The 57,162-nt window shown below is 66.8% G+C and carries 48 protein-coding genes (1 of these 48 only partly in view); 17 read left to right on the forward strand and 31 right to left on the reverse strand.

The window, feature by feature from the left end:
* The first annotated feature begins 192 nt into the window (after positions 1-192).
* Positions 193-1,029 (forward strand): creatininase family protein, encoded by an 837-nt coding sequence (locus ACLV8F_RS14690; RefSeq protein ID WP_411884942.1) that lies wholly within the window; start codon positions 193-195, stop codon positions 1,027-1,029.
* Here ACLV8F_RS14690 and ACLV8F_RS14695 read toward each other — a convergent pair whose 3' ends face one another.
* Positions 1,030-2,454 carry a hypothetical protein gene (locus ACLV8F_RS14695; protein ID WP_411884943.1) on the reverse strand — a complete coding sequence of 475 codons (1,425 nt, stop codon included), beginning with the start codon at positions 2,452-2,454 and terminating at the stop codon, positions 1,030-1,032.
* A complete protein-coding gene (locus tag ACLV8F_RS14700; RefSeq protein WP_411884944.1) occupies positions 2,454-3,728 on the reverse strand; it encodes an SPFH domain-containing protein in 1,275 nt (424 codons plus the stop codon). Before ACLV8F_RS14700 ends, ACLV8F_RS14695 begins: the two co-directional genes overlap by 1 nt.
* Positions 3,729-3,941: 213 nt before the next feature.
* Here ACLV8F_RS14700 and ACLV8F_RS14705 point away from each other — a divergent pair, with 213 nt between their 5' ends.
* From ACLV8F_RS14705 to ACLV8F_RS14730, 6 genes are all read left to right on the forward strand, one after another.
* A complete protein-coding gene (locus tag ACLV8F_RS14705) occupies positions 3,942-4,670 on the forward strand; it encodes a response regulator transcription factor (RefSeq protein WP_411884945.1) in 729 nt (242 codons plus the stop codon).
* Positions 4,667-6,802 carry a sensor histidine kinase gene (locus ACLV8F_RS14710; RefSeq protein ID WP_411884946.1) on the forward strand — a complete coding sequence of 712 codons (2,136 nt, stop codon included), beginning with the start codon at positions 4,667-4,669 and terminating at the stop codon, positions 6,800-6,802. The genes ACLV8F_RS14705 and ACLV8F_RS14710 overlap by 4 nt, the downstream gene beginning before the upstream one ends.
* 197 nt (positions 6,803-6,999) lie before the next feature.
* Entirely contained in the window at positions 7,000-7,458 is a 459-nt protein-coding gene (locus ACLV8F_RS14715) for an Lrp/AsnC family transcriptional regulator (RefSeq protein WP_092132085.1), read from the forward strand.
* 136 nt (positions 7,459-7,594) lie between these two features.
* Entirely contained in the window at positions 7,595-8,917 is a 1,323-nt protein-coding gene (locus ACLV8F_RS14720) for a PQQ-dependent sugar dehydrogenase (RefSeq protein ID WP_411885008.1), read from the forward strand.
* Between the two features lie 99 nt (positions 8,918-9,016).
* A complete protein-coding gene (locus ACLV8F_RS14725) occupies positions 9,017-9,520 on the forward strand; it encodes a DUF6088 family protein (protein ID WP_411884947.1) in 504 nt (167 codons plus the stop codon).
* The gene (locus ACLV8F_RS14730; RefSeq protein WP_411884948.1) at positions 9,513-10,238 is read left to right on the forward strand and encodes a Fic family protein; all 726 of its coding nucleotides are present in this window, start codon (positions 9,513-9,515) and stop codon (positions 10,236-10,238) included. Before ACLV8F_RS14725 ends, ACLV8F_RS14730 begins: the two co-directional genes overlap by 8 nt.
* A 74-nt stretch (positions 10,239-10,312) precedes the next feature.
* Here ACLV8F_RS14730 and ACLV8F_RS14735 read toward each other — a convergent pair whose 3' ends face one another.
* From ACLV8F_RS14735 to ACLV8F_RS14795, 13 genes are all read right to left on the reverse strand, one after another.
* Complete coding sequence (locus ACLV8F_RS14735) at positions 10,313-11,467, reverse strand: hypothetical protein (protein WP_411884949.1); 1,155 nt, start codon at positions 11,465-11,467, stop codon at positions 10,313-10,315.
* Between the two features lie 79 nt (positions 11,468-11,546).
* Entirely contained in the window at positions 11,547-12,215 is a 669-nt protein-coding gene (locus ACLV8F_RS14740) for a histidine phosphatase family protein (protein WP_411884950.1), read from the reverse strand.
* 52 nt (positions 12,216-12,267) lie between these two features.
* On the reverse strand, positions 12,268-13,275 hold the full coding sequence (locus tag ACLV8F_RS14745; RefSeq protein WP_411884951.1) for a threonine dehydratase: 1,008 nt from the start codon (positions 13,273-13,275) through the stop codon (positions 12,268-12,270).
* A 55-nt stretch (positions 13,276-13,330) separates the two neighbouring features.
* Positions 13,331-13,972 carry a LysE family translocator gene (locus ACLV8F_RS14750; RefSeq protein ID WP_411884952.1) on the reverse strand — a complete coding sequence of 214 codons (642 nt, stop codon included), beginning with the start codon at positions 13,970-13,972 and terminating at the stop codon, positions 13,331-13,333.
* Position 13,973: 1 nt separating this feature from the next.
* A complete protein-coding gene (locus ACLV8F_RS14755; RefSeq protein ID WP_411884953.1) occupies positions 13,974-14,687 on the reverse strand; it encodes a VOC family protein in 714 nt (237 codons plus the stop codon).
* Between the two features lie 3 nt (positions 14,688-14,690).
* Positions 14,691-15,617: a PhzF family phenazine biosynthesis protein gene (locus ACLV8F_RS14760; protein ID WP_411884954.1), complete on the reverse strand. Its 927-nt coding sequence runs from the start codon at positions 15,615-15,617 to the stop codon at positions 14,691-14,693.
* A 20-nt stretch (positions 15,618-15,637) separates the two neighbouring features.
* On the reverse strand, positions 15,638-16,258 hold the full coding sequence (locus ACLV8F_RS14765) for a glutathione S-transferase (protein WP_411884955.1): 621 nt from the start codon (positions 16,256-16,258) through the stop codon (positions 15,638-15,640).
* A 2-nt stretch (positions 16,259-16,260) separates the two neighbouring features.
* The gene (locus ACLV8F_RS14770) at positions 16,261-16,899 is read right to left on the reverse strand and encodes a LysE family translocator (protein ID WP_411884956.1); all 639 of its coding nucleotides are present in this window, start codon (positions 16,897-16,899) and stop codon (positions 16,261-16,263) included.
* Entirely contained in the window at positions 16,896-18,089 is a 1,194-nt protein-coding gene (locus ACLV8F_RS14775; RefSeq protein ID WP_411885009.1) for a PLP-dependent aminotransferase family protein, read from the reverse strand. Before ACLV8F_RS14775 ends, ACLV8F_RS14770 begins: the two co-directional genes overlap by 4 nt.
* 142 nt (positions 18,090-18,231) lie before the next feature.
* Entirely contained in the window at positions 18,232-18,561 is a 330-nt protein-coding gene (locus ACLV8F_RS14780; protein WP_411884957.1) for a DHCW motif cupin fold protein, read from the reverse strand.
* Positions 18,562-18,566: 5 nt separating this feature from the next.
* Positions 18,567-18,905, reverse strand: coding sequence for an antibiotic biosynthesis monooxygenase family protein (locus ACLV8F_RS14785; RefSeq protein WP_411884958.1), 339 nt, complete (start codon positions 18,903-18,905; stop codon positions 18,567-18,569).
* A complete protein-coding gene (locus tag ACLV8F_RS14790; RefSeq protein WP_411884959.1) occupies positions 18,905-19,843 on the reverse strand; it encodes a DMT family transporter in 939 nt (312 codons plus the stop codon). Before ACLV8F_RS14790 ends, ACLV8F_RS14785 begins: the two co-directional genes overlap by 1 nt.
* Complete coding sequence (locus tag ACLV8F_RS14795) at positions 19,840-20,451, reverse strand: LysE family translocator (protein WP_411884960.1); 612 nt, start codon at positions 20,449-20,451, stop codon at positions 19,840-19,842. The genes ACLV8F_RS14790 and ACLV8F_RS14795 overlap by 4 nt, the downstream gene beginning before the upstream one ends.
* 120 nt (positions 20,452-20,571) lie before the next feature.
* Here ACLV8F_RS14795 and ACLV8F_RS14800 point away from each other — a divergent pair, with 120 nt between their 5' ends.
* The 5 genes from ACLV8F_RS14800 (at position 20,572) to ACLV8F_RS14820 (ending at position 36,330) form a co-directional block, all read left to right on the forward strand.
* A complete protein-coding gene (locus ACLV8F_RS14800; protein WP_411884961.1) occupies positions 20,572-22,053 on the forward strand; it encodes a PLP-dependent aminotransferase family protein in 1,482 nt (493 codons plus the stop codon).
* 492 nt (positions 22,054-22,545) lie between these two features.
* Positions 22,546-23,046 carry a hypothetical protein gene (locus ACLV8F_RS14805; RefSeq protein WP_411884962.1) on the forward strand — a complete coding sequence of 167 codons (501 nt, stop codon included), beginning with the start codon at positions 22,546-22,548 and terminating at the stop codon, positions 23,044-23,046.
* Positions 23,047-23,204: 158 nt separating this feature from the next.
* Positions 23,205-25,781: a beta strand repeat-containing protein gene (locus ACLV8F_RS14810; RefSeq protein ID WP_411884963.1), complete on the forward strand. Its 2,577-nt coding sequence runs from the start codon at positions 23,205-23,207 to the stop codon at positions 25,779-25,781.
* 113 nt (positions 25,782-25,894) lie between these two features.
* Entirely contained in the window at positions 25,895-31,945 is a 6,051-nt protein-coding gene (locus ACLV8F_RS14815; RefSeq protein WP_411884964.1) for an SdrD B-like domain-containing protein, read from the forward strand.
* Entirely contained in the window at positions 31,945-36,330 is a 4,386-nt protein-coding gene (locus tag ACLV8F_RS14820) for a hypothetical protein (protein ID WP_411884965.1), read from the forward strand. The genes ACLV8F_RS14815 and ACLV8F_RS14820 overlap by 1 nt, the downstream gene beginning before the upstream one ends.
* 346 nt (positions 36,331-36,676) lie before the next feature.
* Here the strand turns inward: ACLV8F_RS14820 and ACLV8F_RS14825 are convergent, their stop codons facing one another.
* The 4 genes from ACLV8F_RS14825 to ACLV8F_RS14840 all read right to left on the reverse strand — a co-directional run bounded on the left by ACLV8F_RS14825 (position 36,677) and on the right by ACLV8F_RS14840 (position 41,266).
* Positions 36,677-37,687 (reverse strand): asparaginase, encoded by a 1,011-nt coding sequence (locus tag ACLV8F_RS14825; protein WP_411884966.1) that lies wholly within the window; start codon positions 37,685-37,687, stop codon positions 36,677-36,679.
* A 34-nt stretch (positions 37,688-37,721) separates the two neighbouring features.
* Positions 37,722-39,827: an elongation factor G gene (gene fusA, locus ACLV8F_RS14830; protein WP_411884967.1), complete on the reverse strand. Its 2,106-nt coding sequence runs from the start codon at positions 39,825-39,827 to the stop codon at positions 37,722-37,724.
* Positions 39,828-39,955: 128 nt separating this feature from the next.
* Positions 39,956-40,660: a glutathione S-transferase family protein gene (locus tag ACLV8F_RS14835; RefSeq protein ID WP_411884968.1), complete on the reverse strand. Its 705-nt coding sequence runs from the start codon at positions 40,658-40,660 to the stop codon at positions 39,956-39,958.
* A gap of 27 nt (positions 40,661-40,687) precedes the next feature.
* Complete coding sequence (locus ACLV8F_RS14840) at positions 40,688-41,266, reverse strand: methylated-DNA--[protein]-cysteine S-methyltransferase (RefSeq protein ID WP_411884969.1); 579 nt, start codon at positions 41,264-41,266, stop codon at positions 40,688-40,690.
* Between the two features lie 134 nt (positions 41,267-41,400).
* Between ACLV8F_RS14840 and ACLV8F_RS14845 the strand changes: the two genes are divergently transcribed.
* On the forward strand, positions 41,401-41,964 hold the full coding sequence (locus tag ACLV8F_RS14845; protein WP_411884970.1) for a bactofilin family protein: 564 nt from the start codon (positions 41,401-41,403) through the stop codon (positions 41,962-41,964).
* A 104-nt stretch (positions 41,965-42,068) separates the two neighbouring features.
* On the opposite strand, the gene ACLV8F_RS14850 is transcribed toward ACLV8F_RS14845, so the two are convergent.
* From ACLV8F_RS14850 to purU, 6 genes are all read right to left on the reverse strand, one after another.
* Entirely contained in the window at positions 42,069-42,794 is a 726-nt protein-coding gene (locus tag ACLV8F_RS14850) for an LrgB family protein (protein WP_411884971.1), read from the reverse strand.
* Entirely contained in the window at positions 42,787-43,158 is a 372-nt protein-coding gene (locus ACLV8F_RS14855; protein WP_411884972.1) for a CidA/LrgA family protein, read from the reverse strand. The genes ACLV8F_RS14850 and ACLV8F_RS14855 overlap by 8 nt, the downstream gene beginning before the upstream one ends.
* Before the next feature lie 12 nt (positions 43,159-43,170).
* Entirely contained in the window at positions 43,171-44,673 is a 1,503-nt protein-coding gene (locus tag ACLV8F_RS14860; protein WP_411884973.1) for an FAD-linked oxidase C-terminal domain-containing protein, read from the reverse strand.
* Between the two features lie 107 nt (positions 44,674-44,780).
* Complete coding sequence (locus tag ACLV8F_RS14865; protein WP_411884974.1) at positions 44,781-45,551, reverse strand: carbonic anhydrase family protein; 771 nt, start codon at positions 45,549-45,551, stop codon at positions 44,781-44,783.
* Between the two features lie 293 nt (positions 45,552-45,844).
* Positions 45,845-46,744 (reverse strand): LysR substrate-binding domain-containing protein, encoded by a 900-nt coding sequence (locus ACLV8F_RS14870; protein WP_411884975.1) that lies wholly within the window; start codon positions 46,742-46,744, stop codon positions 45,845-45,847.
* 7 nt (positions 46,745-46,751) lie between these two features.
* A complete protein-coding gene (gene purU, locus ACLV8F_RS14875; protein ID WP_411884976.1) occupies positions 46,752-47,600 on the reverse strand; it encodes a formyltetrahydrofolate deformylase in 849 nt (282 codons plus the stop codon).
* 123 nt (positions 47,601-47,723) lie between these two features.
* On the opposite strand from purU, the gene ACLV8F_RS14880 reads away from it, so the two are divergent.
* Entirely contained in the window at positions 47,724-49,064 is a 1,341-nt protein-coding gene (locus ACLV8F_RS14880; RefSeq protein WP_411884977.1) for an aminotransferase class III-fold pyridoxal phosphate-dependent enzyme, read from the forward strand.
* Positions 49,065-49,219: 155 nt separating this feature from the next.
* On the opposite strand, the gene ACLV8F_RS14885 is transcribed toward ACLV8F_RS14880, so the two are convergent.
* Positions 49,220-50,026, reverse strand: coding sequence for a ChaN family lipoprotein (locus ACLV8F_RS14885; protein WP_411885010.1), 807 nt, complete (start codon positions 50,024-50,026; stop codon positions 49,220-49,222).
* Positions 50,027-50,127: 101 nt separating this feature from the next.
* Here ACLV8F_RS14885 and ACLV8F_RS14890 point away from each other — a divergent pair, with 101 nt between their 5' ends.
* On the forward strand, positions 50,128-51,249 hold the full coding sequence (locus ACLV8F_RS14890) for an AbrB family transcriptional regulator (RefSeq protein ID WP_411884978.1): 1,122 nt from the start codon (positions 50,128-50,130) through the stop codon (positions 51,247-51,249).
* A 150-nt stretch (positions 51,250-51,399) separates the two neighbouring features.
* Here the strand turns inward: ACLV8F_RS14890 and ACLV8F_RS14895 are convergent, their stop codons facing one another.
* The 3 genes from ACLV8F_RS14895 to ACLV8F_RS14905 all read right to left on the reverse strand — a co-directional run bounded on the left by ACLV8F_RS14895 (position 51,400) and on the right by ACLV8F_RS14905 (position 53,804).
* On the reverse strand, positions 51,400-51,681 hold the full coding sequence (locus tag ACLV8F_RS14895) for a DUF3567 domain-containing protein (protein WP_411884979.1): 282 nt from the start codon (positions 51,679-51,681) through the stop codon (positions 51,400-51,402).
* A 147-nt stretch (positions 51,682-51,828) separates the two neighbouring features.
* Positions 51,829-52,965 carry a DUF3108 domain-containing protein gene (locus ACLV8F_RS14900; protein WP_411884980.1) on the reverse strand — a complete coding sequence of 379 codons (1,137 nt, stop codon included), beginning with the start codon at positions 52,963-52,965 and terminating at the stop codon, positions 51,829-51,831.
* Complete coding sequence (locus ACLV8F_RS14905; RefSeq protein ID WP_411884981.1) at positions 52,962-53,804, reverse strand: IclR family transcriptional regulator; 843 nt, start codon at positions 53,802-53,804, stop codon at positions 52,962-52,964. Before ACLV8F_RS14905 ends, ACLV8F_RS14900 begins: the two co-directional genes overlap by 4 nt.
* A gap of 148 nt (positions 53,805-53,952) precedes the next feature.
* Between ACLV8F_RS14905 and ACLV8F_RS14910 the strand changes: the two genes are divergently transcribed.
* On the forward strand, positions 53,953-54,936 hold the full coding sequence (locus ACLV8F_RS14910; protein ID WP_411884982.1) for a fumarylacetoacetate hydrolase family protein: 984 nt from the start codon (positions 53,953-53,955) through the stop codon (positions 54,934-54,936).
* 16 nt (positions 54,937-54,952) lie between these two features.
* On the opposite strand, the gene ACLV8F_RS14915 is transcribed toward ACLV8F_RS14910, so the two are convergent.
* Both ACLV8F_RS14915 and ACLV8F_RS14920 read right to left on the reverse strand, forming a co-directional pair.
* Positions 54,953-56,119, reverse strand: a complete 1,167-nt coding sequence (locus ACLV8F_RS14915; protein WP_411884983.1) for a toxin-antitoxin system YwqK family antitoxin — start codon at positions 56,117-56,119, stop codon at positions 54,953-54,955.
* Positions 56,116-56,721 (reverse strand): MarC family protein, encoded by a 606-nt coding sequence (locus tag ACLV8F_RS14920; RefSeq protein ID WP_411884984.1) that lies wholly within the window; start codon positions 56,719-56,721, stop codon positions 56,116-56,118. Before ACLV8F_RS14920 ends, ACLV8F_RS14915 begins: the two co-directional genes overlap by 4 nt.
* Positions 56,722-56,864: 143 nt before the next feature.
* Here ACLV8F_RS14920 and ACLV8F_RS14925 point away from each other — a divergent pair, with 143 nt between their 5' ends.
* Positions 56,865-57,162, forward strand: the 5' end (the start) of a protein-coding gene (locus ACLV8F_RS14925) for a PhaM family polyhydroxyalkanoate granule multifunctional regulatory protein (protein ID WP_411884985.1). The gene runs 572 nt beyond the window's last position; only the first 298 of its 870 coding nucleotides appear in the window; the start codon lies at positions 56,865-56,867; the stop codon falls past the right edge of the window.

The following is a 57,162-nucleotide window of genomic DNA, read 5'->3' on the forward strand; positions in this document are numbered from 1 at the left end:
GACTTTGGTGTTCGCGTAACTTCGCTGCGCGAAGTGAGCGAACCCCGCGCGCGCAGCGCGCCTTTTGGCGAACAAAAGAAAACCCGCTTTGCGGGTTTCGCCAAAGTTACTGGCCGCCGGGCCACTCCCGGCCAGCAAGCCTTAGCAAAAGGCAGAAGCGGCCGCCGGCGCAAGAACCGGCGAAAATACCCCATGCCCACCCCAACCCCACCCCGCCACTGGTCCATCCTCAAAACCCCAGACTTCGCAAAACTGGACCTGGCCCGCTGCATCGCGGTCCTGCCGGTGGCGGCCACAGAGCAGCACGGCCCGCACCTGCCGCTCAATGTGGATGCGACGCTGGTGGAGGGCGTGATCGCTGCCGCCTTGCCGCACCTGCCGGCCGCGCAGCCGATTCTGTTCTTGCCCACGCAGGCCGTGGGTTTCAGCCCCGAGCACACGCGCTTTGCCGGCACGCTGACGCTGAAAGCCGACACGGTGATTCGGCTGTGGACCGAGCTGGCCGAGTCGGTCGCGCAAACGGGTGTCAAAAAGCTGGTGCTGCTCAATTCGCACGGCGGCCAGGTTGGCCTGCTGGACGTGGTGGCGCGCGACCTGCGGGCCCGGCTGGGCATGCTGGTCTACAGCGTGAACTGGTTCAACCTGCCGCTCACGGGTGAAGACGGCAAGCCGGTGAACGACTTGTTCAGCGCCACGGAGCACCGCTTCGGCATCCACGCCGGCGAGATTGAAACTTCGATGATGCTGGCCCTCAAGCCGGAGCAGGTCGAGATGGCGAAAGCGCAAAACTTTCATTCCACCTCGCAAGACCGCGCCGAAAAATTCAGCATTCTGGGTGACGGCCGCAGCGCCAAACTGGCCTGGCAGATGCAGGACTACAACCCGCATGGCGCCGTGGGCAATGCGGCCGCCGCCACCGCCGAAAAAGGCCGCGCCCTGCTGGGCGCGGCGGGCCGCAGCCTGGCGCGGCTGCTGGTGGAGATCGATGAACTGCCGGCCGACACGCTGAACGACAAGACGGCTTTTTAACTAACGCAGGATCACGCTCTGCCGCTTCCACGCGGCGTCCTGCCAGCGGTTAAAGGCGGCCAGCGCACCGGGGTCGCCGGCCTGCTTTTCGGCCGTCAAGGTGTCCATGCGGGCCACTTCAAAATTGCGGCGCAGGCGCCCGCCGATGCGGGTCTCGCGGGCCAGCAGCATTTGCGGCGCGCCGCGCACCCAGCCGGCAAATTCCACATAACCGAGTTCGGGGTCGTTGCTGGCGGGCGGCAGCACATCGATGCTCCATTTCCCGGCATTCTTGCGAAACACCCAAAGTTCGCGCCAGGCGTCCAGCGGCTGCACGGCGAGTGCCAGCGCCTGGCCGTCGGGATGCGCGCTGGCGGAAGCGGCCCAGACGATGCCATAGGTGCAGCGTTTGGCGACCGCTTCCTTGCCGGGTTTGCCGTCGGCCTTGTTTTCATACAGCGCCACGCAGGTTTCGCCGGCCTGGCCGGCTTCGGTGGCCAGCGTCAGTTTGGCGAAACGCGGGAGGGTGGTTTCCGCGGCCCAGCGCGAGGCCCCCACGCGGATCGCCGCATCGTTGTAGTCCTGCCTGTCGTTGTCCGTCAGTTCCAGCTTGTTCACCGCCGCAAGTTCCGCCAGCGCGCGCTGCGCGGCCGCCGTGGGTGCTTCGGCCCGGCGCGCCTGCTGGAAGGCCAGGCTGGCAAACACGCCGGCGCGGCGCAGGCGCAAGCGGTTTTTGCTGACGTCGGACAGCTGGGCGAACTGCGCGGCGCTGAGCTTGTCCAGCACCTCGGCGCGCCACTGGTCCTGCGCCAGGCGCTCCTGCGGGTGCAGGTCGGGGCTCATGCAATCGGGGCGGGTCACGGCCAGCGCGGCGCGGGCGCGTTGTTCCGCATCGGACGGCAGGGCCAGCACACGGCGAAAGGCTTCGCCGTTGTAGCAAAGCTGCATGCTGCCGCCCTGCTCATAGCCCTTGAAACCCACGCCATAAAAAGACGCCACTTCCATGTGCGCGGAAATCACGTCGCTGGTGGCCTTGCCGTGCTTCATGGAGGCGCGGCGCGCCAGGCGCTCGGCCATGGTGCCCAGCGCGTCGAAGGCTTCCGCGCCTATGGCGTCTGCCGGCGCGGCCTTGAGGTAGGCGGCGGTGTAGGCAATGCCCAGCGCTTCGGCGCCCGGGCTTTCGCGCAGGAAGCGCACCACTGACAGCAATTGCGGCGCGTCTTCGGGCTGCAGCGAGACGGTGCGCACCTGGCTGACGTGGATGAAACCCGCGCGTTCGCGCCTGTGGTCGTAGACCTGCAGGTAGTCCATGCGCTGGCCGCGGATTTCCAGCGCGTCGCCCTGCCACAGGGCGGCCTGTTGCGCGGCGGAATCGCGCGGCGCGGCGCGCAGCGTGGCCTGGTCCTGCGTCACGATGGCCAAGGTCAGGAGTGCGGTGGTGATCATTATTCGGCCTCTTGTTCTTCTTGCGTGTTGTTGCCGCGAGGGGCTTGTGCCACGGTGCGGTCGGCCTTGGGCGCGCCGCCCAGCAGTCCCGCGCCCACAAAGCCGCCGCTGGTGGAGGGCGGGGCGATGATCACGGTGATCTTGTCGCTGAGCTTGTCGGCCATGGTTTTCTGGATCAGCAGCGGGTGGCGTGTGATCAGCACGCCTTCACGCGCCATCTGCTCGCTGTTGATCTTGCCAACACGGTCCAGCCGGTAGGCTTCGGCGTCCGCCAGTTTCTGGCGCGAATCGGCCTCGCCGGAGGCCTCGATGCGCCTGGCCTGCGCGCTGCCTTCGGCCGTGCGAATGCGCGACTGCTTGTCGGCCTCGGCTTCGAGCTGGCGCTGCTCGATCTGCTTTTGCTTGAAGGGCAGCACGTGCTTCATGGCCTCTTCCTGCGCCCTGGCCGCGATCACCTGTTCGCTGGCGGCGGCCTGCGCGTTGGTTTCGCGGCGCACCTTGTCGGCCATCGCGTCCAGCTCGGTTTCCTTGACGCGCTTTTCTTTCAGCGCCAGCGTGTAGCGCATTTTTTCCGTCGCGAGCTCTTCGGCCAGCAGCTTGTCCATGCCCTGGCGGTAGTCGGCGGGCAGGTCCACCTTGCCCATCTGAACCGTGCGCAGCAGGATGCCGTCGGCCGCGAGTTTCGGTTTGAGTTCGGCCTCGATGAGCTGCTGGATCTCGGCGCGCTTGGTGGAGAAGATTTCCCGCACGGTGTAGCGGGTGAAAGTTTTGTAGATCACGCCCTGCACGGCGGGCTGCACGATCTGGCCGGCGATGTCGTCGGGCAGGTTTTTCGACAGCGCGTTGACCTTGGCCGGGTCCAGCGCGTAGCGCACCGTGAGGTCCACGCCCAGCGACATGCCTTCGATCGACTGGAAGGGCGAAGGCCCGTCGGCACGGCTGCTGCCTTCGGGGCGGTAGACCTGGTCGCGCAGCGAGAAGGTGCGCACTTCATGCAGGCCGGGCAGCAATAGCAAGGAACCTTCGCGGAACTCGTCGACGCCGCCGGTCAGCTGGTTGGTGCGTATGGTCACGTCGCCGCGCCCCACCGATTCCACGGGCGGGTGCACCCACAGCAGGTAGCCGGCGCCGGCCGCCGCCGCGGTGGCGACCATCAGGCCGCTGGCGCTGGCGGCGCGCCGGACTCCGGTGGCGGCGATGCGGCGGGTGCCGTGCACCCCGCGGGAAAAGATGGCGCGTATGCGCAGGGCGATGCGGCTAAAACGTGGGTTCATGACAGGCTCCTCCGGTAGGTTTGGCGAGAGGCGCGGACTGCGTTCTCTCTGGCCTCCATTGTTCGAATCGGGACCGGAGCGTTCAATGCGTCCGGGCGGTGTCTTTGCGCGCTCCGGCGGGCGGCAAGCCTCCGCCAACGGAAGAAACACTCACACGGCCAGTCGCGGCCGGCACCCATAATGAAGCCACTCCATCCTCCGCATGCCACGCCCATGACCAAAATTGCCGTGATCGAAGACGACTTGCCCATGAGCAATCAGCTCAAGGGCTGGATTGAATCGGCCCGGCCGGGCATACAGGTCGACCAGTGGTTCAACCGCGACGACGCCGAAGCCGCCGTCGCCCGCGAAGGCTACGACGCGGTGGTGCTGGACATCGAACTCGGGCGCGAACGCCATGCCGGCGTGGCCATCATCAACGCCATCAACAAGCAGCGGCAGGGCACGCCGGTGCTGGTGGTGTCCGCCATGCCGGCCGCCATCTACCGCAGCATCATGAAGGCCCTGGATGCCTGGGACTACCTGCAGAAAACCACCTTCGAGGAAGCCGATTTCATCGAGACCTTCCTGGACATCCTGCGCAGCGCCAAGGCCGCGCCCGCGGGCAAGGCGCCCGCCGCAAGCAGCCAGGAGCTGCATCTGGACCCGCTGCGCCAGAACACGGCGATCTGGCGCGGCCAGCGCGTGAACCTGCCGCTGACGGCGCAGCGCATCCTGGCGGCGCTGCATGCGCGCCGCGGCGAGGTGGTCAGCTACGACGACCTCTACCTGGTGGTCAAAAGCGGGCGCAACCGCGACAACATCCGCAAGCACGTCAGCACCATACGCGACGCCTTCAAGGAAATCGACGCGAGCTTCGACGGCATTGAGAACGTTCCCATGCGCGGTTTTCGCTGGGCCGAAGCGGCCGAGGCCGCGCGTGGCGGCAAGGGCAAGGCGTGAAGCTGCCCGCCAGCCTGGGCGTGGAGCGCCTGCTGCCGGCGCGTGTGCCCTTCGGCCTGCGGGTTTTTTTTCGCGGCGCTTTTTTGCTGCTGGGGCTGGCCACCATCGCACTGGCCGTCGCCGTGCTGCAGGACGAAAAAGAGCGCAGCTACCGCAACTACCAGGACGGCTTTCGCAAGAACCAGGCGCAGATCGCGGCCAAACTGCGCCACCCCACGGGCCAGCTGGTGCTGCTCAATCCCACGGCCTACGACCATGAGGTGACGCCGCTGCGACCGCTGGTGCTGCCGTTTTCCGCCATCGACTTCGACGATCGCAACAAGGCCCAGCAGGCGGTCGAGATGGCCGGCTGCCTGGTGCAATACCCCGATGCGGCCTCGATGTGCGTGGCCGTGGGCAACAACCCCTTTGCCGGCGGTTTCCTCTACGTCGTCGGCAGCTTCAACAGCGGGCCGCTGGTGTCGCACAGCTCGGGCACGCTGGATTTGAGCCAGGCGCACCGCGCCCGCATCACTGTGGACATGCGCGGGCAACGCTACCGCTGGATCGCACCCTTCCAGGCCATGCAGGCCATGGACGAGGGCCGCAACGCCTCGCCCTTTGCCAACACCCGGGGACGCCTGGTGGGCTTTGCCGACGATGGCCCCATCACGCCGGCCAGCCGGCCCGTGCGCGATTTTCGCGGCTGGCTCTGGCAGGACGGCCGCTGCGTGGACGGCGCGCCGGCGGGGCCGGACTGCACGCGCCGCGCCTTCGTCAGCGTGCGCCTGCCGGTGGAGCTGTTTCGCGAGGCGCTGTTTTCCAAAGGGCCGGCCGGCATCGTCTGGCCGCCGGCCGACCTGGACCAGGTCAAGGTGCAGGTGGAAATGCTGGCGCCCGGCGAAGGCAAGCCGCTGTTCGACAGCAATGCCCAAGGCGCCGCCGCGCCTTTTTCGTGGGCGGAACTGACGCCCCTGCTGCTGCCCGGCGAAAAGCTGCGCATACGCAAGCTGGGCGCCGCCGGCGCCGGCGCGGACATCGTGGCGCTGTCCGGCGCCGAGGCCACGGAGCGGTCCTCGCCGCTGATCGCCTGGCTGATACGCCGGCTGCAGGTGGAGGGCTATGACGCGCCCGTCACCAGCACCGACATCATCAGCACGCCGCTGGGGCGCTATGAACTCACGCTGACCGGCGACATCCGCAGCGTCAACAAAGTGCTCACGGCGGTGGCCACCCGCGTGTCCTGGTTTGTGGGCGGCATGCTGCTGGCTATTTTTGCGACCTGGCTGGCGATTGAGTTGCGCATCATCCGCCGCATCACCGAGCTGACCCGCCGCGCCGCCACCGTGTCCAAGGGCGTGCGCGCCAGCGACAGCCTGGCGGCGGTGGACCTGGCCGACCTGCGCGGCGGCGACGAACTGGGCGTGCTGGCCGGCGGCCTGCAGGACCTGCTGCAGCGCGTGAACGAGGACGTGCGCCGCGAGCAGATCCGCGTGGCCCAGGAAAAAGACACCTGGCACGCGGTCGGCCATGAAATCATGTCGCCGCTGCAATCGCTGATGGTGCTGCACGGCGATGCCGCCGACCCGGCCCACCGCTACATCAGCCGCATGCAGCAGGCCGTGCGCGTGCTTTACGGCAGCGCCTCGCCCAGCGAGGCGTTCGAGTCCACCGCGCTCAATGTGCAGACGCTGGACGCCAACGAGTTCCTGCGCCACGTGGCGCGCAACGCCGCGGCCGCCGGCATTCCCGGTGTGGCCTTTGAGCCGCTGGCCCAGCCGGTCACGGTGCGCGCCGACGAATATTCGCTGGAAGACGTGGTTTCGCACGTGCTGCGCAATGCCGAGCGCTACCGGCGGCCCGGCAGCCTGATCCGCATCACGCTGGCTTTGCAGGCACAAGAGGGGACCGCGCCCGAGGCGGTGATTGCCATCAGCAACCTGGGACCGCAGATAGAGGCCGGCATGCTGGGCAAGATTTTTGAATACGGCGTGTCCGACCTGCCTGAGGCCGAGGGCGGCGCGCCGGGCCAGCGCGGCCAGGGCCTGTTTGTCGCCAAAACCTATATGGCCAAGATGGGCGGCACCATCACCGCGCACAACCTGCCGGACGGCGTTTGCCTGGAGCTGCGGCTGCAGTGCGCCGCTGTTTAACGCCAACGGGAAAAATCAAAGCCTCCAGCGAGCGGTAACTCGCTGGAGGCTGTGTCTTGGCGGGCGGACCGGTAAGCCCGTTGCCATGAAAGAAGTATCGTCCGGGGGCCGCCGAAGGATTTGCTTGATTTACCGCTGAATTTGCCAAATACAGATAAAAAATCTGCAAATTCGCAAATATCAGATAAATTGCCTGAATGGACACTTTAGACCGGAAAATCCTTCAGGTTTTACAAGCCGATGCGCGCACCAGCCTTCAGGACATAGGCCAGGCCGTGGGCCTGAGCCCTTCGCCCTGCTGGGGCCGTATCAAGAAGATGGAAGAGGCTGGCGTGATCGAGGGCTACACCGTGCGCCTCAATGCCCAGGCACTGGGCCTTGGCGACACCGTGATGGTGCAGGTCACGCTCGACAGCCACTCCGACAATACGCTGGAAAAATTCGGCGAAACCCTGGCGGCGATTCCCGAGGTGATAGAGGCTTACCTGGTGTCCGGCGAGTACGACTACCTGCTGCGCATCGCGGTGCACGACACCAAGGACTACGAGCGCCTGCTGCGGGAGCGGCTCTACAAGATCAAGGGCATACGCCACAGCAAGTCCAGCTTTGTGCTGCGTACGCTGAAGAAGGCCGACCTTCCCTTGCTGCCGGGCTGAGGGCCGGCGCTGACAGTGGTGTGGGCGGGCGGCTGACAGCGCCGTGATCGCGGCAGGCGCACAGTGGTCGGGCGGCGCATTGGTGCGGCGCGCGGCACCCAAGGGAGACTTTATGCGTTCACCGGCTTCTTTCGCCATGCCCGCCAAGGCATGGCTGGCGCCCGTCATCTGCGTGGCCATCGTCGGCGGCCTGGTGGCCTGCGGCGACACCGCCCTGCTGCCGCCCGAAGCCGGCATGGGTTCCAACCCGACGCTGCCGCAGCCCGTCAAAAGACTGATTCCCACCGTGAACATTGCGCCCGCCAAGGGCTGGCCCGAAGGCCAGATGCCCACGCCCATGGCCGGGCTGGGCGTGACGGCCCTGGCTGAAGGGCTGGACCACCCGCGCTGGGTGTATGTGCTGCCCAACGGCGACGTGCTGGTGGCCGAAAGCAATGCGCCGCCCAAACTCGAAGACGGCAAGGGCATCAAGGGCTGGATCATGAAAAAAGTCATGGGCCGCGCCGGCGCCGGCGCACCCACGGCCAACCGCATCAGCCTGCTGCGCGATGCCGACGGCGACGGCAAGGCCGAAAGCCGCAGCGTCTTCCTGGAAAACCTCAATTCGCCCTTCGGCATGGTGCTGGTGGGCAATGATTTTTACGTGGCCAATACCGACGCCGTGGTGCGCTTTCCCTACCAGGCGGGGCAAACCAGCATCACCGCGGCGCCCGTCAAGGTCGTGGACCTGCCGGCCGGCCCCATCAACCACCACTGGACCAAAAACATCATCGCCAATGCCGACGGCAGCAAGCTCTATGTCACCGTGGGCTCCAACAGCAACGTCGGCGAGCGCGGCATGGAGGCCGAAACCGGCCGCGCCGCGATCTGGGAGGTGGACCCCAAAACCGGCCAGCACCGCGTGTTCGCCTCCGGCCTGCGCAACCCCAACGGCATGGGCTGGGCGCCCGAAAGCGGCGCGCTCTGGACGGTGGTCAACGAACGCGATGAAATCGGCAGCGACCTGGTGCCCGACTACCTGACCTCGGTGCGCGACGGCGTCTTTTACGGCTGGCCCTACAGCTATTACGGCAACAACGTGGACGTTCGCGTCAGGCCGGCGCGTCCCGACCTGGTGGCCAAGGCCCAGTCGCCCGACTACGCGCTGGGCTCGCATGTCGCGCCGCTGGGCATGGCCTTTTCGGAAGGCAAGGCGCTGCCGGCAACGCTGGCGACGGGCGTGTTCGTCGGCGAGCACGGCTCCTGGAATCGCGTGCCGCACAGCGGCTACAAGGTGGTGTTCGTGCCTTTCCAGAACGGCTTGCCGGCGGGTTTGCCGGTCGACGTGCTGACCGGATTCCTCAGCCCTGAAGGCCACGCCTACGGGCGGCCTGTGGGTGTGGCGATGGACAAACGCGGCGCGCTGCTGGTGGCCGATGACGTGGGCAATGTCATCTGGCGCGTGAGCGGGGCCAAATAACGGTTCATGCCGACTTTCGTTGCGGCTTAACTCCGGCATATAACGATGTGCTAAGTTGTTGATATTGCTAATTATTATCCCGGGTTTATAATGAACCACATGGACATCGAAGGTCGAATTTTGCAATCTCTTCGCCCCCGCCGGGACGGCGTGCTTTTGCGCTCCGATGTGAGCGCATTTGGCAGCCCGAGCCAGGTTTCAGCAGCGCTCAAAGCGCTGGGAGAAAAAGGCCTTATCAAGCGAATCGGTCGCGGCGTCTACGTCAAACCGGACCGGGTGGCTCAAGTGGGTACGCAGGTCTTGCTGGCCCAAGCCTTGGCCAGGGTCGGGCGCCTGCGCGGTCAGTCCCAAAGGCAGGCTGCGCAACGCCGGTTGACCCCAACGGCACGCTACGTGTTGAAACTCGCCAGGCACGCGGGTGTGGCGTTCGCCCCTACATTCGCAGATCGATGGGCGAGCGCTGTCACCAGGCTCGCGGGCGATGACGTGAAAAGTGACCGGACCGACGACCTGCTGGTCGCGCTCACTCGGGCAGGCAAGCTGCCGCCCAGCGATATGGTCAAGCTGGTCATGGCACATCATCGAGAGTTGAAGCTTGTTTGATCCCTTCGGTGACTTCTCGTCGATGGGGTATCTGCGCAATTCAGGTGCAGAGAAGAACCTGGAAATTATCAAAGCAGTTGAGCACCAGCTTTTTCGCGCGCAACTGCCGGAGGCCCTGGATTTCCTGGCCCGCCTCAAACGCATCGAGTATTCGGATTTCCTTGAGGTACACCGAATACTTTTCAGCGGCCTCTACCCATGGGCCGGTAAAGACCGCGCCGAAGTGTTGCCTGACAGGGCGGTAGGCAAGGGCTCAGTGTTCTTCTGCCATCCCCGGGACTGCAGGCGCGCGGTCCAGGAAGGACTGTTCCACGCGCAAGACAAGAAGCAGATAAGCACACGGCCTGGCTTCATCATGGGCATGTTTGCCTATGGCCACCCCTTTCTTGACGGAAATGGGCGGACCATGCTTCTTGTTCACGCCGAGCTGTGCTTTCGCTCCGGCATGTCGGTGGATTGGACGCACACGAGCAAGGAGCCCTATCTCCAGGCCTTGACCCGGGAGATTGAAGATCCAAACGCAGGCCACCTGGACGCCTACTTGGGGCCATTCATCAGCGCGAAGATCCCTCGCGAAAGCTGGTTGCAGTCTGCGGCCGCGCTGCCGGGGCTTGACGGGGCATCCGCACAGTCGGACACCTCGGCACAGTACGCTGACCCCTCAGTAGCCGCGAGCTACCAAGCATTCGAGCGTCGCCGTGGGTACAAGCTCGCCTAGGAGTCCCGGTGGCAGAGGCGAGACGGCGCAACCCCCCGAAGTGTTTTATGAGCGGCTTTTAATACCGCAGGCCCTCACGCGGGCGGCAACACCATGTCCGCAGTGCCCGGCCGCATCCAGCGCGGGTATTCGCGCGAGGTGTCTATGCAGCCGCCCGACTGGTACACGCCCTTGGGCTCGCGCATGCGCAGCATCAACTCGAGGATGCGCGCCGTCTCCACCGGGTCGGCGCTGGAGGCCTTGACGCCGGCTTCGACGATCTCTTCATTGATGCGCAGTTCGCCGGCCTCATCGGTGTAGGTCGCATGCCGCCAGTGGAAGAGTTCCAGGCACTTGGCCGTCAGCGTGTAGGGCTGCTCGCGCTTCCAGAAATTGGTGAACAGGCCGTTGCCGATGTAGAACACCCAGGAGCCTTCATAACCCGAGACGTCCGAAGAGTGTTCATCGGGGTTGCGGAACCACAGGCGGTCGCCGGGCACGTAGTACTTGGGCGGCAGCGGCTGCTCCATGGTGCCGTATTCGCGCAGGAACACGTCGTGGAACTTGCCCGACATGATGGCGCGGCGCTCCCAGCGCTGCTGCAGCGCGGCCAGCAGCGGCGGGTTGCAGGTTTCGAGTTCCTGCGCAATCGCCAGCAGGATCACGTACTCGGTCGCGCGGTAGCAGGAAAAGGAATACAGCTTGCCCGAGGCCTCGGGCTGCGTGGCCTTTTGCAGCGCGGGGATCAGCGCGTAACCGGGCCGCACGGTGAAACCGTCATCCTCGGAATACGTCCAGCAGTCTTCGGGCCGGTTGACCTCGGTGGTGTGGAACTCCAGCGCGGTTTTGCGCGCGGCCAGCACGATGTTGCGGCGCACGCGCACGGCGGAGGCCAGCTCCTCATGGCTGGGGAATTCAAAGGCGACCGGGCTCAGCAGCATGGCCAGCAGGATTTCACGCTCCAGGTCGTCGCTGCTGTTCAGCGTGTCCAGCTGCAGGCGTTCAGCCAGGCCCAGGGTGTCCAGGCCGGGCGCCCATACGGCGGCCAGGCCTGCGGAAAGGCGGAAGCGCCGCACCACACCGGTGCTGTTTTGGGCGGCAAACTCTTCGGTTTCCACGGCGTCCTGCAGGCCGAGCTGCTCCAGCTGCACCAAAAAGCGGTAGCTGGCCGCCGCCAGCGCGTCGGCCGTGGCGGCATGAAGGTGTATCCCTGCGATGACGAGGCTGGCGGAACTGGTGGCGGCGCGCATGTTGCCGAAGAGTATCTTTGCTTGGCGCCATCCCGGCAATGGCAAAAACACCACGCCGGGCCCTTGCGGCCAAAGCGGTTCAGGCGTAGGTGATCCAGCTCGCGTGCTCCGGCGCATCCAGGTGCGGCAGCGTGTTGTAGGTCACCAGCATGTGGCGCTTGGGCGTGAAGGCGAATTCGGTGAGCGAGCAGTTGCGTATGCGCAGGTTGAGTTCAATCGTGGTTTCCGGGCTGGTGCCCAGCACATGGCCCACCGCCGTCGAGATAGGGCCGCCGCTGGAGACCAGCAACACGTTGCCGGTGTAAGCGCCGCGGATATGGTCCAGCACGTCGGTGATGCCGCTGACGAAGTCCGTGTAGCTGGGCATGCCCTTGGGGTTGACCACGCCCGCCATCCACTGCGCCAGGCCGTCGCGCAGCAGGCGGAAGTGGCCGCGGTATTCCTCGGGCGTGCTTGGCTTCTCGAGCTTGTGCGGGTGGATGGCGCCTATGACGGCGTGGCTGTCGTATTCGTTGAGGCCGGGGCGTTGCTCGGCCTGCAGGCTGATGCCCATGCCTTCGCAGATGCCGGCAAAGGTGTTGACCTGGCGCTGCAGCGTGCCGGTGAAAGCCGCGTCAAACGTGGTGCCCTTGTACTTGAAGTATTCGCCCAGGCGCAGGCTTTGCTGGCGCCCCATGGGGCTGAGCATGTCGTAGTCGTCTTCGCCAAATGAGGCCTGGCCGTGGCGCACGAGGTAAAGGGTTCCCATGGGCGGATTGTGGCTTGCCACCCCGTTGCCTTTAGTCTCGCGCGTGACCGTTTCAACCCTGGGCTAGCACCTTGGCGACAGTGGCCGTGTCGACGTTGCCGCCGCATAGCGTGGTGCCGACGACCTGGCCTTTGAGTTGTTCCCGCTCGTTCATGGCCGCGGCAAAACTCGCCGCACCCGCGCCTTCGGCGATGTTGTGGGTGTCGGCATACAGCGCGCGCATGGCCTGCGCCACTTCCTCGTCGCTGACTTGCACGATGCGCTCCAGGTGCGGCAGCAGGATATCGAGCGCGGCCGGGTCGGCGACGCGGCAGGCCATCCCGTCGGCCAGCAGCGTGGTGACCGGCGCCTCGACCACGCGGCCGGCGGCCAGCGAGTCGGCATAGGTGGTGGCGTGCGCGCTCACCACGCCGACGATGCGCAGCGTGCGGCCCAGCGCCAGCTTGGCGGCAATCGCCGAGCACGCGCCCGAGCCCTGGCCTATGGGCACATAGACGACGTCGAGCTGCGGCACCGCCAGCATGAACTCCCACCAGTAGGTGCTGACGCCGCTCAGCAGGTCGGCATGAAAGCTGGGTACCATGTGGGCGCCGCGTTCGGCGGCCAGCGCGATGGCGAACTCGCGGCTTGCCTGGAAGTCGTCGCCGTGTTCGATCAGCGTCACGCCCAGCGCGCGCATGGCGGCGTTTTTCTCCAGCGAGTTGCCGTGCGGGACCACGATGGTGCAGGCCACGCCGTGGGCGCGCGCGGCCCAGCCTATGCTCTGGCCGTGGTTGCCGCGCGTGGCGCTGACGACTTGCGGGGGCAGTTCGCCGCGCCGCTGCAGCGCCTCGAAATAAGTGAGCCCGCCGCGCAGCTTGAAGGCGCCGACCGGTGTGTGGTTCTCATGCTTGATCCAGCAGTCGGTGCCCAGGCGCTGGCTCGACAAACTCCAGCGGTATTGCGGCGTGGCCTGGAATTCGCGGTAGACCACACGGGCCGCGTCTTCGATCTCGCGCAGCGAGGGCAGCATGTTGCCGGTGTTCTTGAGCCCCGGCGCGCTATCCAGCACGGCGCTCATTGGGTAGCCTCCGCTCTGCGAGCTGCGGCATTCGCCTTGGGAGCGGCCCGGCGGCTCATGCAGCCGCCCGTTTTTCGGCCAGCAGGCGCAGCGCCAGCAGGCCCAGCACCGTGCCCATCACATAACGCTGCACGCGCATCCAGCTGATGTTGCGGTTCAGGAAGCCGGCGATGGCTGCGGCAAAGCAGATCAGCACCGTGTTCACGCTGGTGCTGACGCTGATCTGCACCAGGCCCAGCGTCAGGCTTTGCAGCAGGAGGTTGCCGCGCTCGGGGTGCAGGAACTGCGGGAAGAAGGACAGGTAAAACATCGCCACCTTGGGGTTCAGCAGGTTGGTCATAAAGCCCATGAGGAAGAGCGTGCGCGGCGGGTCGTGCGGCAGTTCGCGTGTTTCAAAAGGCGCCAGGCCGCCGGGTTTCACCGCCTGCCAGGCCATCCACAGCAGGTAGGCGGCGCCGAGGATCTTGATCGCATCAAAAGCCACCGGCACGGCCAGCAGCAGCGCGGTCAAACCGAAGGAGGCCGCCAGCAGGTGCACCACAAAACCCAGCGCCACGCCGCCCAGCGACACCAGGCCGGCGCGCGGTCCCTGGCACAGCGTGCGCGAGATGCAATAAATCATGTTGGGCCCGGGCGTGATCACCAGCACAAAGGCGGCGAGGGCAAACCAGGCGAGTTCGACAGGGGTGAACAGCATTTCAGGCTCCTTGTGATTCAAGCGTGACCAGGCCGCGCGGCGTCTGCAGCGTGGCGATCAGGTTGGGCGGGCCTTGCGACAGGCCCACGCCGGCCAGGCCTATCGCTTCGTAGCCGGCGCGCAGCGCGTCGGGCCGCGGGTGGCTGGCGTGCAGCGACTGCAGCGTGACGCCCGAGGCCGCCATGCCGTCGGCGGGGTGGGCCTCGCCCCATTCGATCAGCGTGGGCAGCGCGCCGTAGAACAGGCGCTGGCCGTCCTCGCGCACGGTGATCTTCCAGGCCAGCAGGCCTTGCGGCGTCATGCGCGACGCGTCCAGCACTTCGCCGCGGTCCAGCCCCAGGCGGGCCAGGGCGCGCACGCCGCCGTGCACACGGTTGGTGGAGGCCACGAAGTGCGCGAGCTGCGGGCCGGTGCTGGCCAGGTGCAGTTTCAGCTCCTTGTCGTCCAGGTCAAACCAGCGCCTGGCCGGCGCCGCGCGCGGGCTGGGTTTTCCGGGGTTGATGGCAATGATTTCGAAATAGGCGCGCGGAAAGGCCGGCGAGGCCACCGTGAACAGGCGGTTGTGCGTGCCCATCAGCGCGTGCTCGCCGCCCGGTCCAGGCGTGATGCCCAGCACACGCTCACACCACTGCACACCCTGGTCCAGGCTGACCGCCATCACCACCAGGTGGTCGACCTGCGAGGCCGGCGGCGCGGAGGATGTCGTGCTTTCCATGGTTCAGAGCCTGACGTTTCCGTCCACGCAACTCACCGATTCGCCGCCCACCCAGACTTGCCCTGCGGCATCGCGTTCAATGTGCACCTGGCCCGCGCGGCCCAGGCACACACCCTGCGAGGCGGTGTAGCGCTCGGGTGCATGGCCTTCGGCAATCAGCCATTGCGCCAGGCTGGCGTTCAGGCTGCCGGTGACCGGGTCTTCGTCTATGCCCATGGGCGAGACAAAGGCGCGCACTTCGAGGTCGGGGGTGAAGTCCGAGGTGGCAGCCGGTGCCGAGGCCGCAAAAGCCCTGGCCTCGCGGTTGGCGCGTCCTATCAGCGGCGCGCTTTCTTCATGCGGGTAACGCGCGGCGGCGCCGACCTTGATGCCCAGCTTGGCCAGCGCCTTGTGGTCGGGCGCCAGCTGCAGCACGGTTTCGGGGCTGTCGAGCAGCAGGCCCAGCCAGAGCGGGCCGTTGTCCAGGCATTGCGCGGCCACGATGTGTGTCGCCTTGAGGCCCAGCGCGGCGGCCACCTGGGCCAACACCACGGGGCTGGGCGCCGAGCGCTTGAGCGGCGGCGCGGCAAAGGCCAGGCGCTTCGTGCCGGGCTCGCGGCGAATCTTCACCAGGCCGACCTTGCATTCCTGCACGATGAAATCTTTGGCATGCGGCTGGCCGCCCGCTTCCAGCCAGCTGTGGCAGCTGCCCAACGTGGGGTGGCCGGCGAAAGGCAGCTCGCCGCCCGGCGTGAAGATGCGCACACGGTAGTCGGCCGTGGCGTCGGTGGGCGGCAGCAGGAAAGTCGTTTCCGAGAGGTTGGTCCATTTCGCAAAGCGCTGCATGGCGTCATCGTCCAGGCCGCTGCCGTCCATCACCACGGCCAGGGGGTTGCCGTAATAGGGGGTGGGCGTGAACACGTCGACTTGTTTGAATGGGCGCTGCTTCATGGGGTTCTCAAAAGTTTCGGTCAAGACAAAGGCAGGTCCAGCACGCCGCGCGTGGCCGGCCGTGCCAGGAGGGATTGGTACCAGCGGTCCAGGTGGGGCCGCGCGGGGCGCGCTTGCGGCAGGCCGAACCAGCGATGCATTTCGCAGCCCAGCGGGATGTCGGCCATGCCGAAGTTCTCGCCGCCTATAAAAGCATGGTTGGCCAGGTGCGCGTCCAGCAGGGCCAGCAAGGTGTCGGTTGCGGCCACCGATTGCGCGATCAGCTCGGGCTGGCGCTGCTCCGCCAGCGTGCGTATCAGCTGGATGAAGGCTACGCGCCCGGCCGGGTTGAAGGTGGTCTGCTGCCAGTCCATCCACTGCTCGGCGGCAAAGCGCTGCGGCAGCGCCGTGGGGTAAAAATTCCCGGGCGAATGTTTGGCGCACAGGTAGCGCACGATGACGTTGGATTCCCAGACAAGCACCTCGCCGTCCTCCATCAGCGGCACCAGGCCGTTCGGGTTCTTGCGCTGGTACCCGGGCTCCCTGACGATGCCGAATTGGCCGCCCGCGTCGGTGCGCTGCAGGGTCAAGCCCAGTTCCTGCGCGGCCCACACCACCTTGCGGACATTGATGGAGCTGATGCGCCCCCAGACGTGAAGCATGGTCAGAATCCTTTGGAGGGACGGTCGAGGAACAGCAGCCGCAGCGCGAGCCCGGCCATGACAAAAGCCAGCAGGCCGCGCTGGAATTTCGCGGCGCCCGGCCGCGCCTGAAGGCGCCGCCCTATCTGCCCGCTGAAGGCGCCCAGCACGGTGTTGAACAGCAAGGCCATCGCCGACAGCAGGACGCCCAGCAGCAGCAATTGCAGCGTGACGTGGCCGCGCGCCGGGTCCACGAACTGCGGCAGGAAGACCATGAAGAACAGCAGCGCTTTCGGGTTGACCAGGTTGTTGAGCAAAGCCATGCGCACGATGCGCGCGAAACCGGCCGGGGCAGCCTCGGCATCACGGCGCGCGCCGGCCGGCCGCAGCGCCTGCCAGGCCAGCCACAGCAAATACAGCGCGCCGGCATAACGCAGCACGTCGAAAGAGGGCGGCCAGGCCGCGACCAGCGCGGTCACGCCCGTCGCGGCGCACAGCGTGTGCACCAGGTCGGCCGCCGAGATGCCGAGGGCGGCCGCGAAGCCGCCGCGCACGCCATGCGCCAGCCCGTGCGAAAGCACAAAGGCCATGTTGGGGCCGGGCGAGGCGAACAACGCCAGCACCGCCAACACAAACAGCGACAGCGTGCCCGTGTCCATCATGCGGCCGCGCGCAATTCAGGCACACCGGCGGGCAATTGCTCGCGGATGGCCGCGGCCAGCGCGGCGATGCCGATGTTGATCTGCTCGACGCTGGAGGTCACGAAGGACAGGCGCAGCGTGCGCACGTCGGCATGGTCGGCATAAAACGCCCAGCCCGGCACGAAGGCCACGTTGCGCTCCACCGCCTTGGGTAGCAGGTCGATGGCGTTCATGCCTTCGGGCAGGCGCACCCACAAAAACATGCCGCCCGCCGGCTTGTTCCAGCTCACGCCTTCGGGCATGTCGCGCTGCATCGCGGCCAGCATGGCATCGCGCTGCGATTTGTAGAGCGCGCGTATGGTCGGCACGTGGCGATCCAGGAAGTTGTTCTTCATGGTCTCGACCACCATGCGCTGGTTGAAGCCCGGCGTGTGCAGGTCGGCGGCCTGCTTGGCCTGCAGCAGCTTGGGGTACAGCGATTTGGGCGCGACCAGGAAGCCCAGGCGCAGGCCGGGCGCGAGGATCTTGGAGAAGGAGCCCATGTAGACGCAGCCCTCGGGGTTGCGCGCGGTCAGCGGCAGCGGCGGCGGCGTGTCGAACCACAGGTCGCCGTAGGGGTTGTCCTCGACGATGGGCAGGCCCAGGCGCGCGGCCTCGGCGCTCAGCGCGGCGCGGCGCGCTTCGCTCATGGTGCGGCCGGTCGGATTCTGGAAGTTGGGCAGCACGTAAAAGAAACGCGCGCCGGCCGCTTTGCTCGCCAGGTCGGCGATGTCCACGCCTTCGTCATCGCTGGCCACGCCCAGGACTTCGGGCTCCATGGGCGTAAACGCCTGCAGCGCGCCCAGGTAGGTGGGGGTTTCCACCAGCACGCGGCTGCCGGCATCGATCAGGATCTTGGCGATCAGATCCAGGCCCTGCTGCGAGCCGGTGGTGATCAGCACCTGCGCCGGGTCCACGTCCCAGGGCAGCATGGCCGCGACCATTTCGCGCAGCGGCGCATAGCCTTCGCTGGCGGCGTACTGCAGCGCGGCATGGCCGTCTTCGCGCAGCACCTTGTCGCAGGCTTCGCGGAAGGCGGCGACCGGAAAGGTCTTGGGCGAGGGCAGGCCGCCGGCAAAACTGATGATGCCGGGCTTTTCGGTGACCTTGAGGATCTCGCGGATCACCGAAGGGTTCATCTTGTGGGCGCGTTGCGCCTGGGTCCATGTCATGTCGCTCATTTCACGCTTCTCCTTGAGGGTCGTTCAAAACAACCCGGCTCACACAATCTTTTGAAAATTCACAGGGTGCCACGGGCACCGGCTGGGGAACATGATCGCACCGTGGCGGTTTTTCGCAAGAGACAGTTCATGCTCAATCCACCACAAACAGGGTGGCGCCCAGCGGCGCGGTCGAGCGGTGCGCTTCGGCCTGGTCGGCCACCTGGTAGCTCATGCCCGGCTCCAGCGTAAAACGCCGGCCGTCTTCGAGTTCGGTGTGCAACTGCCCCTGCAGGCACAGCAGGATATGGCCCTTTTTGCACCAGTGGTCGGACACATAACCCGGCGTGTACTCGACCATGCGCACGCGCACGTCGCCGAACTGCTGCGTGCGCCAGAAGGCCTTGCCTTCCAGGGCCGAATGTTCGGTGCGGGCAACGGCGGACCAGTCCGTCGTGCCGAAGGGGATGTTGCTGATGTTCATGCGGCCTAGCCCGTCTTGCGCGCGCGTTCGTTGGGCGTGATGTGGGCGATGGTGCCGTCGCCGTAGGAGCGCAGCACCTGCGATATGACGATGTGAAAGCCTTTGTACCACTGGGTGTACTGGCGCTTGGCTTCCAGATGTTTCGGATGGGCCGAGAAGATGCGCAGCGCCTCCTGGTTGTCCCAGAAATAGGTCGCGTTGCTCCGCGTGCCGTCGGGCGAGCGCCAGGTTTCCGCGCCCAGGTAGCCGGGCGTGGCGAGGGCGGCTTCCTCGATCAGCGCGTCCAGTGCGTGGAAACGTTCGTCATAGGTGCCGGGTTCGAAAATAAAGGCGGCGCAGTACATCAGGTCTTCCTCGGGTGCAGCAAAGAGGGGGGCATGGCCACGGGCTGGTGCACCGGCATTTTTTTGCCGATGAACACGGTGGCGATCACCGCCAGGCCGAAGCCCACCGTCACGGCGTCCAGGCGCTCGCCCAGCAGCGGCACCGCGAACAGCATGGACAAAAACGGCTGCACCAGCTGCACCTGGCTCACGCGCACCGTGCCGCCCAGGGCCAGGCCGCGGTACCAGGCAAAGAAACCCAGCCACATCGAAAAAACGCCCACATAGCCAAAGCCCCACCATGCGGAGGCCTTGATGGGCCCGGCGGGCAAGCTCAGCGCGGCCAGCGGCAAGGTGAGCGGCAGGGACAGCAGCAGCGCCCAGCAGATCACGTGTTCGGCCTGCATGCGCTGCGAGAGTTTGGCGCCATAGCCGTAGCCGACGGCGGCGCACAGCACAGCGGCCAGCAGCAGCAAGTCCGCCAGGCTGATGGAGAGGCCGCCGCTGCCCGATCGCAATAGGGCAAACGCCACCACCAGCGCGCTGCCGGCGGCGGCGCACAACCAGAAGCCGGCGGAAGGGCGCTGGCGATGCAGCAGCGCGCCGACGGCCGCGGTGGCCAGGGGCAGGGCGCCGATGATCACGGCGGCGTGCACGGCCTCCACATAACGCATGGCAATCGAGGTAAAGAGCGGAAAGCCGAACACCACGCCGCCCGCGGTGACGGCCAGCGGCCACCAGTCTTCGCGCCGCGGAAAGGGCGCGCGCGTGGCCAGCAGGAACACGGCCGACAGGCCCGCGGCCACCACGGCGCGGCCCAGCGCAATGAAGAGGCCCGACATCTGCGGCGCCTCGGGCGTGCCCACGGCCAGGCGCGTCATCGGCAGCGTGACCGAAAAGATCACGATGCCCAGCAGGCCCAGCCAGAGGCCTTTGGTGATTTGCGCCTTGGTGCTCATATAAAGAGCATCCAGATGGCGGTGGCCACCAGCACGCCGGCCATGATGTAGTTGAACCAGCGCAGCCGCCGGCCGCTGCCGGCGGGCCCTGCAAGCCACTCGCGCAGCAGTGAGCCGGCCAGCGCGTAGGTCAGGTTGCTGACGAAAGCATAGGCCAGCATCACCGGCAGCACGATGGCCAGGCGCAGGGCGGGCGCCTCGCGGCCGGCGATCCAGCCGCTGACGATGGCCAGCGCCAGCATCCAGGCCTTGATGTTGACGAACTGCAGGGCGGCGCCCTGCCAGAAGCCGACGTTCAGGCGCGCCGCGTCGGCCTGGCTGAGCTGGCGCGACTGTGAAATCTTGAAGGCGAGCCACAGCAGGTAGGCCACGCCCATGATCTTGACGGCCCAACTGAGCAGCGGCAGTGCCACGATCAGCGCGCCCAGGCCCAGCGCGCACACCAGCAGCAGCGCGCCCCAGCCGACGGGCACCGCGCAGACAAAAGGCAGCGCGCGGCGCAGGCCGTGGTTGGCGCCCAGCGCGGTGGACAGCGTGGTGTTGGGCCCGGGCGAAAAGCTCATCGCCGTGGCCAGCACCAGTAAAGCCGTAAATTCTTGCCAGTTCATGTTTCAGACTTTATAGTTGAAAGCAGTACACCACCAGTACAGTTATCGGTACATATTGCCAAACTGTACTGGTCAAATTGTCAGCACACACGCCCTGTACGAGGGGCGACCGAGGCCGCCATGTTGATGAAAACCGCTTCCCAATCGCTGACCGAACAGCTCTCGGCGCGCTTTGCCGAGCGCATCCGCAGCCGCCTGCTGGCGCCCGGCGCGCGCCTGCCCTCGGTGCGGCTGTGCGCCGAGCAGCAGGGCGTGAGCGTCTCCACCGTGGTGGCCGCCTACGACCAGCTGCTGGCGCAGGGCCTGGTGGTGGCGCGCAAGAACCGCGGGTTTTTTGTGCGCGATGCATCGCTCAATGCGGCGCTGGCACCCGTTCCCAAAACAAAGGCGGCGGACAAGCCCGCGCAAACGGATTCCGCTCCCGGCCGGGCGCCGCTGAATGCCTGGAGCACCGCCGGTTGGCTGCACGCGCGTCAGGCGCCCGTCGATGCGACCGCGCTGATACGCGGCATGTTCCACAAGGTCAGCAACAAGCCGCAGCCCGGCATGGGCGTGTTCCCGTCGGACTGGCTGGACACCAACTTCCTGCCCGTGGCAGTGCGCAAGGTCACCAGCGTCGCCGCGCTGCGCGAGTTTTCACTGCAATACGGCGAACCCATGGGCGACAGCGGCTTGCGCCGCGCGTTGTCGCAAAAGTTGAGCGCGCTCAACGTGCACGCCGTGCCCGAGCAGATCATCACCACCGTGGGCGCCACGCACGCGCTGGACATCGTGAGCCGCACGCTGCTGCGCGCCGGCGACTGCGTGATGGTGGAGGAACCCGGCTGGGCGGTCGAGTTCGCCCGGCTCGACGCGCTGGGCATGCGCATCCTGCCGGTGCCGCGCCGCGCCGACGGGCCCGACCTGGAGGTGATGGCGCAGTACTGCGAGATCCACCAGCCCAAGCTGTTTGTCAGCGTCAGCGTGTTCCACAACCCGACGGGCTATTGCCTCACGCCGGGCAGCGCCCACCGCGTGCTGCAGCTGGCGATGCAGCACAACTTCCACATTGTTGAAGACGACACCTACAGCCACCTGGCGCCCGAACACGCGACCCGGCTGAGCGCGCTTGACGGCCTGCAGCGCACGATTTATGTCAGCGGCTTTGCCAAAATCCTCGCGCCCGGCTGGCGCGTCGGCTTCATGGCCGCGCCGCCCGATCTGGTCGAACGCCTGCTGGACACCAAGCTGCTGGCCACGCTGACCACCCCGGCCCTGCTCGAAAAAGCGCTGGCCTGGTGCATAGACCAGGGCCAGCTGCGCCGCCATGCCGAACGCATACGCACCCGGCTCGATGCCGCCCGCGCCCGCAGCGTGAAGCTGGCGATCGCCCACGGCTGCACCTTCGCGGCCGAACCGGCGGGCCTGTTCGGCTGGGTGGACACCGGCGTCGACACCGACGCGCTGGCGCAGCGCATGCTGGACGAGGGCTACCTGATCGCGCCGGGGGCGCTGTTCCATGCGGTGCGGGCGCCCAGCACGCTGATGCGGATCAATTTTGCGACCACGCAGGAGGCCGCGTTCTGGAAGGTTTTTGGGCGTTTGCGTGATGCGGTGAAGTAGCCGGGTCTTGCGCCGGCTTGCGCGCCCGCCCTCTGCATGGGCTTGCTGGCCGGGGTCGCCCGGCATGCGACTCACTTTCTTTTGGCGAAGCAAAAGAAAGTTACTGGCCGCCGGGCCACTCCCGGCCAGCAGCCTTCAACAGGCGCACCTCCGGAAAACCCAAACCAACCAAATCCGTGCCAGGTTTGGCTTTTGGTGATTTTTCACAAAAATCCGTAACTTATACTTGTGACGTTCTGTAAATTCACGCTGTGAAACAGGCCTACCTAGCGCATAGCAGGCCCGGATTTGGTGCAAATGTGCCATTTTTCTCACAAAAATCCCAGGTTTTTCTTTATTTCCTAATGATTCGTGAAGTAATCGAGCCATGTATTCACGGTTAGTAACATAAAGTTACCACCTAAAACCTGTAGGCGCATACAGGTTGCGCCCATTGCGCATCTCCCTCACTCGCGCCCCTGCCGCTGATTTGTACTCAAAAAGGATTAACCCATGAACGCGATTCTTAAAGTTTGTTTGTTTGCCGCCGGCCTGGCCATGGGCCAGGTGGTTCTGGCCCAGGCTTCGCCGGTGAGCTCCCAGCTCGTGGCGCAGCGTGTCGAGATGGTGGCCGGCAAGCCGGTGCTCAAGGCGGCCGGTGACGGCAAGCCGGGCGATGTGCTGCAGTACAGCGCCACCTACCGCAACACCGGCGCCGCCGCGGCCGCCAAGCTGCTGGCCACCGTGCCGGTGCCCCCGGGCACCACCTTCATCGCCGCCAGCGCGGAGCCGGGCCAGGCCCAGGCTTCCACGGACGGCGCGACCTTTGCGCCCATGCCTTTGACCCGCATGGTCAAGCAGGCCGACGGCAGCATGCGCAAGGAAAACGTTCCCCTGTCCGACTACCGCGCCCTGCGCTGGGAAATCGGCACCCTTGCCGCGGGCGCCACCACGGCGGTCAGCCTGCGCGTGAGCATCGATGCACCGGTGGTCGCATCGGCCGCAAAACCGTAACGGCGCCGGTTTCACCACCGCGCCGCCATCCCCTTTTTTGTTAGTTGTTTGTCGATTCACCGTTGTCTTGTAGCCAGGAGAAAAACGCCATGTATGCCAACCCCCCGAGTCCGAGGCCTTTAGGGCTTCCGCACTTCTTCACCCACTGGATTGTGGGTTTGTTCGTTGCTTTCGCCCTGGCGATGGCCGGTATGGCGGCTCACGCCGCACCGCCGCCCGCCGGCACGTCGATCAGTAACCAGGCCTCGGCCACGTACTCGGACGCCTCGGGCGTGACGCGCACGGTGACCTCCAACGTGGTGCAGACCACGGTGCAGCAGATCGCCAGCCTGACGCTGGCGGCCAACGGCGCGCAGAACGCGACGCCCGGCAGCGTGGTGTACTACCCGCATACCCTGACCAACACGGGTAACGGCACGGACACCTTCAACCTGACCACCGGCAACACGGGTCCTGGCTTCGTGATGGCGAGCGTGCAGATCTTCGCCGACAACGGCAGCGGTTCGCCCACGGGCCCGGCCATCACCACGACCGGCGCATTGGCGGCGGGCGGCATCTTCAAGTACATCGTGGTCGGCACCCTGCCCACCACGGCTACGGCGGGGCAGACCAACGCCATCACGGTGACCGGCACCAGCGTGTTCGACAACACGAAGACCCAGTTCAACACCGACACGACCACGGTCACAACCAATGCCGTCGTGACGCTGACCAAATCGGCCAGCGTGTCCAGCGGCGCGGCCGGCACGGCCATCACCTACACCCTGACCTACACGAACACCGGTAACAGCACGGCCACCGCCGTCGCCATCACCGACATTCTGCCGGCAGGCCTGACCTACACCGCCGGCACCGCGCGCTGGAGCGCCACCGGCGCCACGGCGCTCAGCGACAGCGGCGGCCCCAGCGGCACGGCGCCCAACACGCTGACTTCCGGCTACACCCTGGGCACCAAGACCCTGCTGGTGACGCTGAACCAGGTGCTGGCCGGCCAGTCGGGCACCATCACCTTCGGCGCGACGGTTGCCGCTGGCACCGCACCGAGCACGCTGAACAACACCGCGACGACGTCTTACAACAACGGCGCCACCACGGTGACGGGCAGCTCCAACACCGTGCCTTTCACGGTGCTGCAGACCGCCAACGTGACGCTGACCGGCACCACGGTGCCCGGCCCGGCCGCGCCCGGCTCGACGGTGAGCTTCACCAACACCGTGACCAACACCGGCAACGGCTCGGACACCTTCAACATCACGCTGAGCCCGGGCAACTTCCCGGCAGGCACGACCTTCCAGCTGTTCAAGAGCGACGGCGTCACGCCGCTGGTCGACACCAACAGCGACGGCACGGTCGACACCGGCCCCCTGGCCGCCGCCGCCGCCTACAACGTGATCCTGAAAGCCACGCTGCCGCCGAACGCGACCAACACCGGCGCGCCCTTCATCATCGTGAAGACCGCCACCTCGGTGTTCGACCCGACCAAGACGGCCAGCACCAACGACCAGCTGACCGCCGTGGCCAACTCCGCGGTTGACGCGACCAACAACCTGCCGACCGCCGTGGGCGTTCCCGGCGCGGGCGTGTTCGCCAACGGTGAAGGCGCCGCACAGGTCACCAACACGCTGAACCCCGGCGCGTCGACGACCTTCACGGTGGTCGCCAACAACACCGGCCCTTCGCCGGACAGCTACAACCTGGGCGCCAGCACGGTGAACACCTTCGCCAGCGTGACGCTGCCTGCCGGCTGGACGGTGAGCTTCCGCGCCGACGGCGGCGCGGGCAACTGCTCGACCACCGGTGCGACCATCACCAACACCGGCTCCGTGGCCGCCGGCGGCAACGTCGTCGTCTGCGCGGTGGTTGGTGTGCCTGCCGGTTTCGCCGCGGGCACCACGCAGCTGTACTTCCGCACGCTGTCGCCCACGTCGAACGCAACGGATACGCTGCATGACGCCGTGATCGTCAGCGCCGTGCGCTCCATCACCATGACGCCAAACGGCGCCGGCCAGACCTATCCAGGCGGCTCCTACGTCTACAGCCACACCCTGACCAACACCGGCAACGTGCTGGAAGGCAACGGCACGGTCAGTACCGTGACGCTGGCCGGCACGAACAACCAGGCCGGCTGGACTTCGGCGCTGTACTACGACGCGAACGCCAACGGCGTGCTGGACGCGACCGACCCGCAGATCAGCGGCGCCCTGAGCGCGGCGACCGTGCTGCCCGCGGGCCTGGCCCCGGGCGCGTCGATCACCGTGTTCAACAAGGTGATCGCACCGAGCGGCGCGACGCCAGGCGCGGTGGATGCCACGACCATCACGGTCACGACCAGCAACGGCAGCTACGTCACGACGATTCCCGCCGTGGCCACCGCTGTTGACAGCACCACCGTGATCGCCGGCAACCTGACGCTGTCCAAGGCGCAATCCCTGGACACGACCTGCACCGGCGCCACCGGCGGCACGGTTTACGCGGCGGCCACCCTGAGCGCCCGTCCCAACCAGTGCGTGCTGTACCAGATCACGGTGACCAACGTGGGATCGGCGAATGCCACCACGGTCGTCGTGTCCGATGCGACGCCGAGCTACACCACGCTGAGCAGCGCGGCGGCAAGCACGGTAGGCACCGCGACCGGACCCGCAGCGGGCGCAGCCGGCACCGTCACCGCGACGATAGGCACCCTGACCCCCGGTCAGTCGGCTGTCTTGACTTTCGGCGTGCGGATCAACCCGTAATCCACCCCTGATCCCTAGCGCGGGAAGCGAAAGCTTCCCCGCTTTTCAAAGAGCACGACCGCGTGCCCTTTGGAAAGCGACGCCCTGCCGCGAACCAAATCCCACCCGCCCACATGCTTTTTAGCCTGCCGCGCAAACTGCTGATCTCCTGCATGTTGCTGCTCTTCTGGGCAGCGGCACAGGCAGCGCCGACCCCCGCCGGGACGGTGATCACCAGCGCGGCGAGCGCGACCTTCACGGACACGGCGACGGGCCTGTCGGTGCGCATCAACTCCAACATCGTGAACACCGTGGTGGGCCCGCTGGAGGCGCTTACGCTGAGCACCAGCCAGAACCTGCTGATCGGCGTCGGCGCATCTTTCACCATCAACCACAACCTGGCCAACACCGGCAACGTCGCCACCAACTACCTGGTCACGGCCAGCGTGGCCGCCGGCAGCGTCTTCACACCCCTGAATGTGCAGGTGGTGCTGGACGTCAACGGCAACGGGCTGGTCGATGCCGGCGAGCCCGTGGTTCCCGCCGGCGGCGTGGTGCCGGTGCCCCTGGGCGGCACCAAAGGCCTGCTGATCACCGGCCAGATCCCCGCCGGCGCGGTGCCCGGGCAGACGGCGCAGCTCACCCTGCGCGCGGTCAGCCAGCTGCAAAGCGCCACGGCCACCAACACCGACACCCTCAACCTGACCAACGCCGCGGCCGTGCAGGTCACCTACTCGGCCTCGACCGCCACCGCCGTGCAGGGCGTGGCGCTCAGCTTCACCGCGCGGGCCACCAACAACGGCAACATGGCGGCCAGCCCGGCCAACGTGACCGTCAACGGCGCGCCGGCCGCGCTGTTCGTCCTGCGCGCGCCGGTGCCGGTGAACAGCGCCTTCACCTCGGCCCAGCCCGCCACCAACCCCGGCGCGCAGACGCTGTACCACCTGCTGGGCGGCGCGGCCAACAGCTACGTCACCACGGTGCCGGCCGGCGCCGCGGTCGACGCGGTGGCCTGGTCCATCCCCACGCTGGCCCAGGGCGGTTTGTTCCAGGGCAAGTTCAGCGTCCGGGTCAATGACAATGCGGCCGGCAACGTGAGCGGCGCCGCTTACGCGGACTGGACCGACGCCGCCGCCCCGCTGACCACGACCAGCAACACGGTGGTGCTGCCGCTGCCCGGGCATGCGGCCGGCATCTTCTTCTACACCAACAACAACTACACGAACAAGGCCACCCAGAGCATTCCCGGCAACGTGCTGTACGTGCAGACCGACGCGGCCATCTGCAATGCCGACCCGGTCGCGATAGGCACGGTTGACGTCAACCTCGTGAGCCAGCTCACCCGCGACTCGGAAACCTTCACGGCCGTGGAAACCGGCCCCAACACCGGCATCTTCCGCATCCAGCCCAGCGTTCCCACGGCGAACGGCGCCACGCACATCGTGGCCTCGGGCAACGGCGTCCTGGAAGTGCTGCGCAACGACACGGTGACGGCCACCATCACGGCCTGCGACGGCATCTCGGTGTCGGCCAGCACCACGCTGCTGGTCGACCCGTCCGGCACGGTCTACAACTCGCTGACCAACAAGCCCATCGCCGGCGCGACGGTGCGCCTGATCGACGTGAGCGGATCCGGCAACGGCGGCAACCCCGGCGGGCCGGCCACGGTCTTCGAACTGGACGGCCTGACGCCGGCGCCCAGCACCATCGTGACGGACACCGACGGTTTCTATGAATTCCCGCTGGTGCTCAACAGCAATTACCGCCTGTCGATCACGCCGCCCGCGGGCTATTCTTTTCCCTCGGTGTCGCCTGCGGCGCTGCAGCCGGCCGGCCGGTGGATAGACACGCCGGGCTCCTACGGCGGCGATTTTGTGGTGGCCGGCGTGGCGGTGCACTTCGACGTGCCCATGGATCCCGGCGCCGTCGCGGGTGGCCTCTTCATCCAGAAAACAGCCAACAAAAAGACCGCCGAAATCGGCGACTTTGTCGATTACACGATCAAGTTCAACAACTTCGGCACGGTGCCGCTGCTCGCCACCGTGGTCAAGGACACCCTGCCGGCCGGCTTCGCCTATGTGCGCGGCACCTCCCGGCTTGACGGCGCAACGCTGGCCGACCCCGCAGGCGGCGCCGGCCCCACGCTGCGCTTCGACGTGGGCAACATCGCCGTCCACGGCCAGCCCGTGCTGACCTACCGCGTGCGTGTGGGCGCCGGCAGCATGAGCGGCAACGGCGTCAACACGGCCCAGGCCGGCGCCGGCGGGGTGAGCTCCAACACGGCCAGCGTGCGCGTTCAGGTGGTGGGCGGCGTGTTTTCCAACAAGGCCTACGTGATCGGCAAGGTGTTCGCCGACTGCAGCCGCGACGGCGTGCAGGACGCGGGCGAGCCGGGCGTTCCCGGTGTGCGCATCTACCTGGAAGACGGCACCTATGCGGTGACGGACGAAGAAGGCAAGTACAGCTTCTACGGCCTGGAGCCGCGCACCCACGTTGCCAAGGTCGACAACACCACGCTGCCCGCGGGCGCCGCGCTGGCCGTGCTGAACAACCGCAACGCCTTCGACGCCGGCAGTCGCTTCGTCGACACCATCAACGGCGAACTGCACAAGGCCGATTTCGCCGTCGCCGGATGCACGCCCGGCCTGCACGAGCAGATCGCCGCGCGCCGCAAGGCCCTGGGCAATCCCTCGGAAATCGCCCAGGCCGCCGGCACCTTGCTGCAAGCCAACCGCGGCGCCGTCGCGGCCGACAGCCGCACGCTGCCCGCCGCCGGCGCCATGGGCTTGCCCGGCGCGCAGCAGAACAATGCCGGCAGCAATGCCGTGGCGCCGCTGCAGGGCGCTGCCGGGAACCTGGGCGCAGTCGGCGACACCGGCGGCCCGACCGCAACGAGCGCGCGCCTGCCCCAACCGATTTACACGCCGGCCAGCGTGATGCCCGCGCAGCCCGCGGCGCCCGCCGCCGACGCGGCCCCGGCCGAACAGGCCCTGCAGCCGCTGGAAGACCTGCTGCCGGAACTGAACGGCGAGACCGCCTTCGTCGGCCTGGTGGACGACCAGCTGCTGCCCGTGGCGCAGACCCGGGTCCGCGTCAAGGGCCCGCTGGGCGCGCGCTTTGAACTCACGGTCAACGGCCAGCCCGTGCCGGCCACGCAGGTCGGCAAGAAGAGCAGCCTGGAAAAGAACAAGGTCCTGGCCTGGGAATACATCGGCGTGGACCTGAAGCCCGGCCGCAACACGCTGGCCGTGCGCGCCATCGACAGCTTCGGCAACGCCCGCGGCACGGCGCAGCTCACGCTGCGCGTGCCCGGCGCGCTGGCCAAGATCGAAATCGGCGCGCCGGCGCAACTGATCGCCGACGGCACGACCGCCTTGCCCGTCACGGTGTTCCTGCGCGACGCGCAAGGCCTGCCCGTGGCCGCGCGCACCCAGGTCAGCCTGCAGGCCAACCTGGGCCAGTGGCAGACGCCCGACCTCGATGCGCGCCAGCCCGGCACGCAGGTCTTCGTCGAAGGCGGCGAAGGCCGCTTCCTGCTGCTGCCGCCGGCGCAGCCCGGCAAGGCCGAGCTCACCGTCAGCGCCGGCACCGTCAAGTCCGTGGCTTCCATTGAATTCATGCCCAACCTGCGGCCCATGATCGCCGCCGGTATCGTCGAAGGCACCATCAACCTGCGCAGCCTCAGCCCGTCCGCCCTGCAGCCCGCGCAAAGCGGCGACGTGTTCGAGCGCCAGATCCAGAGCAGTTCGCAAAGCCTTCGCGGCGGCAAGGGCGACGCCGCCGCGCGCACCGCGCTGTTCCTCAAGGGCAAGGTCCTGGGCTCCTCGCTGCTGACGCTGGCCTACGACTCCGACAAGCCTGGCGACACCGCGCTGTTCCGCGACATCCAGCCCAACCAGTTCTACCCGGTGTACGGCGACTCGTCGGCGCGCGGTTACGACGCGCAGTCCACCGGCAAGCTCTACGTGATGCTGCAAAACGGCACCAACTACGCGCTGCTGGGCGACTATTCGACGCAGAGCGACAACGCCGCGCGCCAGCTCACGCAATACTCCCGCGCCCTGAACGGCGTGAAGGGCCGCTACCAGGAAGGCGCCGTCACCGTCGAAGGCTTCGCCAGCCGCACCTCGACCACGCAGCTGGTGCAGGAATTCCGCGCCAACGGCACCTCCGGCCCCTTCCTGCTGAACATCAACGGCGTGGTCAACAGCCAGCAGGTCAACATCCTCACGCGCAGCCGCAGCCAGTCCTCGGTCATCGTCAACGACACGCCGCTCACGCAGTTCACCGACTACGAGATCGAGCCCCTGAGCGGCCGCCTGCTGCTCAAGTCGCCGGTGGCCAGCGTGGACGCCGACCTCAACCCCATCTTCGTGCGCGTCAACTATTCGGTCGACGCGGGCGGCGTCAAGCACTCGGTCGCCGGCGGCGAAGCCCGCGTGCAGGTCACCCCGGCGATCACGCTGGGCGCTTCGGCCATGCGCGACACCGACCCGTCCAACCGCCAGAGCCTGGACGGCCTCAACGTGACGGCCCGCTTCGGTGAAAAAACCGTGGCCACCGCTGAAATCGCTCGCAGCACCACGGACCTGCAGGGCAACGGTTCGGGCCACCGCGCCGAGATACGCCATGAAGACCAGGCGCTGCAGGCGCGCGCCTGGGCCGCGGAAACCAGCACCGGTTTCTACAACCCCAACAGCGTGCAGTCCGCGGGCCAGTCCGAGTACGGCGCCAAGATCGGCTACGCGGTGGACGAGAAGAACCGCATCGTCGGCGAAGCGCTGCGCACCACCAACAGCGTCAGCGGCGCGGCGCAGACCGGCGCCGAACTGAAGCTCGAGCACAGCATGGCCGGCAACATCAAGGTGGAAGTCGGCGTGCGCTACAGCAGCTCCAACACCGCCGCGGCCCTGTCCGGCCCTGCGCTGCCGGGCTCCACCGTGCCGATCACGCCGACGGCCGCCATGGTGGCCGCGGGCACGGCCGAAGAAGTCGGCACCACCACCGCCCGCGTCAAGGTGACGGTGCCCGTGCCCGACGTGCCGCAGGCCGACGTCTACGGCCTGGCCGAGTACGCCATCGACGGCAGCGGCGGCCGTGAAGTCGGCGTGGGCGGCAACTACGCCATCAACGCCACGACGCGCGCCTACGCGCGCCACGACTTCATCAACAGCCTCAAGAGCATCTACACGCTCAACACCTCGACCTCGCAGTACACCACCGTCGCCGGCATCAACACCGAGCTGACCGACAGCACGCAGCTGTTCAACGAATACCGCATGGGCGACAGCATCAACGGCCGCAGCGCCGAAGCCGCCGTCGGCCTGCGCAAGCTCATGCGCCTGGACAACGGCGTGGGCCTGACGGCCAGCGTGCAGCGTATCAAGCCGATCTCCGGCGTGGTGGTCGACGACTCCAGCGCCGTGACGCTGGGCGCCGACTACACCGCCGCCGCCAACTGGAAGGCTTCCGGCCAGGTGCAGTGGCAGACCTCGACGACCTCCAGCAGCTGGCTGCTGACCGGCGCGGTGGCCAACAAGCTGGACGACAGCTGGACCCTGCTCAACCGCGGCCTCTACAGCGAGCAGTCCAACCTCGGCGCCGGCGGCGGCTCGCGCGAACTCATCACGGCGCAGTCCGGCGTGGCCTACCGCCCCGTCGAGACCGACGTGTGGAACGCGCTGGGCCGCATCGAATACAAGCAGGATTCGGACAGCACGCTGGGCCCGGGCCTGAACCGCGACGAGTCCGGCCTGATCCTGTCGACCCACCTCAACGTGCAGCCCAGCCGCAACTGGGTGATGAGCGCGCGCTACGCCGCCAAGTGGGGCAGCGACAAGTCCAACGGCATCAACAGCCGCTCCTTCACGCAACTCCTGGGCGGCCGTTCCACCTGGGACCTCACGCAGCGCTGGGACGTCAGCCTGCAGGCTTACCGCATGTGGGGCGACGGCGCCGCCGAAACCGCCGTCGGCGTGGAAGTCGGCTACCTCGCGTGGAAAAACATGTGGGTGTCGGTGGGCTACAACGTCAAGGGCTTCAAGGCCGCGGACATGACCGGAGAGGCCTATACCCAGCGCGGCCTCTATCTGCGTGTACGCTTCAAGTTTGACGAGAACGTGTTCGGCGAGCCGTCCGCCGCGGCCACGCCGTCCATTTCCCGCACCGCGGCGCCCCAATCATGATGCTGTTTCAACGCCCCGTTTCCCGCCCAGGCCTGCCGTGCAAGCCGGCGTTTTCGCGCGTGCTGGCGCGGGCCGCCTGGGGCGCCGCCTTGCTGCTGCTGGCCGCGCCCTGGGCGACGGCGCAGACGACTTTTAACTACACCGGCGCGGTGCAAACCTACACCGTGCCCGCGGGCGCGGGCGGGGTGACCATCCAGGCCAACGGCGCGGGCGGCGGCAGCGGCGGCAACGACTCCAACGGCTGGGGCGGCGCCGGCGGCGCAGGTGCACGGGCCACCGGCACTTACTATGCGGCGCCCGGAACAGTGCTGAATATTTATGTGGGGCAAGGCGGCCGGGCAGGCAACACCTCGCAGGGCGCCTTCACCTGCGCCAACGCGGCCGGCGCGGGCGGTCTTGCCGGCGGTGCCGCAGGGTTTGCGGGCGGCTCCGGCGGCCAGGCCGGTTGCGATGGCTGGTCCGGCGGCGGCGCCGGCGGCGGTGCCGCCAGCGTGGTTGCCACGGCTGCCAATGCCCGGCTGGTGATCGCCGGCGGCGGCGGCGGCGGGCAGGGCGGCGCCCTGGATGTGCTGGGCCGTGCCGGACTGGCCGCGCCGGCCACGCCCATCGGCGCGCTGCCCGGTTCTGCGGGCGTCGCGGGCAACACGCGCGTCGGCGACGGTTCGGGCGGCGGCGGCGGCGGCGGCGGCTGCCCCGGCGGTGCGGGCGGCGCGGAGCTGGTAGACAGCAGCGGCACCAACAACACCCTGCAGTCCAGAGGCGGCAGCTCATGCAGCGACACCGCTGTGGTGACGACTTTCGGCGTGACTGCGGCGGGCGCTGCCGGCGCCGCTTCCGTCACCGGCTCGGCGCCGGCCAGCGGAAATAACGGCAGCAACGGCTCCGTCGTCATCACGCCCGTCAATCCGACACGGAATCTCAGCAAATCCCAGCCCAGCCCGGCGCTGGCCCTGACCAGGGACAGCGTGTACACGCTGACGGTGACGGCCACCACCACGACGCCATTTTTCACCGCCACCGTGACGGACCGCTTGCCTGCCAACCTGACCTATGTCAGCGGCGCTGGCACTGGCTGGACTTGTTCGCTGGCGGGGACTCTGGTGACCTGTAACTACAGCAGCACTGTTGCCGCCACAAGTGCCTCGGTCGACATCACGGTGAGGCCGACGACGATTGCTGCGGTGACCAACCGCGCGTCGGTAGGCGCCGTGGGCAACGCCGCCCCGCCTACCGCCGGCAATTGCACGGCATTGAATGCGCCCAACGCGGGTTGCGCCCCGCCGGTGACCAATACCCCCACCAACGCGATCCTGAACCTGGTCAAGTCAGCGCCCAGCCCGGCCTTGAAAGTCGGCAGCAACAGCGCCTACACCCTCACGCTCACCAACACGGGCACGACGGTGAGCACCACGGCCCGCATCACCGACCAGTTGCCGGCCAACCTGACCTACGTCAGTGGCACGGGCACGAACTGGACTTGCTCGACGGCGCCCAGCGGCGGCGGCACGCTGGTGACCTGCAACTACACCGGCAGCATCGCTACCGGCGGCGGGACGGCCGCCGTCGTCATCACGGTCACGCCCACCAGCACGGCCAGCGTGACCAACTATGCATCGGTGGACCGGACGGGCGGCACCAACACGCCGGTGCCCACCACCTGTACCGCGGCCAACGCGCCCAGCGTCGGTTGCGCGGCGCCGGTGACCAGCACGCCCACCATCGTGATCCTGGGCCTGGTGAAATCCCAGCCCACCCCGGCTTTGCGGACCGGCATCAACAGCGCCTATACCCTGACCGTCACCAACACTGGAACGGCGGCCACCGCCACGGCGCGCGTGCTGGACCAGTTGCCGGCCAACCTGACCTATGTGAGCGGCACCGGCACCGGCTGGACCTGCAGCACGGCGGCCAGCGGCGGCGGCACGCTGGTGACCTGCAACTTCGCCGGCACCATCGCGGCCGGCGGCGGCTCCTCGGCCATCACCATCACGGTGACGCCCACCAACACCACCACGGCGATCACCAATTACGCGTCCGTCGATCCCGACGGCGGCACGACGCCGCCGGTTCCCACCACCTGCACGGCGGCCAACACCCCGACGGACGGCTGTGCCGCGCCGGTCACCAGCAGCGTGGTGCTGGGCCTGGTGAAGTCGGCGCCGACGCCTGCGCTCAGCGTCGGGATCAACAGTGTTTACACGCTGACCGTGACCAACAACGGCAACGCCGCGGCCACCACCGCCCGCGTGCTGGACCAACTGCCCGCCAACATGGCCTTCGTCAGCGCCACCGGCACCGGCTGGACCTGCACGCCCACGGGAAGCACCCTGGTCACCTGCAACTTCAGCGGCGTGATCGTCCCCGGCGGCACCGCCGTGATCAACCTCACCGCCACGCCGACCAGCTCGGCGTCGGTGACCAATTTCGCGTCGGTCGACCCTAGCGGCGGCACCGCGCCGCCCACGGCCGGCAGCTGTACCGCGGCCAACACGCCCAGCGCAGGGTGCGCGGCCCCCGTCACCAGCACACCGACCAGCCCTGTGCTGGGGCTGGTCAAATCTAACCCCAGCCCGGCGCTGCAGGTTTTTTCCAACAGCGCTTACACGCTGACCGTGACCAACAGCGGCAACGCCGCGGCCACCACCGCCCGCATCCTGGACCAGCTGCCCGCCAACCTGACCTATGTGAGCGGCGTGGGCACCGGCTGGTCGTGCTCGGCAGCCGGCGGCGGCGGCGCACTCGTGACCTGCAACTACAGCGGCAGCATCGCCACGGGCGGCGGCACGTCCGCCGTGGTCATCACCGTGACCGCCACCAGCAATGCGGCGACCACCAATTACGCCTCGGTGGACCCGACGGGCGGCACCACGCCGCCCACGCCCACCAGCTGTACCGCGGCCAACACGCCCAGCGCCGGCTGCGCGGCGCCCGTCACCAGCACCGCCGGCCGGGGCATCGCGGGCACCGTGTATGCCGACGTGAACCACAACAGCAGCCGCGAAGCCAGCGAGTCGGGCATAGGCGGCGCCGTCCCCCTGTTCGTCAAGCTGGCGCCTTTGTCCGGCGGCGTCTGCACCAGCCCGGCCGTGGCGGCGGCATCGGTCGACCTTTCCACCGGCGCCTACAGCCTGTCCAGCGTGCCGGAAGGCAATTACTGCCTGGTGCTCGACGGCAACGGCACCCTGTCCGACGTGACGCCGGCGTACCCCACCGGCTGGATAGGCACGGAGAACCCGACCGGCGTGATCCAGCTGACGGTGGGCGCGGCGCCCCCTTCGCCGAAAAACTTCGGCCTCTACAACGGCAGCACGCTGAGCGGCACCGTGTTCGCCGACAACGGCGCCGGCACCACCACAGCCAACAACGGCGCCAGGGCCGGCACCGAGCCGGGCCTGGCCGGCATCATCGTCAACGCCGTGCAGGGCGCGACCACGCTGGACAGCGAACCCAGCGCCAGCGACGGCAGTTATGTTTTGTGGGTGCCCGGGGCCACCACCGGCACCGTGGTCATCACGCCCGTGCTGCCGGCCGGCTACACCGCCACGGGCGGCTCGGCCGGCACCAGCGGCGGCACCTATACCCGCCCCAGCGTCAGCTACACCGCCGGCTCGGGCCTGGCCCGCACCGGCATCAACTTCGGCATGGTGGCGCCCAACACCCTGGGCCCCAACGGCGCGCAGACGGCCCAGCCCGGCACGGTGGTGTTCCACACCCATACCTACAAGGCCGGCACCGGCGGGCTGGTCACGTTCTCGATGGCCAACACCGCCACGCCGGCCAGCCCGGTGTGGAACCAGGTGCTCTACCTGGACGGCAACTGCAACGCGGCGCTGGAAGCCAGCGAGCTGCAGGTCACCCCCGCCATCACCGTCACGGCCGGGCAAACCCTCTGCCTGGTCATCAAGCAGTTCGTGCCCGCCGGCGCCAATCAGGGCGCGCAGAACAGCATCACGCTGAGCGCCGCCTTCACCTACACCAACTCCGCCCCGGCGCTGCCCGTCAGCACGCTGGTCGCCACCGACATCACCACCGTGGGCCAGGCCGGCGACCTGGACCTGGCCAAACTGGTCAGCAACATCACCCAGGCCCTTCCCGCCGCCACCAGCGTGAACGCCAGCCCCGGAGACACACTGCAGTACACATTGACAGCGACCAACAACGGCGCACAGCCGCTGTCCACGCTGTTCGTGAGCGACTCCACGACAGCCTTCACCGGTTTCGTTTCCGCGGCCTGCCCGGGCACGCTGCCCACCGGCATCACCGCGTGCACGGTGACCACTCAGCCTGCTTTGGGCGCGCAGGGGGCTTTGAAGTGGACGTTTACCGGGTCGCTGGCGTCGGGGGCGCAGTTGGTTGTGACCTATCGGGTGAAGGTCGATCAGTAGTCGCCGGGTCTTGCGCCGGCTTGCGCGCTCCCTTTGTGCTCTTTGCTGAGGGCGGCTGGCCGGGAGTGGCCCGGCGGCCAGTAACTTTCTTTTGCTTCGCCAAAAGAAAGTCACCAAAGAAAAGGCGACCCTGGTTGCTGCGTCCCCTGCGCTTCGCTACGGGGCAACCTGCGGTGCTCGGTCCAGCCGGGGTCTGGCTAAACTCGCTACGCTGCGCTTCGCTCAGACAACGCCAGCCCTGATCCGTCTGGACCTCCGCTCCTCGGCGCATCCACAAGGGGTGGGGACAGGAATACCAAACAGCCAATAGCCGAAGACAGAACTCGCAGGCAAGGCTGCGGGAGGTTCAGCTTCCGGCTTGCAGGTGAAAAGCCGGGCGCCTCTCTCCCACTACGAGGCCTCGCGCATTGACAATCTCCTGTGCCCGCCAGGGCGCAAGCTCCGCTCGCTGCGCATCGTCCAGCCAGCCCAACTGGTCCAGCACCTCCACCGTCGCCGCATGCAACGCCACCTTGTTCGCGTCCATGATTTTCAGTGCCACCGCTTCGCCGCGTGATTTGCTGCCCACCACCTGCACACCGTCGGCGCCTATCTTGGTGACCCAGTCGCCGCGGCCGGCGCGCATATAGGCCAGGTCGTTGCGGCCGGTGCCGGATACGAGTTCGGGGTGCGCGGTCATGGCTTCACCCAGTGCCGCAAAACTCGCGCCGAACTCGGTGTCGCGCGCGCCGCTGGCCAGGCGCGCATAGCCGCGTGCCAGGCTGGCCAGCGGCAGCGCGTAATTGGGGGCCGAGCAGCCGTCTATGCCCATCTTGAAGTAATTGGGGTCCATGCCCACGGCGCGGGCGACGTCGCGGCGTATCGCCTGCTGCAGGCGGTGGTCGGGTGCGATGTAGTCGTCCAGGCCCAGGCCGTGCTGCACGCAGTAGGCCAGGAAGCCGGCGTGCTTGCCGCTGCAGTTGTTGTGGCGTTCGTCGACCACAAAGCCGGGCGGGGGCGCCTGTTCGAGTTGCGTGAAGATGCTGGGCACATGGCAGCCGCAGCGCAGCGCCTTGTAGTTCAGCCCGGCCTTGTCGAGCATGCCTTGCGTTTCGGCCACGTGCATGATTTCGCCGTTGTGGCTGGCGCACATCATCGCGATTTGCCGGGTCGTGAAGCCGAACTGCGCGGGCCCGCCGGCTTCCACAAAGGGCAGGGCCTGCAAGGCCTTGAGCGTGGAGCGCGAGAACGTCAGCCAGTACGGGTCACCCGCGTGGGCCAGCAACTGCCCCTGCGTGTTGACGACGGCCACGGAGCCCAGGTGCTGGCACTCGAGCGTGCCGCCGCGGGTCAGTTCGATCAGGGGGATGTGCTTCATGCCGGCATTGTGGCGCATGCGCCGCAGCCTGCCTCTAGCCGCCCTTGCCGCGCATGATGGCCGCGGCCACGTCGGGCGTGGTTTCGGCGTAGCGCTTGAACTCCATGGTGTAGGTCGCGCGGCCCTGCGTGAGCGAGCGCAGCGTGGTGGAGTAGCCGAACATTTCCGACAGCGGCACTTCGGCGCGCACCAGCTTGCCGCCGCCGCCGGCGATGTCTTCCATGCCCTGCACCATGCCGCGGCGCGACGACAGGTCGCCCATCACGTTGCCCATGAAGTCCTCGGGTGTCTCCACCTCGACCGCCATCACGGGCTCCAGCAGCACCGGCTTGGCGCGGCGCATGGCTTCCTTGAAAGCCAGCGAGCCGGCCATGCGGAAGGCGTTTTCGTTGGAGTCCACGTCATGGTAGGAGCCGAACACCAGCGTGGCCTTCACGTCCACCACCGGGTAGCCGGCCAGCACGCCGGCCTTCAGCGTTTCCTGGATGCCCTTGTTGACGGCCGGAATGTATTCGCGCGGGATCACGCCGCCCTTGATGGCGTCGACGAACTCATAACCCTTGCCCGAAGGCTGCGGCTCCAGGTTGAGCACGGCGTGGCCGTACTGCCCGCGCCCGCCCGACTGCTTGATGAATTTGCCTTCGACGTCGTTCACAGCCTGGCGTATGGTTTCGCGGTAGGCCACCTGCGGCTTGCCGACGTTGGCTTCGACGCTGAACTCGCGCTTCATGCGGTCCACCAGGATTTCCAGGTGCAACTCGCCCATGCCCGAGATGATGGTCTGGCCCGACTCTTCATCGGTGTGCACGCGGAATGAGGGGTCTTCCTGCGCCAGGCGGTGCAGCGCGATGCCCATTTTTTCCTGGTCGGCCTGGGTCTTGGGTTCCACCGCCTGCGAGATCACCGGCTCGGGGAACACCATCTTCTCCAGGATGATGACGTGCGCCGGGTCGCACAGCGTGTCGCCGGTGGTGGCGTCCTTCAGGCCGACGGCCGCGGCGATGTCGCCGGCGCGCACTTCCTTGACCTCGTTGCGTTCATTGGCGTGCATCTGCAGGATGCGGCCCAACCGCTCGCGCTTGCCCTTGACCGGGTTGTAGACCGTGTCGCCCGCCTTGATCACGCCGGAATACACGCGGAAGAAAATCAGCTGCCCGACGTAGGGGTCGGTCATGATCTTGAAAGCCAGCGCCGAGAAGGGCTCGTCGTCTGTCGGGTGCCGTTCGGCCTCGCCTTCGTCTTCGGTGTGGCCCAGGATGGCGGGCACATCCACCGGCGAAGGCATGTAGTCGATCACGGCGTCCAGCATGGCCTGCACGCCCTTGTTCTTGAAGGCGCTGCCGCACAGCATGGGCACGATCTCGTTGGCGATGGTGCGCTGGCGCAGGCCTTGTTTGATTTCGTCTTCGCTCAGCGGCTCGCCGGCCAGGTATTTGTTCAGCAACTCGTCGTTGGCTTCAGCGGCCGCCTCGATCATCTTGGTGCGCCATTCGTTGGCGGTCTCCAGCAGGTTCGCCGGGATGTCGCCGTACTCGAAATGCAGGCCCTGGCTGGTGTCGTCCCAGATGATGGCCTTCATCTTGACGAGGTCCACCACGCCCTGGAAATGGTCTTCCGCGCCGACCGGAATCTGTACCGGCACGGCCACGCCTTTGAGGCGCTCGCTGATCTGCCGCTGCACGCGGAAAAAATCAGCGCCCACACGGTCCATCTTGTTGACGAAGGCCAGGCGCGGCACCTTGTACTTGTTGGCCTGGCGCCAGACGGTTTCCGACTGCGGCTGCACACCGCCCACGGCGTCGTAGACCATCACGGCGCCGTCGAGCACGCGCATGGAGCGCTCGACCTCGATGGTGAAGTCCACGTGGCCGGGCGTGTCGATGATGTTGATGCGGTGCTCAGGGTAGTTGCCGGCCATGCCTTTCCAGAAGGCCGTGGTCGCCGCCGAGGTGATGGTGATGCCGCGCTCCTGCTCCTGCTCCATCCAGTCCATGGTGGCCGTGCCTTCATGGACTTCGCCGATCTTGTAGTTCACACCGGTGTAAAACAGGATGCGCTCGGTCGTGGTGGTCTTGCCGGCGTCGATGTGCGCGCTGATGCCGATGTTGCGGTAGCGCTCGATGGGGGTGTGGCGGGGCATGCGGAACTCCTTTTTTTGCCGGTCCACGCGTGTTGGAGTTATGGCGTGGCCGGGCCCGCCAGTTTGCGCCAAAGTAACGGTTTTTGCTTGGCTCATTGCAGCAGCCACGTTGGCGCAAGGCCTGATGCTCAGCCGGCGTGCAACATTTTTGCCATGAAGGCAGGCAGGGGCCGGCCGTCGGACAGCAGGTATTTCGCCATGGGTATCACCACCTCGCGCACCGAGGCACGCGCGCTCATCCTGTCGCGCCAGGCCAGCAGGCACGGTGTCTCGGCAGTGAGGGGTGCGCCCATGCGCTCGCCGAAAATCATGGCCATGTAGAGGGCGATGTCGGCATTCGAGAAACTCCCGATCACGTAGTCCTGCCCGGCCAACAGCGGTTCGAGGTAGCGGTAAAAATCCCGCGCGCCCTGCAGCGCCGCGACGGCCAGCGGGTCGTCCAGCCTGTCCTGCAGGCCCATGAGTTTGATGACGTGCGGAAAGTAAACCTCGTCGGAGCGGTGCTCCATCTGGCGGGCTCGCGCGCGATTGGCAATGCCTGCGGGCCACAGCGCCGGCTCGGGCTTGAGGTCTTCGATGTATTCCAGAATTTGCGTCGAGTCGAAGAGTTCCAGGTCGCCATGCACCAGCACCGGCACCTGCTTCTTGGGGTTGATGCGCGCCACCTCCGGGTCTTTCGGCGAATAACCCTCGGCCTGCGTGAAGGGCACCATGACGAGCTCAAAGGCGATGCCTTTTTCAATGGCCGCGATCTGCACCTTGGCGCCGAACATGCTGAGGCGGGCCGAATACAGGCGTATGGAGGGTGCTGCAGTGGAGGAATCTGAGGGCATGGTGTGGGTGGAGCTGGCGTGAAAAAATCAATGCGTGGAAGACGGCGGTTCGCGGTCGAACAGGCCTGGCGCGCCGCCGATTTCCGCGCCTTCGATCAGCAGCATGCGCAGCTTGGTCGAGACGCCGCCAGGCGCCGAGAAGCCGCCCGACTGCGCGCCCGAAGCCAGCACGCGGTGGCAGGGCACGATGATGGGAAAGGGGTTGTGCCCCAACGCCTGCCCCACGGCGCGCGCCGAGCCGGGCTCGCCCAGCAGCGCGGCGATCTCGCCATAGGTCTTGGTTTTGCCCGGCAGGATGTCCTGCGCGGCCGCATACACGCGGCGGTGAAAGGGCGTCGTGCGGCGCAGGTCCAGCGTGCAAAAGCGCAGGTCGCGCGCTTCGCCTTCGAGCAGCGCCACCATGCCCTGCACAGCCTGCTGCATCGCCTGCGACGGCGCGGCAGCTTCCAGTGAAGGGAACTGCCGGTACAGGCGCGACAGCATGCGGCCTTCGCTCTGCTCGGGCAGGCGCACGGCGGCGATGCCGTGGTCGTTCCACACCAGCGCGCACTGCCCGATGGCGGTGGGAAAAAGCGTGAAGCCGTGAGGTTCGCTGTCGGCGGTCATGGTGGGCCACATGCTACACGCGCGACGACATCGCCGTTGAATGTAAGAATTAATTTCGTTACCTCTCTTGCATGGGCCCCGAGCTTTTAATTTTTCACGGACGTACCATGCCTTCTTTTTTGAAGGAACTCACAATGGCAACACCGTTCTTCGGCAAGCGAGAAAACGAGACACCGGCAGGCCTGCGCAACGGCCCCGGAAACGGCTACGGCAACTCGGGCTCGGCCAGCACGCTGCATTCGTCGCCGCTGTCCGGCCAGCAGAACAATGCCGCCAAACCCGTGAATGAAGCCGCGCCGGCCACCGCCACCACGACCGCCACGAAGGAAGGCGGCAGCAAGCTGACGGTGGGGCCCAACATCAAGCTCAAGGGCGTGGAGATCACCGACTGCGACACGCTGGTGGTTGAAGGCCTGGTGGAGGCCACCATGGATTCGCGCGTGATCCAGATCTCCGAGCAGGGCGCCTTCAAGGGTTCCGCGGAAATCGACGTCGCGGAAATCCGCGGTGAGTTCAACGGCAACCTCACGGTGCGCCAGAAGCTGGTGATTTACTCGACCGGGAAAGTCACCGGCATCATCCGCTACGGCAAGCTGGTGATTGAAGAAGGCGGCCAGCTTTCGGGCGAAATCCTTTTCGGTGCGCTGGCTACCGCAAAACCCGCGAGCGTGGTGAAGCCGGGATTGCAGGCGGTGTAGGAGACTCAAAGCAACAAGCAGGCGCGGTTCAACGCGCCATCAAAAAAGCCACATCACTTCCCGGTCGTTCGCGGCAGGAGAGTGATGCGGCGTTTTTGTGTTCGCTAGAAAAAGCGAAACGCCAGTGGTATCAGCGCGGACGCCAGCACCACCTGCAGGCCCAGGGCCAGCCCGGCATAGGCGCCCGCATCGGCGTTCACTTGCAATGCGCGTGCCGCGCCCAGCCCGTGCGACACCGTGCCCAGCGCGAAGCCGCGCGCGGCCCAGCCTGCGCCGTCGCGCGGAATGCGCAGGGCGTCAAACAGGTATTTGCCGCCCAGCGCACCGACCAGGCCCGTGATCACCGCGAACACGGCCGCCAGCGCCGGGATGCCGCCTATCTTTTCCGCAATGCCCATGGCCACCGGCGCGGTGACGGACTTGGGCGCAAGCGACAAGGTCACCTCCGAAGGCAGGCCCAGCGCCCAACCCATCAGCAAGGCCGAACCGCTGGCCGCAATGCCGCCCGCCAGTGCCGCCAGCAGCAACCGGCCCCAGCGCCGGCGCAGTTCTTCGCGGCGCAGCCACAGCGGCCAGGCCAGCGCCACCACGGCGGGGCCGAGCAGGAAATGGATGAACTGCGCGCCCGCGAAATAGGTGGGGTAGGGCACGCCGGTGGCCAGCAGCGCACCGGCCAGGCACACCACCGTCCACAGCACCGGGTTGGCCCAGGGCGGCTGGCCGAGGCGCGCATACGCCGCTTGCGCCAGCACATAGACCACCAGCGTGGCCGTCAGACCGAACAGCGGCGTGGCCGACAGGTAGACCCAGAGTTCGACGAATTTAGGCATGGGGCGGCTCCCCGGCAGTGGCATCGCCACGGTCGCGCAGCAGGTGCAGGGTCAGCACGGTGACCAGCAAACCCGCCAAAGTGGACACCGCGACGGCCAGCAAAATGCGTGCGCCGTACTGGCTCACGAGCGACAAATGGGTCATCACCCCCACGCCGACGGGCACAAAGAGTAACGAAAGGTGCGACAAAAGAAAGTCTGCGCACACTGACACAGGTATTCGCTCCAGCTCTGAACGCAGGCCAATCAGCAGCAAAACCATGCCGATCACCGGCCCCGGAAACGGCAGCGAAAAACCGCGAGACAGCAGTTCCCCGATGGATTGGAAAACCAGCAGCCAGGCCAGTCCGCGCAGCGCCGTCATTGGATGCCCTGCCTAAAAACGCGGCAGGTCGGGGTGCTTGATCTGCCCGGCCCGCACCAGCATTTTTCCGTACTCGGCGCAGCGGTTCAGTGTCGGGATCACCTTGCCCGGGTTGAGCAAACCCTTGCTGTCAAAGGCGCGCTTGACGCCGAACATCTGTTCGTTTTCTTCGGCGGAAAACTGCACGCACATGGAGTTGAGTTTTTCCACGCCCACGCCGTGCTCGCCGGTGACGGTGCCGCCCATGGCGACGCTGGTCTCCAGGATGTCGGCGCCGAAGAGTTCGCAGCGGTGCAGCTGGTCGGGGTCGTTGGCGTCAAACAGAATCAGCGGGTGCAGGTTGCCGTCGCCCGCATGGAACACGTTGGCGCAGCGCAGCCGGTATTTTTTTTCCATCTCGGCAATCGCCAGCAGGATGTCGGCCAGGCGTTTGCGCGGGATGGTGGAGTCCATGCACATGTAGTCGGGGCTGATGCGGCCCGAGGCCGGGAAGGCGTTCTTGCGGCCGCTCCAGAAACGCAGGCGCTCGGCCTCGTCGCGGCTCACGGCGATGGCGGTCGCGCCGCAGCGGCGCAGCACCTCGCTCATGCGGCCGATTTCTTCCTCAACCTCTTCGGGTGTGCCGTCGCTTTCGCACAGCAAGATGGCTTCGGCGCTCAGGTCGTAGCCGGCATGCACAAAATCTTCCACGGCGGCCGTCATGGGCTTGTCCATCATCTCCAGACCGGCGGGTATGATGCCCGCCGCGATCACGGCGGCCACGGCGTCGCCGGCTTTGCGCAGGTCGTCAAAGCTGGCCATGATGCAGCGCGCGAGTTGCGGCTTGGGCACCAGCTTGACGGTGACTTCGGTGGTCACGGCCAGCATGCCTTCGCTGCCGATGATGATGCTCAGCAAGTCGTAGCCCGGTGCATCGAGCGCCTCGCCGCCGAACTCGACCTCTTCGCCTTCAACCGTGAAGCCCTTGACCTTGAGCACGTTGTGCACCGTCAGCCCGTACTTGAGGCAGTGCACGCCGCCGGAGTTCTCGGCCACGTTGCCGCCTATGGTGCAGGCGATCTGGCTGGAAGGATCGGGCGCGTAGTAGAGGCCCAGCGGCGCGGCCGCCTCGGAGATCGCGAGGTTGCGCACGCCGCCCTGCACCACGGCCGTGCGGCTGGCGGTGTCAAGCCTGAGGATTTTGTTGAACTTGGCCAGCGACAGCGTGACGCCCAGCTTGTGCGGCATGGCGCCGCCGGAAAGCCCGGTGCCCGCGCCGCGCGCCACCACCGGCACGTCCAGCGCATGGCAGGCCCTGAGCACGGCCTGCACCTGGCCGTAGGTCTCGGGCAAGGCCACGACCAGCGGCCGCTGGCGGTAGGCGGTCAGGCCGTCGCATTCGTAGGGCGTGGTGTCTTCGTTGTTCCACAGCAGCGCATGGGCCGGCAGCACCGCCTGCAAGGCGCGCACGACCTGCGCCTGCCGCTCAGATCGTTCAAGCTGGCTTTGCTGTTCGTGCGAGGCGGGGGCGTTCATGCTTTTTTCCGGTTCCAAGGGGGAAACCAGACTTTAGGGCAAGCGGCCCCCGCCGGGTTGAAGAAATTTAATGCGGCGCGTGAAAAGTGAAAAGAGCGCCGCAGTGTTCAGGACTTCGTGCCCGGCGCTTTGCTGGCGCCTGGCGTGTCATAGAACTTGACCTTGCCCGTCTTCACGTCGTACATGGCGCCCACAATCATGATCTCGCCCTTTTGCTCCATCTCGCGCAGGATGGGGCTTTTCTCGCGGATCGTCTCCACCGTCATGCGCACGTTGCTCTCGGCCACCATCTCGACAAAGGCGTCGTTCTTGGACGTGCGGTCCTTGATGTCGGCGGAGACCAGGCTGACGGCCGGCTTGATCTTGCCGATCAGGCCCGTCAGGTTGCCCAGCTGTGCGTCGTCGCAGGCGCCCTTGATGGCGCCGCAGCTGGTGTGGCCCATCACGACCAGCAGTTTGGCGCCCACGACCTTGTGCGCGAATTCCAGGCTGCCCAGGATGTCTTCATTGACGATGTTGCCCGCCACGCGCGCGTTGAAGAGGTCGCCTATGCCCTGGTCGAACACGATTTCGGCCGGCGCGCGCGAGTCTATGCAGGACACCACGCTGGCCAGCGGGAACTGGCCGTCCGCCGTGGCCTTCATTTCCTTGAGGTAGTTCTGGTGGCGCGGCTTGCCGGAGACAAAGCGCGTGTTGCCGGCCTTGAAGCGCGACAGGATTTGTGCGGGCGTCACGGCATCCTGGCACGCCTTTGTGCTCTGGATGGTGCAAAAGGTGCCCGGTTTGACGGCCTTGCCTTCGGCGTGAACCGCAGGCGACAGGGCGAGCATGGAGAACAGTACGCCGGCCACGCCGACGGCTAATTGATTTTTCAGCATGAGAATTTCCCTCACTAAACAAGTTGGTTTTTGACTATGTGCCGCTGGCCGGACTCTCAACCGGTGTCACGGCCAGCCCATGATAGGTATGAGCCGGCATGGGCGCAAAACCACTTGTCGGACGCCTGGGGCTTGCTAATGCTATTGGCGTAACGCAAATGCGCTACAAATCAAAAGGCCTTGGCCTTGAGCAAGGTGCAAAACCCTGGCAGGGTGAACCCACATGAAGGCTTTGCAACGCCGGGCAGCCAGGTAGCCGGGCAGGGAGCTCTCATTCAAACGCCCTTGGGGCTCTAGCCCAGGCTTTTTCGCAGCCAGTCCGCAAACGCCGCGCATTCCCAGCGGTCCATGGTGCCGGTGCGCCAGCACAGGTAGTGCGCATGCGGGCTGGGAATATTACCGGCGAACACTTTGTTGCTGCCCAGCCGCACCAGCGAGCCGTTTTCCAGCCAGGGCGCGCCCAGCTTCAGGCGTATCAGCGCGATGCCCATGCCGGCCGCGGCGGCGTCGCACATCAGGCCGATGTCGTTGAACTGCGAGCCGTCGGCGGGCTCGGGCCAGTCAAGCTTGTGGGCGGCAAACCAGGTGCGCCAGGGCTCCAGCGGCGAGCGCAGCAGGCTTTCGCCTTCGAGGTCCTCGGCTGCCTCAAAAGGCCCGTGCTCACGCACAAAGGCGGGCGAGGCCAGGGGCGCGACCTCGTCCTTGCTGAGGCAGACGTGTTCCAGGTCCGCATAGCGGCCGGTGCCGAAGCGCACGATGAGGTCGGCGTCCTCGGCCACCACGTCCAGCAGCGGAATCGACACCTGCAAGGTCAGGTCGATCTCGGGATAGGCGTCGGTGAACTGGCGCAGGCGCGGGATCAGGATGGAGCGCGCAAAGGTTGGCGTGACGGCCAGGCGCAGCTTGCGCTTGCCGGGCGTGCTGCTTTGGCCTGCCGCGCCGGGAAACTTCTGCAGCGTGGCCAGGCCTTCGCGCACATGGGCCAGGTATTCGCTGCCTTCGGTGGTCAGCGAGAAATCGGCGCGCCCGAAGAGCTTGGTGCCGATGATCTGCTCCAGCTGCTTGACGCGGTGGCTGACCGCGCTGGGCGTGACGCACAACTCCTCGGCCGCCTGCGTCACGCTGCGCAAGCGCGCCAGCGCCTCGAAGGTCAGCAGGCACTGGATGGGCGGGATGCGCGCCGGCGTGGCCATGCTGGGGCTATTTGAAGATGACCGTCTTATGACCGTTGAGGAGAACGCGGTGTTCACTGTGCCACTTCACCGCGCGTGCCAGCACCTGGCTTTCGGTGTCGCGGCCCATGGCGGTCAGGTCTTCCACGGTCTTGCTGTGGTCGGCGCGCGCCACGTCCTGCTCGATGATGGGGCCTTCATCCAGGTCGGCCGTCACGTAGTGGGCGGTCGCGCCTATCAGCTTCACGCCGCGGTCGTGCGCCTGGTAATAAGGCTTGGCGCCCTTGAAGCTGGGCAAAAACGAGTGGTGAATGTTGATGGCGCGGCCGGCGAGCTTCTGGCACAGCTCGTTGGAGAGCACCTGCATGTAGCGCGCCAGCACCACGAGTTCGGCGCCTTCGGATTCGATGATCTCGAGCTGTTTGGCCTCGACCTGGGCCTTGGTGGCCGCGGTGACGGGCAGGTGGTGGAAGGGGATGTTGTAGCTCGCCGCCAGTTGGTAGAACTCGCGGTGGTTGGAGACGATGGCGCGCACGTCAATCGGCAGCAGGCCCGACTTGCAGCGAAACAGCAGGTCGTTGAGGCAGTGGCCTTCCTTGCTGACCATGATGACGGTGCGCATGGGCTGGGTGGTGGCGTGCAGCTTCCAGTTCATGCCGAAAGGCCCGGCAAAGGCCTGCAGCTGGCTGGAAAGCTCCTCGTGCGTGAGCTTGTCGCAGGCGAACTGCACGCGCATGAAAAACAGGCCCGTGTCGTGGTCGTTGTACTGCGCGGCTTCTTCGATGTTGCCGCCGTTGTCCAGCAGGAAACCGGAGACGGCATGAACAATGCCCATACGGTCCGGGCAGGACAGGGTGAGGATATAAGCGTGATTCATAGGGGATGAATTGTCGCAGGTGGGGCCCGCGCCCGCCCGGGCGGGCCGCAATGGCCGTGCGGTACCGCGCCAACAGTGCCAGAATGCAACGAACACCCTCTTTTTAGACGCAGGAGACACGCCATGGCCTATCAGGATTTCAACATGGAGCACCACTGGCTCCCTTTCACGCCCAACCGCAGCTTCAAGAAGGACCCGCGCGTGTTCGTGGCCGCCGACGGCATGCACTTCACGACGCATGACGGCAGGCAGGTGATAGACGGCATTTCCAGCCTGTGGTGCGTGGGCGCCGGCCACAACCGCAAGCCCATCAACGAAGCCATCAAGAAGCAGCTGGACACGCTGGACTACGCCACCGCCTTCCAGGCCAGCAACGACCAGGCCTTCAAGGCCGCCGAAGTCATCGCGAACATGGCGCCCGGCGACCTCAACAAGGTGCTGTTCTGCAATTCAGGTTCGGAGGCGGCCGACACCTCGCTGAAAGTCGCGCTGGCCTACCACCGCGCGCGCGGTGAAGGCCACCGCAACATCTTCATAGGGCGCGAAAAGGGTTACCACGGCGTCGGCTTCGGCGGCATGAGCGTGGGCGGCATTCCGGCCAACCGCAAGGTCTACGGCGCCGCGCTGCTGCCGCGCGTGGACCACATGCGTTTTATCCACGACCCGGTCAAGCACGCCTACATCAACGGCGCCGAACCGGTGTGGGAAGAAGACCTGCTGCTGGAGCTGGAAAACCGCATCCTGCCGCTGCACGACCCGAGCAACGTGGCCGCCATCATCGTCGAGCCTGTTTCGGGCAGCGCCGGCTGGTATTTGCCGCCCAAGGGCTACCTCAAGCGCCTGCGCGAGATCTGCGACAAGCACGGCATCCTGCTGATTTTTGACGAGGTCATCACCGGCTTCGGCCGCCTGGGCACGGGCTTCGGCGCCGACTACTACGGCGTGGTGCCCGACATGCTGAACTTCGCCAAGTGCGTGACCAACGGCGTGATCCCGCTGGGCGGCGTGATCTGCACCGACCGCATCTACGACGGCATGATGAATGCCAACAGCGGCGCGCCCGAGCATGCCATCGAGTTTTTCCACGGCTACACCTACTCGGGCCATCCGGTGGCCTGCGCGGCGGCGATCGCCACGCTGAAGCTGCTCAAGGAAGAAAAGCTGTACGAGCGCGCGGGTCAGATGGGCAAGGTGCTGGGCGACGCGATGCACAGCGGCCTGAAGGGCCTGCCCAATGTGATCGGCATACGCGCGCTGGGCCTGGCCGGTGCGGTGGAACTGGCGCCTTTAGCCGGTGCACCCGGCAAGCGCGCCTACGACATCTTCATGGAGTGCTTCCACAACGGCGTGCTGGTGCGGCCTGCGGCCGACAACATCGTGGTCTGCCCACCCTACATCGTCGAGAAAGAGCACATAGACCGCATCGTCAACGTCGTGGCCGACGCGATCCGCAAACACGCTTGACGCGATGAGCGGCGTCTGAAGAGGCCACATATGGCGCCGGCGATTGAGAGAGGGCTCTTCACCCAGCTTGAGCCGCGGAACCGGCTTTGCCGGGCCGCAGGCGGGCGGCCCCCTCGGGGGGCAGCGACCCACACGCAGTGGGGGAGCGTGGGGGCCTATTTCGCCAGCTTTTTGTCCAGGCCTTCGCAGTAATCTTTTTCGGGCAGCGCGGGCGTTTCCCACACGGCATCGAAAGCGTCGGCTTTCTCGCCATTGGCGTTGTTCCCGGCACGCAGCCGAACGGCCTTGGCTTTGACATCCGTGGGCAAATGTTGCGGCACGCCCAGGTTGCGGTCCGCATGGCCGCTGCCGGCCAGCAGCAGCACGGTCTTGCCGGGCAAGGCGGCCTGGGCCAGCGTGTTGGCCATGGTGATGTCCTTGGCGATCTGCAAGCGCGTCATGGGCGTGATCTGGCTTTCGGGCAGCAGGTTGCAGTGGCCGGCGCGTATCAGTTGCTGCTGCGCCTTCAGCGCCGGGCCCGGCAACTGCAGGTCGAGCTGGTGGTCGGCCATGCGGTCCGGCATCTGCGCGCGCGGCAGGTTGGCGCCCAGCACCGGCACGCCGGCGCGCACCGCCGTCATCACGGCCGGGCCGTAGGCGGCCCAGGGCCAGCCCTTGTCGTTCCAGTTCAAGGCGTTGCGCACCTGCTGTTCGGTGGCGCTGGGCTTGAGCGCCGAGGTGCTGGCGCCGGTGTCGGCCATCTCCAGGGCCAGGGCCGCCAGCGCGCCGCGCGCGGCCAGCAGGGCGACGGCCTGCTGCTCCAGTTGCTGGTGCTGCGCCGCGTCGTGCTGCTCGCCGAGGATCAGCACGTCGGCGGGCAACAGGGCATCCAGCCGGGCCGATGTTTGCGCATCCGCGCCGCCGCCTGAAGGCTGCAGGATGGGCGCTTCAGGCCGGCTCGCGCAGCCGCCGGCCAAAGCCATCGCGGCGGCGCACAGGAGGCATGCCAAAGGGCGAGGGGTGGGAAAATAAGGCATCGGTGGATACTACTGCCTCCCGCCCGGTTTTGTCCCGTCGTTCCTCCATGCCATCCCCCTCCCTGTACGCCCGTGTCACCCGCGCCTTTGCCACGCGCGTCGCGCTGACGCTGCTGCTCGCCTGGGCCGCGGCCTCGCTGTGTATCTGGCTGCGCACGCCCTTGCCCTGGATGATCGGTCCGCTGATGACCACGGCCGTGGTCTCCATGCTGGGCGGCCCCACGGCCAGCTGGACGCCGCTGCGCAACAGCGGGCAATGGGTGATCGGCTGCGCGCTGGGCTTGTACTTTACGCCCCAGGTGGTCGAGTTGCTGGTGGGCCTGTGGTGGGCGATTGCGCTGAACATCGTCTGGGCGCTCGCGCTGGGGCTGGCTTTTGGTGCCTGGCTTTACCGCGTTCATCACGGACCCGGGCCTTTCCACGTAAAAGGCCTGTCGCGCATCACCACCTACTTTGCCGCGCCCATAGGCGCCGCGTCGGAAATGACGTTGATGGCCGAGCGCCACGGCGCGCAGACCGACCTGGTGGCTTCCGCGCACAGCCTGCGCGTGCTGCTGGTCACGCTGGTCATTCCCTTCGGCTTTCAATGGGCGGGGCTGCACGGGCTGGACGCCACCCTGCCCGGCGCGCGCGTCGTCGAGCTGCCGGGCCTGGCTTTGCTGGCCGTGCTGACCGGCATAGGCTGCTGGGTCATGGTGAAGCTGGACCGCACCAACCCCTGGTTCATAGGCGCACTGGTGGTGGCCTTGCTGCTGACCGCCAGCGGCATCACGCTATCGGCCCTGCCGCAGTGGATGACCAACGCCGCGCAACTGGTCATCGGCATCAGCCTGGGTGTGCGCTTTACCAGCGGCTTTGTGCACATGGCGCCGCGCTGGCTGGGCTCGGTGGCGCTGGCCACGGTGGGCATGATTGTGTTGTGCGCGGGCTTTGCCTGGTCGCTGGCCCAGTTCACCAGCCTGCACTGGGCCACGATGCTGCTGGGAACCTCACCCGGCGGCATCGCCGAAATGGCCATCACCGCCAAGGTGCTGCAGCTGGGGGTGCCGGTGGTCACGGCGTTTCACGTCACGCGGCTGGCGGCTGTGCTGTTGGTGGCCGAGCCCATGTACCGGTGGATCTACGAGAAGCGTCCAACGGCGCGAGCCGAAAGCCCACCTGCGGAGTAATAAAGAAAAAGGGAAGAGCGCGGCCGTAGAGAGGAGACATCTTCACCAGCAGGGGCCGCGGAACCGGCTTTGCCGGGCCGCAGGCGCAGCGGCCCCCTCGGGGGGCAGCGCACTACACGAAGCCGAAGGCGCAGTGAGAAGCGTGGGGGCTCAATGTAATGACATCGGGGTATTGGCCAACCCGCTATACCCTTCCAGCGTGTCCTCAATCTCTTCCTGTGTGGGCGTGTTCTGTGCCCAGGCGCTCAGGCGCTGCTGGAACATTTCAGCCCAGGAGCCGTCCAGGTAGACCTCTTTGCCCGAGCGTTTGTCCACGATTTCAAAGCCGTGGCGGGCCAGCTCGGGAACGGCGGGGGCGGGCGCAGATTCTTCCGGCGCATTCGCGTGAATCTGAACCACGGCAAAAGAGTCTGAGTCGTAAAGCATTTGCATGGTGAGGTCCTTTATCGTCAGATAGCAACGATGGTGCCAAGTTCAAGGCTTGGGGGGATCTGGCATGCAAGAGTTCGGTAAAGACGCGCTACAGCGTGTAAAAGCGCACGGAATGCACGCATCGGCGTGCGGCATAACAACGCGGCCTCAATCCTTGCCCAGGGCGCTGAGCTGCTGGTCGACAAAGTCCCCGTTGGCCTGGGTGATCTTGTTGCGCACCGGCAGATAGCCCAGCGAGGGCGCGTACCAGATCTCCACCTTCTGGTCGAACTCGCGCCGGGGCTGGCGCGTGAGCTTGATCGTGGCGAACTCGCCAAAAGGCAGCGCCAGTTTTTCCTCGGCCTCGACCAGGAAGGTCCAGGTGTCCGCATCGCGCGGCCCGACGGTGTACATCGAGATCGTGGAACCCACGGGGAAGCCGGCCGGGTTGCCCGCCAGCATGCCGCCCAGCTGGAGAAAGACGCTGACCCGGTCCTGCGCGCCCTGGACCCAGGCCAGCGTGGGCGTGTTGGCGCTGAAGCTGATCTGGTTTTTGTCGGCCTCAAAATGCGCGGCCACTTCGCTCCTGGACTTGTCGGAAAAGCGCGTGGGCGCCAGGCCTTGCTCGCCAAGCGCGCCGGTGCTGGCCATGGTGCGCGAGCCGAGGAACAGGGCGCTGACACGCATCAGCGCGTTGTAGCTGTCGCCGGCGTTCTGCCAGCGCAGTTCGGCATTCGCGTGGTAGGTCAGGCCTTTGGAATTGCCGGTCATTTTGTAGTCCAGCTTCACGCTGGCGGGCAGGGCCATGGCGGTCACCGGCGTCTGGACGGGGCCTGCGGGCGCCGAAGCAGACGCGCTTGCCGCGGAAGCCGCGGCGGCTGGCGCAGCCGCCTCCGCGAGCAGGCGGTCCGCATCGCCTGGCGACGCGGGTGCAACATCCGACGCAGGAGGGCGGGGCGCGGAGGCCGCCATGGTGTCGGTCGTTTCCGGCGGCGGTGTTTCGGGCGCCGCAATCGGGGTTTTACGCGGCACGGCAGGTTTGGCCACCGGCCTGGGTTTGGGTACGGCCACGGGCGGCGGTGCGGCGGGCTGCACCGGCGGCGGGGGGGCGATGCTGCGCGTGACAAAAGCCTTGGCGGGTTTGGGAACGAGGTTGCGCTCGGGGCCGAAGCGTTCCGGTGCGGACTTGAGCACCAGCGCGTGGGCGGCCAGCACCACAAGCGCCAGCAAGGCCAGCGCGCGCCAGGGCGGCGCGGCGTAGCCGGACGCCAAGGGCGTGGGAGGCGCCGCGGCCAGGGTGCTCATGCCGCTTCGAAGCCCAGGTCGCGCGAAAGTTGCCGGGCCGCAGCCGCCAGGGGCCGCGCCACCGCGCCGTCCCAATCGGGGTCAAAGGTGGCCAGCGAACCCAGCGCCACCATGCCCAGTACCAGGTGGCCGTCGGCATCAAACACCGGCGCGCAAAAACCCGCCACGCCGGGCAGCAGGGTGTTGACGGCGCGCGCCATGCCGCGGCGGCGCACTTCTTCCAGCGCGTCGGCGACGCCGGCCATCGTGGTGGGCACATCCTGGCGCGCCAGTTTCTGGTTGCGCGCCAGCTCATCCTTGACGAGCAAGGCCAGCCGGCCCTGCGGCCGCGCGGCGGTGGCAAGCAGGCGCGGCGACAAAAACGCGGTAAAGCACAGGCCGGTGGCCGAAGACAGCAAGGGCATTACGTCGCCCAGGCGCAGGTTGACGGTCACGGCCCGCGGCGATTCTTCCCAGTGCACTAGCGTGGGCCCCTGGTTGCCCCAGACGGCCAGGGCCAGGGTCTGGCCGGTCTGCGCCATCAAGGGCAACAAACGCTGCCGGGCCAGCTTCACGCTGTCCAGCCTTGAGAGGGAAGCGAGCCCTAACTTGAGTGCCGCCGGGCCGAGGTCGTAGAGCGTGGTCGCCGCATCCTGCACCACGAGCTCCAGGCGCTGGAAGCTCACCAGGTAGCGATGCGCTTTGGCCGCGCTCATGCCGGCGGCGGCGGCCAGGTCGCGCAGCATCAGCGGGCCGGGCGAGGCGGACAGCGCTTCCAGCAGCGCGAAACCGACCTCGACCGACTGGATGCCCGCGCGCTGCGGCGCCGGGCTGTTGCGGGCGGGAGCGGTGGCTTTCATGGCTTGTCTAGAATTTCGGGTGACCCGTCGGGCTGTGGATGCATGGATCGTAACGCGGGGCCGGCCGCGCCCTGCGGCGGCCACGGCACAATCAGTCCTTTAGCGAAGCAGCGAAATCAGCGAAACGACAGCCACCCTCAGGATATCGATGAAACTTGCCACCTACAAAGACTCTTCACGCGACGGCCAGCTCGTCGTGGTGTCGCGCGATCTTTCCACGGCCCATTATGCGACCGGCATCGCCGGCAAACTGCAGCAGGTGCTGGACGACTGGAACTTCATGTCGCCGCAGTTGCAGGACCTGTATGAAACCCTGAACCAGGGCAAGGCGCGCCACGCCTTTCCCTTTGAGCCCTCGCGCTGCATGGCGCCCCTGCCGCGCGCCTACCAGTGGGCCGACGGCTCGGCCTTCATCAACCACGTGGAGCTGGTGCGCAAGGCCCGCAACGCCGAAGTGCCTGAAAGTTTTTACAGCGACCCGCTGATGTACCAGGGCGGCAGCGACGACTTCATCGGTCCCTGCGACGACGTGGTCGTGGCCAGTGAAGAGTTCGGCATCGACTTCGAGGCCGAAGTCGCCGTGATCACGGGCGACGTGCGCATGGGCGCCACGCCGGCCCAGGCGCTCGAAGGCGTGCGCCTCTTGATGCTGGCCAACGACGTATCCCTGCGCAACCTGATTCCCAACGAGCTGGCCAAGGGCTTCGGCTTCCTCCAGAGCAAGCCGGCCACGGCCTTCAGCCCGGTGGCGGTGACGCCCGACGAAGTGGGCGAGGCCTGGGACAAGGGCCGCCTGCACCTGACGCTGCAAAGCACCTGGAACGGCCGCAAGGTCGGCATGTGCGAGGCCGGCCCCGAGATGACCTTCCATTTCGGCCAGCTGATCGCCCACATCTGCAAGACCCGCAACGTGCGCGCCGGCAGCATCGTCGGCTCGGGCACCGTCAGCAACAAGGACTGGAGCCACGGCTACAGCTGCATCGCCGAAAAGCGCGCCATCGAAACCATCGAGGACGGCAAGCCCAAGACAGAGTTCATGAAATTCGGCGACACGATCCGCATCGAGGCCAAGGGCAAGGATGGGCTCTCAGTGTTCGGCGCCATCGACCAGAAAATTGTCGAGAACGACTGAGCCGTTCCGTGTGGGGCTATTTTGAATAGGCTTTTCTGGAGCCGTCCTCAAAGACCGCATCGTCGCGCAGCGGCTTGCCTTCCTCGTCCCAGCTTTTCTCGCGCGTGATGCGCCCGCGCTCGTCGTAGCTCGATTCCGCCACCACCCTGCCGGCCTCGTTGAAGCGCTGGTGCGTGCCCTGGGGCAGTTGCCGGTAGCGGTTGGAGGCGCTGAAGCGGCCGGTCGCGGCGACCTTGCCGCTGTCGAAATACTCGGTGGTCTGTTGCCAGACCGCATCGCCTTCGCCGCCGTACTCGGTTTTGCTGCGCGGCTGGCCGTTGAGGTAGTAGCTCAGGTCGCTGACCGGCTTGCCGGCCGACCAGCGCCTGTCGCGCGTGAGCGCGCCGCTGTCGGCGAAGTCCTGCTCGCGTTCCTTGAAGGATGTCTTGCCGTCTGCCAGCAGCCACTGGACCTCGCGTCGCTTGACGCCGGCGCTGTTGAAATGGCGTTCGGTGCGCATGCTGTCCGAGACCTCGTCCTGGTAATCGGGTTTGCCGCTTTCGCCCAGCGTCTCGTAGCGTATGCGCTTGCCGGCCAGGTAGCTGCTGCGCCCTTTCAACAGGCCTTTGCTGTTGAACAGCTCGACCTGCGAGGCGGCGCCTGAAAACCCGCACCAGCGGGCGTCGTCGGCCGGCGGCGCCAGCAGGGCCTTGTCGGCGCAGCGCAGGGCCTGCAGCTGCCCGCGTTCGTTGAATTCGGCGTAGGCCTGCTCGTCGCCGGAGCTCTCGCGCAGCTGGTAAAACGTGATGCGCCGCAGTTGCCCGTTGGCATGAAAACTGCGCACCAAGCCCGTCAGGTTGCCGTTGTCATAGGTGCTGTCGCGCAGCACCTGGCCGTCGGGCGCGAATTCGCGCGCGCGGCCGTGCTGGTTGCCGCGCTCGTTCACGCTGTAGTCGCGCTGCAACTTGCCGTCCTTGTAGTAACGCACCAGGCCCATGAACTTGCCGCCCTGCAACTCCTGCTCTCGCACCATCTGCCCGGAGTCGCGGTCCTTGCAGCGCATGATGCCGGTCTTGCCGGCGGTGGTGCCGCCGTGGTTGGGGTTGACGCTTTCGCCGTTCAGTTCGCAGTCCTGCACCGCATGCGCCCAGGCCGGCGCCAGCAGGCAGGCGCACAGCAGCGCCACGCGGTGCGCGGCTTTCATGCGGCGGCACCGGTCTGGCTGATGAACAGGCGTATGCCGCGCAGCAGCATCTCGACCGAGATGGCCACCAGGATCAGGCCCATGAGCCGCTCGAAGGCCATCATGACGCGGTCGCCGGCCACGCGCTGGATACGCTCGGACAGCACCAGCACCACGGCGCACACCGCCATGGTGACGCACAGCGCGGCAATCCATTCAAGCCGTCGCTCGGGCGCCTGCGACACCAGCAGCATCACGGTGGCCAGCGCCGACGGGCCGGCCAGCGCCGGGATGGCCAGCGGCACGATCAGGGGCTCGCCCATCATGGGCGCGGTTTCGGGCTGGTCCGACGGGAAAATCATGCGCAGCGCGATCAGGAACATCACGACGGCGCCGGCGATCTGCAGCGACAGGTCGCTGAGGTTCATCAGCCGCAGGAAACCGTCGCCGACGAACATGAAGGCCAGCAGCAGCAAAAAGGCGATCAGCACCTCGCGCAGGATCACGCGCATGCGCCGCTCGGGCGCCACGCCTTTGAGGGCATTGACAAAAATCGGGATGTTGCCGAAAGGGTCGGTGATCAGCAGCAGCAGCACCGTGGCGGAGGCAAAGGTATAGGCCATGCGGCAAGCTTATCAGGGCGCCCGCACGCGGGAAGCAAAAACCGGTTGACGCGCCGCCCCAGCGTTGCACAATGAAGACGCAGGCCGGGCCCCAGCCGCCTTGCCCTTCGCCGCAATCACGCACAACAAGCCAGGAGACATCCATGAGTGACGCAGACAACCCTTCCTTCCCCGGCTTCGGCAAGCTGGTGCCCGGCTTTGATTTCCTGCAGAACCTGGCCAGGCAGGCGGCCGGCAGCGCCACGCAAAGCATCCCGCAACTGCCCAACCTCGGGAGCTGGGTGGCGCCCACGCTCAACGTCGAGGAACTCGACAAGCGCATCGAGGAGCTCAAGGCCGTGCAGTTCTGGCTGGACCAGAACGCCATGGCGCTCAAGGCCACCATCCAGGCGCTGGAAGTGCAGAAGATGACGCTGGCCACCCTCAAGGGCATGAACTTCA

This window comes from Polaromonas sp. YR568 (assembly GCF_943369675.1).
GTDB lineage: Bacteria > Pseudomonadota > Gammaproteobacteria > Burkholderiales > Burkholderiaceae_C > Polaromonas.

Bases quoted from the DNA above. Each gene is read 5' to 3' on its own strand.
- ACLV8F_RS14690 (WP_411884942.1), top strand. From the start codon at position 193: ATGCCCACCCCAACCCCACCCCGCCACTGGTCCATCCTCAAAACCCCA.
- ACLV8F_RS14695 (WP_411884943.1), bottom strand. From the start codon at position 2,454: ATGATCACCACCGCACTCCTGACCTTGGCCATCGTGACGCAGGACCAG.
- ACLV8F_RS14700 (WP_411884944.1), bottom strand. From the start codon at position 3,728: ATGAACCCACGTTTTAGCCGCATCGCCCTGCGCATACGCGCCATCTTT.
- ACLV8F_RS14705 (WP_411884945.1), top strand. From the start codon at position 3,942: ATGACCAAAATTGCCGTGATCGAAGACGACTTGCCCATGAGCAATCAG.
- ACLV8F_RS14715 (WP_092132085.1), top strand. From the start codon at position 7,000: ATGGACACTTTAGACCGGAAAATCCTTCAGGTTTTACAAGCCGATGCG.
- ACLV8F_RS14720 (WP_411885008.1), top strand. From the start codon at position 7,595: ATGCCCGCCAAGGCATGGCTGGCGCCCGTCATCTGCGTGGCCATCGTC.
- ACLV8F_RS14725 (WP_411884947.1), top strand. From the start codon at position 9,017: ATGGACATCGAAGGTCGAATTTTGCAATCTCTTCGCCCCCGCCGGGAC.
- ACLV8F_RS14735 (WP_411884949.1), bottom strand. From the start codon at position 11,467: ATGCGCGCCGCCACCAGTTCCGCCAGCCTCGTCATCGCAGGGATACAC.
- ACLV8F_RS14740 (WP_411884950.1), bottom strand. From the start codon at position 12,215: ATGGGAACCCTTTACCTCGTGCGCCACGGCCAGGCCTCATTTGGCGAA.
- ACLV8F_RS14745 (WP_411884951.1), bottom strand. From the start codon at position 13,275: ATGAGCGCCGTGCTGGATAGCGCGCCGGGGCTCAAGAACACCGGCAAC.
- ACLV8F_RS14750 (WP_411884952.1), bottom strand. From the start codon at position 13,972: ATGCTGTTCACCCCTGTCGAACTCGCCTGGTTTGCCCTCGCCGCCTTT.
- ACLV8F_RS14755 (WP_411884953.1), bottom strand. From the start codon at position 14,687: ATGGAAAGCACGACATCCTCCGCGCCGCCGGCCTCGCAGGTCGACCAC.
- ACLV8F_RS14760 (WP_411884954.1), bottom strand. From the start codon at position 15,617: ATGAAGCAGCGCCCATTCAAACAAGTCGACGTGTTCACGCCCACCCCC.
- ACLV8F_RS14765 (WP_411884955.1), bottom strand. From the start codon at position 16,258: ATGCTTCACGTCTGGGGGCGCATCAGCTCCATCAATGTCCGCAAGGTG.
- ACLV8F_RS14770 (WP_411884956.1), bottom strand. From the start codon at position 16,899: ATGATGGACACGGGCACGCTGTCGCTGTTTGTGTTGGCGGTGCTGGCG.
- ACLV8F_RS14775 (WP_411885009.1), bottom strand. From the start codon at position 18,089: ATGACATGGACCCAGGCGCAACGCGCCCACAAGATGAACCCTTCGGTG.
- ACLV8F_RS14780 (WP_411884957.1), bottom strand. From the start codon at position 18,561: ATGAACATCAGCAACATCCCCTTCGGCACGACGGACTGGTCCGCCGTT.
- ACLV8F_RS14785 (WP_411884958.1), bottom strand. From the start codon at position 18,905: ATGTACTGCGCCGCCTTTATTTTCGAACCCGGCACCTATGACGAACGT.
- ACLV8F_RS14790 (WP_411884959.1), bottom strand. From the start codon at position 19,843: ATGAGCACCAAGGCGCAAATCACCAAAGGCCTCTGGCTGGGCCTGCTG.
- ACLV8F_RS14795 (WP_411884960.1), bottom strand. From the start codon at position 20,451: ATGAACTGGCAAGAATTTACGGCTTTACTGGTGCTGGCCACGGCGATG.
- ACLV8F_RS14800 (WP_411884961.1), top strand. From the start codon at position 20,572: ATGTTGATGAAAACCGCTTCCCAATCGCTGACCGAACAGCTCTCGGCG.
- ACLV8F_RS14805 (WP_411884962.1), top strand. From the start codon at position 22,546: ATGAACGCGATTCTTAAAGTTTGTTTGTTTGCCGCCGGCCTGGCCATG.
- ACLV8F_RS14815 (WP_411884964.1), top strand. From the start codon at position 25,895: ATGCTTTTTAGCCTGCCGCGCAAACTGCTGATCTCCTGCATGTTGCTG.
- ACLV8F_RS14820 (WP_411884965.1), top strand. From the start codon at position 31,945: ATGCTGTTTCAACGCCCCGTTTCCCGCCCAGGCCTGCCGTGCAAGCCG.
- ACLV8F_RS14825 (WP_411884966.1), bottom strand. From the start codon at position 37,687: ATGAAGCACATCCCCCTGATCGAACTGACCCGCGGCGGCACGCTCGAG.
- fusA (WP_411884967.1), bottom strand. From the start codon at position 39,827: ATGCCCCGCCACACCCCCATCGAGCGCTACCGCAACATCGGCATCAGC.
- ACLV8F_RS14835 (WP_411884968.1), bottom strand. From the start codon at position 40,660: ATGCCCTCAGATTCCTCCACTGCAGCACCCTCCATACGCCTGTATTCG.
- ACLV8F_RS14840 (WP_411884969.1), bottom strand. From the start codon at position 41,266: ATGACCGCCGACAGCGAACCTCACGGCTTCACGCTTTTTCCCACCGCC.
- ACLV8F_RS14845 (WP_411884970.1), top strand. From the start codon at position 41,401: ATGGCAACACCGTTCTTCGGCAAGCGAGAAAACGAGACACCGGCAGGC.
- ACLV8F_RS14850 (WP_411884971.1), bottom strand. From the start codon at position 42,794: ATGCCTAAATTCGTCGAACTCTGGGTCTACCTGTCGGCCACGCCGCTG.
- ACLV8F_RS14855 (WP_411884972.1), bottom strand. From the start codon at position 43,158: ATGACGGCGCTGCGCGGACTGGCCTGGCTGCTGGTTTTCCAATCCATC.
- ACLV8F_RS14860 (WP_411884973.1), bottom strand. From the start codon at position 44,673: ATGAACGCCCCCGCCTCGCACGAACAGCAAAGCCAGCTTGAACGATCT.
- ACLV8F_RS14865 (WP_411884974.1), bottom strand. From the start codon at position 45,551: ATGCTGAAAAATCAATTAGCCGTCGGCGTGGCCGGCGTACTGTTCTCC.
- ACLV8F_RS14870 (WP_411884975.1), bottom strand. From the start codon at position 46,744: ATGGCCACGCCGGCGCGCATCCCGCCCATCCAGTGCCTGCTGACCTTC.
- purU (WP_411884976.1), bottom strand. From the start codon at position 47,600: ATGAATCACGCTTATATCCTCACCCTGTCCTGCCCGGACCGTATGGGC.
- ACLV8F_RS14880 (WP_411884977.1), top strand. From the start codon at position 47,724: ATGGCCTATCAGGATTTCAACATGGAGCACCACTGGCTCCCTTTCACG.
- ACLV8F_RS14885 (WP_411885010.1), bottom strand. From the start codon at position 50,026: ATGGCTTTGGCCGGCGGCTGCGCGAGCCGGCCTGAAGCGCCCATCCTG.
- ACLV8F_RS14890 (WP_411884978.1), top strand. From the start codon at position 50,128: ATGCCATCCCCCTCCCTGTACGCCCGTGTCACCCGCGCCTTTGCCACG.
- ACLV8F_RS14895 (WP_411884979.1), bottom strand. From the start codon at position 51,681: ATGCAAATGCTTTACGACTCAGACTCTTTTGCCGTGGTTCAGATTCAC.
- ACLV8F_RS14900 (WP_411884980.1), bottom strand. From the start codon at position 52,965: ATGAGCACCCTGGCCGCGGCGCCTCCCACGCCCTTGGCGTCCGGCTAC.
- ACLV8F_RS14905 (WP_411884981.1), bottom strand. From the start codon at position 53,804: ATGAAAGCCACCGCTCCCGCCCGCAACAGCCCGGCGCCGCAGCGCGCG.
- ACLV8F_RS14910 (WP_411884982.1), top strand. From the start codon at position 53,953: ATGAAACTTGCCACCTACAAAGACTCTTCACGCGACGGCCAGCTCGTC.
- ACLV8F_RS14915 (WP_411884983.1), bottom strand. From the start codon at position 56,119: ATGAAAGCCGCGCACCGCGTGGCGCTGCTGTGCGCCTGCCTGCTGGCG.
- ACLV8F_RS14920 (WP_411884984.1), bottom strand. From the start codon at position 56,721: ATGGCCTATACCTTTGCCTCCGCCACGGTGCTGCTGCTGCTGATCACC.